General features: G+C 69.5%; 44 protein-coding genes, 2 tRNA genes, 1 pseudogene and 1 riboswitch. Of the genes and pseudogenes, 25 read left to right on the top strand and 22 right to left on the bottom strand.

Going from position 1 to position 42,000, the window contains the following annotated elements; translation table 11 throughout:
* Positions 1-271 precede the first annotated feature (271 nt).
* The 3 genes from G5C60_RS25100 to G5C60_RS25090 all read left to right on the top strand — a co-directional run bounded on the left by G5C60_RS25100 (position 272) and on the right by G5C60_RS25090 (position 2,248).
* Entirely contained in the window at positions 272-733 is a 462-nt protein-coding gene (locus G5C60_RS25100) for a molybdenum cofactor biosynthesis protein MoaE (RefSeq protein ID WP_165263085.1), read from the top strand.
* A 142-nt stretch (positions 734-875) separates the two neighbouring features.
* The gene (locus G5C60_RS25095) at positions 876-1,085 is read left to right on the top strand and encodes a hypothetical protein (RefSeq protein WP_165263083.1); all 210 of its coding nucleotides are present in this window, start codon (positions 876-878) and stop codon (positions 1,083-1,085) included.
* 68 nt (positions 1,086-1,153) lie between these two features.
* Entirely contained in the window at positions 1,154-2,248 is a 1,095-nt protein-coding gene (locus G5C60_RS25090; RefSeq protein WP_165263081.1) for a YlbL family protein, read from the top strand.
* 20 nt (positions 2,249-2,268) lie between these two features.
* On the opposite strand, the gene G5C60_RS25085 is transcribed toward G5C60_RS25090, so the two are convergent.
* Positions 2,269-2,826 (bottom strand): PPA1309 family protein, encoded by a 558-nt coding sequence (locus tag G5C60_RS25085; protein WP_241267046.1) that lies wholly within the window; start codon positions 2,824-2,826, stop codon positions 2,269-2,271.
* A 137-nt stretch (positions 2,827-2,963) separates the two neighbouring features.
* Between G5C60_RS25085 and G5C60_RS25080 the strand changes: the two genes are divergently transcribed.
* The 4 genes from G5C60_RS25080 (at position 2,964) to G5C60_RS25065 (ending at position 8,214) form a co-directional block, all read left to right on the top strand.
* A complete protein-coding gene (locus G5C60_RS25080; protein ID WP_165263098.1) occupies positions 2,964-5,888 on the top strand; it encodes a UPF0182 family membrane protein in 2,925 nt (974 codons plus the stop codon).
* A gap of 69 nt (positions 5,889-5,957) precedes the next feature.
* Positions 5,958-6,031, top strand: a tRNA-Met gene (locus G5C60_RS25075).
* 228 nt (positions 6,032-6,259) lie between these two features.
* On the top strand, positions 6,260-8,071 hold the full coding sequence (locus G5C60_RS25070; protein WP_165263077.1) for a tetratricopeptide repeat protein: 1,812 nt from the start codon (positions 6,260-6,262) through the stop codon (positions 8,069-8,071).
* A 69-nt stretch (positions 8,072-8,140) separates the two neighbouring features.
* A tRNA-Met gene (locus tag G5C60_RS25065) sits at positions 8,141-8,214 on the top strand.
* A 76-nt stretch (positions 8,215-8,290) separates the two neighbouring features.
* Here G5C60_RS25065 and G5C60_RS25060 read toward each other — a convergent pair.
* The 6 genes from G5C60_RS25060 to hisN all read right to left on the bottom strand — a co-directional run bounded on the left by G5C60_RS25060 (position 8,291) and on the right by hisN (position 13,101).
* A complete protein-coding gene (locus G5C60_RS25060; RefSeq protein ID WP_165263075.1) occupies positions 8,291-9,421 on the bottom strand; it encodes an ABC transporter substrate-binding protein in 1,131 nt (376 codons plus the stop codon).
* Positions 9,418-10,290 carry an ABC transporter permease gene (locus G5C60_RS25055; RefSeq protein WP_165263073.1) on the bottom strand — a complete coding sequence of 291 codons (873 nt, stop codon included), beginning with the start codon at positions 10,288-10,290 and terminating at the stop codon, positions 9,418-9,420. The genes G5C60_RS25060 and G5C60_RS25055 overlap by 4 nt, the downstream gene beginning before the upstream one ends.
* Positions 10,287-11,054, bottom strand: coding sequence for an ATP-binding cassette domain-containing protein (locus G5C60_RS25050; protein WP_165263071.1), 768 nt, complete (start codon positions 11,052-11,054; stop codon positions 10,287-10,289). The genes G5C60_RS25055 and G5C60_RS25050 overlap by 4 nt, the downstream gene beginning before the upstream one ends.
* A 140-nt stretch (positions 11,055-11,194) precedes the next feature.
* Positions 11,195-11,611, bottom strand: a complete 417-nt coding sequence (locus tag G5C60_RS25045; RefSeq protein WP_165263069.1) for a Fur family transcriptional regulator — start codon at positions 11,609-11,611, stop codon at positions 11,195-11,197.
* A 131-nt stretch (positions 11,612-11,742) separates the two neighbouring features.
* Positions 11,743-12,135: a CBS domain-containing protein gene (locus G5C60_RS25040; RefSeq protein WP_165263067.1), complete on the bottom strand. Its 393-nt coding sequence runs from the start codon at positions 12,133-12,135 to the stop codon at positions 11,743-11,745.
* 165 nt (positions 12,136-12,300) lie between these two features.
* Complete coding sequence (gene hisN, locus G5C60_RS25035) at positions 12,301-13,101, bottom strand: histidinol-phosphatase (protein ID WP_165263065.1); 801 nt, start codon at positions 13,099-13,101, stop codon at positions 12,301-12,303.
* Between the two features lie 224 nt (positions 13,102-13,325).
* On the opposite strand from hisN, the gene G5C60_RS25030 reads away from it, so the two are divergent.
* A complete protein-coding gene (locus tag G5C60_RS25030; protein WP_165263063.1) occupies positions 13,326-13,937 on the top strand; it encodes a TetR/AcrR family transcriptional regulator in 612 nt (203 codons plus the stop codon).
* Positions 13,938-14,041: 104 nt separating this feature from the next.
* Here G5C60_RS25030 and G5C60_RS25025 read toward each other — a convergent pair whose 3' ends face one another.
* The 4 genes from G5C60_RS25025 to G5C60_RS25010 all read right to left on the bottom strand — a co-directional run bounded on the left by G5C60_RS25025 (position 14,042) and on the right by G5C60_RS25010 (position 17,684).
* Positions 14,042-14,365 carry a DMT family transporter gene (locus tag G5C60_RS25025; RefSeq protein WP_165263061.1) on the bottom strand — a complete coding sequence of 108 codons (324 nt, stop codon included), beginning with the start codon at positions 14,363-14,365 and terminating at the stop codon, positions 14,042-14,044.
* 121 nt (positions 14,366-14,486) lie between these two features.
* The gene (gene rsgA / locus G5C60_RS25020; protein WP_165263059.1) at positions 14,487-15,497 is read right to left on the bottom strand and encodes a ribosome small subunit-dependent GTPase A; all 1,011 of its coding nucleotides are present in this window, start codon (positions 15,495-15,497) and stop codon (positions 14,487-14,489) included.
* A gap of 16 nt (positions 15,498-15,513) precedes the next feature.
* A complete protein-coding gene (aroA, locus tag G5C60_RS25015) occupies positions 15,514-16,830 on the bottom strand; it encodes a 3-phosphoshikimate 1-carboxyvinyltransferase (RefSeq protein ID WP_165263057.1) in 1,317 nt (438 codons plus the stop codon).
* Positions 16,831-16,961: 131 nt separating this feature from the next.
* Entirely contained in the window at positions 16,962-17,684 is a 723-nt protein-coding gene (locus G5C60_RS25010) for a M50 family metallopeptidase (RefSeq protein ID WP_165263055.1), read from the bottom strand.
* 50 nt (positions 17,685-17,734) lie between these two features.
* On the opposite strand from G5C60_RS25010, the gene G5C60_RS25005 reads away from it, so the two are divergent.
* The 4 genes from G5C60_RS25005 (at position 17,735) to rsrA (ending at position 20,549) form a co-directional block, all read left to right on the top strand.
* The gene (locus G5C60_RS25005; RefSeq protein ID WP_165263053.1) at positions 17,735-18,550 is read left to right on the top strand and encodes an SOS response-associated peptidase; all 816 of its coding nucleotides are present in this window, start codon (positions 17,735-17,737) and stop codon (positions 18,548-18,550) included.
* Positions 18,551-18,560: 10 nt separating this feature from the next.
* Positions 18,561-19,202 (top strand): alpha/beta hydrolase family protein, encoded by a 642-nt coding sequence (locus G5C60_RS25000; protein ID WP_165263051.1) that lies wholly within the window; start codon positions 18,561-18,563, stop codon positions 19,200-19,202.
* 352 nt (positions 19,203-19,554) lie between these two features.
* Positions 19,555-20,238, top strand: a complete 684-nt coding sequence (gene sigR / locus G5C60_RS24995; protein ID WP_338145918.1) for an RNA polymerase sigma factor SigR — start codon at positions 19,555-19,557, stop codon at positions 20,236-20,238.
* A complete protein-coding gene (gene rsrA, locus G5C60_RS24990; protein WP_165263047.1) occupies positions 20,235-20,549 on the top strand; it encodes a mycothiol system anti-sigma-R factor in 315 nt (104 codons plus the stop codon). Before sigR ends, rsrA begins: the two co-directional genes overlap by 4 nt.
* A 137-nt stretch (positions 20,550-20,686) precedes the next feature.
* Here the strand turns inward: rsrA and G5C60_RS24985 are convergent, their stop codons facing one another.
* Entirely contained in the window at positions 20,687-21,052 is a 366-nt protein-coding gene (locus tag G5C60_RS24985) for a hypothetical protein (protein WP_165263045.1), read from the bottom strand.
* A gap of 161 nt (positions 21,053-21,213) precedes the next feature.
* On the opposite strand from G5C60_RS24985, the gene G5C60_RS24980 reads away from it, so the two are divergent.
* From G5C60_RS24980 to G5C60_RS24950, 7 genes are all read left to right on the top strand, one after another.
* Positions 21,214-21,588, top strand: a complete 375-nt coding sequence (locus G5C60_RS24980; RefSeq protein ID WP_241267045.1) for a hypothetical protein — start codon at positions 21,214-21,216, stop codon at positions 21,586-21,588.
* A complete protein-coding gene (locus tag G5C60_RS24975; protein ID WP_165263043.1) occupies positions 21,585-22,421 on the top strand; it encodes a hypothetical protein in 837 nt (278 codons plus the stop codon). The genes G5C60_RS24980 and G5C60_RS24975 overlap by 4 nt, the downstream gene beginning before the upstream one ends.
* Positions 22,422-22,945: 524 nt before the next feature.
* Entirely contained in the window at positions 22,946-23,335 is a 390-nt protein-coding gene (locus tag G5C60_RS24970; protein ID WP_165263041.1) for a roadblock/LC7 domain-containing protein, read from the top strand.
* A gap of 344 nt (positions 23,336-23,679) precedes the next feature.
* Complete coding sequence (locus tag G5C60_RS24965) at positions 23,680-24,660, top strand: tetratricopeptide repeat protein (protein WP_165263039.1); 981 nt, start codon at positions 23,680-23,682, stop codon at positions 24,658-24,660.
* Positions 24,661-24,886: 226 nt separating this feature from the next.
* Positions 24,887-25,537, top strand: a complete 651-nt coding sequence (gene def / locus G5C60_RS24960) for a peptide deformylase (protein WP_165263037.1) — start codon at positions 24,887-24,889, stop codon at positions 25,535-25,537.
* A 347-nt stretch (positions 25,538-25,884) separates the two neighbouring features.
* On the top strand, positions 25,885-26,967 hold the full coding sequence (cyc1, locus tag G5C60_RS24955) for an epi-isozizaene synthase (RefSeq protein WP_338145917.1): 1,083 nt from the start codon (positions 25,885-25,887) through the stop codon (positions 26,965-26,967).
* Positions 26,964-28,331 (top strand): bifunctional albaflavenone monooxygenase/terpene synthase, encoded by a 1,368-nt coding sequence (locus tag G5C60_RS24950; RefSeq protein WP_165263035.1) that lies wholly within the window; start codon positions 26,964-26,966, stop codon positions 28,329-28,331. Before cyc1 ends, G5C60_RS24950 begins: the two co-directional genes overlap by 4 nt.
* A gap of 15 nt (positions 28,332-28,346) precedes the next feature.
* Here G5C60_RS24950 and G5C60_RS24945 read toward each other — a convergent pair whose 3' ends face one another.
* Entirely contained in the window at positions 28,347-29,327 is a 981-nt protein-coding gene (locus G5C60_RS24945) for a GlxA family transcriptional regulator (RefSeq protein ID WP_165263033.1), read from the bottom strand.
* Positions 29,328-29,503: 176 nt separating this feature from the next.
* Between G5C60_RS24945 and G5C60_RS52270 the strand changes: the two genes are divergently transcribed.
* On the top strand, positions 29,504-29,740 hold the full coding sequence (locus G5C60_RS52270; RefSeq protein WP_241267044.1) for a hypothetical protein: 237 nt from the start codon (positions 29,504-29,506) through the stop codon (positions 29,738-29,740).
* On the opposite strand, the gene G5C60_RS24935 is transcribed toward G5C60_RS52270, so the two are convergent.
* From G5C60_RS24935 to G5C60_RS24920, 4 genes are all read right to left on the bottom strand, one after another.
* The gene (locus G5C60_RS24935; protein ID WP_206439968.1) at positions 29,653-30,660 is read right to left on the bottom strand and encodes a ribonucleotide-diphosphate reductase subunit beta; all 1,008 of its coding nucleotides are present in this window, start codon (positions 30,658-30,660) and stop codon (positions 29,653-29,655) included. The two genes, G5C60_RS52270 and G5C60_RS24935, sit on opposite strands and share 88 nt — an antisense overlap.
* Before the next feature lie 2 nt (positions 30,661-30,662).
* A complete protein-coding gene (locus G5C60_RS24930) occupies positions 30,663-33,080 on the bottom strand; it encodes a ribonucleoside-diphosphate reductase subunit alpha (protein ID WP_165263029.1) in 2,418 nt (805 codons plus the stop codon).
* 141 nt (positions 33,081-33,221) lie between these two features.
* A riboswitch (cobalamin riboswitch) is annotated at positions 33,222-33,362 on the bottom strand.
* 65 nt (positions 33,363-33,427) lie between these two features.
* A complete protein-coding gene (locus G5C60_RS24925) occupies positions 33,428-33,934 on the bottom strand; it encodes a GNAT family N-acetyltransferase (protein ID WP_165263027.1) in 507 nt (168 codons plus the stop codon).
* A gap of 89 nt (positions 33,935-34,023) precedes the next feature.
* Positions 34,024-35,010: a nucleoside hydrolase gene (locus tag G5C60_RS24920; RefSeq protein ID WP_165263025.1), complete on the bottom strand. Its 987-nt coding sequence runs from the start codon at positions 35,008-35,010 to the stop codon at positions 34,024-34,026.
* On the opposite strand from G5C60_RS24920, the pseudogene G5C60_RS54240 reads away from it, so the two are divergent.
* Positions 34,982-35,184: pseudogene (locus tag G5C60_RS54240) on the top strand (cobyrinate a,c-diamide synthase); the annotation flags it as partial. The gene G5C60_RS24920 and the pseudogene G5C60_RS54240 overlap by 29 nt on opposite strands.
* A gap of 99 nt (positions 35,185-35,283) precedes the next feature.
* Here the strand turns inward: G5C60_RS54240 and G5C60_RS24915 are convergent.
* The gene (locus tag G5C60_RS24915; protein WP_165263023.1) at positions 35,284-35,979 is read right to left on the bottom strand and encodes a PepSY domain-containing protein; all 696 of its coding nucleotides are present in this window, start codon (positions 35,977-35,979) and stop codon (positions 35,284-35,286) included.
* A 126-nt stretch (positions 35,980-36,105) separates the two neighbouring features.
* Between G5C60_RS24915 and G5C60_RS24910 the strand changes: the two genes are divergently transcribed.
* Both G5C60_RS24910 and G5C60_RS24905 read left to right on the top strand, forming a co-directional pair.
* Entirely contained in the window at positions 36,106-36,768 is a 663-nt protein-coding gene (locus G5C60_RS24910) for a response regulator transcription factor (protein ID WP_165263021.1), read from the top strand.
* Positions 36,765-38,198 (top strand): sensor histidine kinase, encoded by a 1,434-nt coding sequence (locus G5C60_RS24905; protein WP_165263019.1) that lies wholly within the window; start codon positions 36,765-36,767, stop codon positions 38,196-38,198. Before G5C60_RS24910 ends, G5C60_RS24905 begins: the two co-directional genes overlap by 4 nt.
* Before the next feature lie 187 nt (positions 38,199-38,385).
* Here G5C60_RS24905 and G5C60_RS24900 read toward each other — a convergent pair whose 3' ends face one another.
* From G5C60_RS24900 to G5C60_RS24885, 4 genes are all read right to left on the bottom strand, one after another.
* On the bottom strand, positions 38,386-38,859 hold the full coding sequence (locus tag G5C60_RS24900) for a MarR family winged helix-turn-helix transcriptional regulator (RefSeq protein WP_165263017.1): 474 nt from the start codon (positions 38,857-38,859) through the stop codon (positions 38,386-38,388).
* 95 nt (positions 38,860-38,954) lie between these two features.
* A complete protein-coding gene (locus G5C60_RS24895) occupies positions 38,955-39,710 on the bottom strand; it encodes an AIM24 family protein (RefSeq protein ID WP_165263089.1) in 756 nt (251 codons plus the stop codon).
* A gap of 38 nt (positions 39,711-39,748) precedes the next feature.
* Positions 39,749-40,399, bottom strand: coding sequence for an AIM24 family protein (locus G5C60_RS24890; protein WP_165263015.1), 651 nt, complete (start codon positions 40,397-40,399; stop codon positions 39,749-39,751).
* Complete coding sequence (locus G5C60_RS24885) at positions 40,399-41,031, bottom strand: AIM24 family protein (protein WP_165263087.1); 633 nt, start codon at positions 41,029-41,031, stop codon at positions 40,399-40,401. The genes G5C60_RS24890 and G5C60_RS24885 overlap by 1 nt, the downstream gene beginning before the upstream one ends.
* 256 nt (positions 41,032-41,287) lie before the next feature.
* Between G5C60_RS24885 and G5C60_RS24880 the strand changes: the two genes are divergently transcribed.
* Together G5C60_RS24880 and G5C60_RS24875 are read left to right on the top strand one after the other, a co-directional pair.
* Positions 41,288-41,632 (top strand): DUF3817 domain-containing protein, encoded by a 345-nt coding sequence (locus G5C60_RS24880; RefSeq protein WP_165263013.1) that lies wholly within the window; start codon positions 41,288-41,290, stop codon positions 41,630-41,632.
* The gene (locus G5C60_RS24875; protein ID WP_165263011.1) at positions 41,629-41,925 is read left to right on the top strand and encodes an MTH1187 family thiamine-binding protein; all 297 of its coding nucleotides are present in this window, start codon (positions 41,629-41,631) and stop codon (positions 41,923-41,925) included. The genes G5C60_RS24880 and G5C60_RS24875 overlap by 4 nt, the downstream gene beginning before the upstream one ends.
* The last annotated feature ends 75 nt before the right edge of the window (positions 41,926-42,000 follow it).

Below are 42,000 nucleotides of genomic sequence, written 5' to 3'. Positions count from 1 at the left end.
GCGGCCTCGTCCTCAAACGCCGGACGGGCTGATGGTGCCTGGGGCTGGTGGGCAAGTGCGGGTGGGTGGGAACGCGCGGACTGGTGGGAAGCCGCGGATGGGTGGGAAAGCGCGGACCGGTGTGATTCTGCCTCGCTGCCTCGCTGCCTCGCCCTGAGGCGCCGGACGCGGCGACGGTGCTCTTCACGCTCTCCACGCGCGCGTGCCGCAGGAAAACGTCATTCCGTGCCGGCGGCTGTCGGCTGTCGGTGGGGTGGGGCACGATGGGGGCATGGCACCTACGAATGATCACCCCGGTGAGCAGGCGGCGCAGGATCCCATCAAGGTCCTGGCCATCCGGGAAACCGCCCTCTCCGTGGACGAGGTTTTCCGCGCCGTCGGGGACGATGCCGCTGGAGGGACCGCGCTGTTCGTGGGGACCGTCAGGAATCACGACGGGGGCACGGACGTCGATGCGCTCGGGTACTCGAGCCATCCCAGTGCCGAGGCGGAGATGCGCCGGGTCGCCGAGAAGGTTGTCGCCGAGTACCCCGTGCGGGCGCTCGCGGCCGTTCACCGGGTGGGAGATCTCAAGGTCGGGGACCTGGCGGTCGTCGTCGCCGTGTCCTGCCCGCACCGTGGTGAGGCCTTCGAGGCCTGCCGCAAGCTGATCGACGACCTGAAGCACGAAGTGCCCATCTGGAAGCACCAGAAGTTCTCGGATGGTACGGAGGAGTGGGTCGGGGCCTGCTGAGGAGTGGGCGGGCCTGTTGATGCCGCGCGTCCGCGCGTGCGTTCCGGTTGCGTAACCCGACCCCTGCCGTGAGCGTTGAACACACGCATGGTTAATCTGGTGATCAGTCAGTTGCGGTCGCTCACGGGGTTCGGAGGTCGGCATGGCGGCGCTCGCCTGGTTGCTGATTCCGCTTTTGGCTGCGATCGGTGCCGGACTCTGGGGCGGTTGGGCCAGCCGCAACCGCAAGTCCATCGGAGACGGTGCCGAGCTCGCGGGCTACACACGCTTCCGCGAGGCCATGGAAAGCCCGGCGCGGACGCCTGACCAGCCCCGAAGCCAGGCCCCGGAGCCAGACCCCACAGAGGCCTGACCGGCCCCGGAGCCCCGTACGGGCGGCCCCGACGGTGCACTGACAGGGTGGTCCCGTACTGTCGTTCCATGCCACGCCGCACCGCGACGATGCTCGCCTCCACCCTGATGCTGATCGCGCTCCTGTGCGCGGGAGTCTTCATCAATGTGCCGTACTCGGAGATGTCACCGGGCCCGACGGTGAACACGCTCGGCGAGCACGACGGCGAGCCGGTGCTCCAGATCTCCGGCCGCAAGACCTACCCGGCGAGCGGCCACCTCAACATGACGACGGTCCGCGTCACGAGCGCCGACTACAAGATGAACCTCGTCGAGGCCGTGTACGGCTGGCTGGCACACGACAACAAGGTGGTCCCGCACGACACGCTCTACCCCGACGGCAAGACGGAGGAGCAGTCCACGCAGGAGAACGCCGAGGAGTTCAGCCAGTCCCAGGAGAGCGCCAAGGTCGCGGCCCTCAGGGAGCGGAACATCCCGGTGAAGTCCTGGACCATCGTCTCCTCCGTGCTCAAGGACAGCCCGGCCGAGGGCAAGCTGCACGCGGGCGACGTGATCAAGGCTGTGGACGGTACGCCGGTCAAGGCGTACGAGGAGGTGGCGAAGCTGGTCACCAAGCACAAGCCGGGCGAGAAGGTCGTCTTCACCGTCGTGCCCGCCAAGGAGCAGGCGGCCGCCGAGAAGGAGAAGCGGACGGCGACCAAGACCGAGGACATCACCATCACCACGGTGAAGTCGGACGACGACGGCGAGGAGCGTGCGATCGTCGGCATCGCGGCCGGCACCGACCACACGTTCCCGTTCACCATCGACATCAAGCTCGCCGACGTCGGAGGCCCGAGCGCCGGCCTGATGTTCGCCCTCGGCATCGTCGACAAGCTCACCCCTGGCGACCTCACCGGCGGCAAGTTCGTGGCCGGCACCGGCACCATCGACGACGACGGCAAGGTCGGCCCCATCGGCGGCATCGAGATGAAGACCGTCGGCGCCCGCGACCAGGGGGCCCAGTACTTCCTGACGCCCAAGGACAACTGCGCGGCCGCCGCCCGCGACATCCCCGACGGGCTCACCCTCGTCAAGGTCGGCACCATCGACGACGCGATGAACGCCCTCGAGGACATCCGCGGCGGCAACACGGACAACCTGCCCCAGTGCACGAAGAGCTAGCCGGGCCGGCTCATGCAGGACTACTCCGCGAACGTCGCCGCCAGTGCCTCCGCCAGCCCCGGCACCAGATCGGACCCGGTGAGGACCTCGGTCGGCGAGTCCTTCTCGCGCAGCCGCAGCGCCGACTCGCGCTTCCCGCCGCGCAGCACCGCGACGGTCATCCGGACCTCCTGGCGCTCGGGGTGCTCGGCGACCCACTTCGCCAGACGTTCCTCGTCGAGGCCGTCAGGAACGGACGCCTCCGCGCTCGGCGGCAGCATCAGCCGCTCCAGGGACAGGGCGCAGCCGGCCACCGCGTCCGGCCAGGCGATCGTGCCGAGAAACTCGTCCAACGCGCTGCCCGCGGGGAGTTCCTCCTGTTCGATAGGGGTAAGGGCGCCCTCGGGCGCGTCGTCGCCGAGACCGAGGCGTGCCGCGAGACCCGGTTCCTCGGAGCGCAGTTGAGCGGTGTCGACGAGCGCGAAGAGTCGCGCGGGCTGGTCCCAGCCGAGCCCGGAGACGTACTCGTCGATTTCGAGCACGGCACGGGTCAGGGGACTGGCCGCCATGGGGGTGCCTTTGGAGGCGGTGTTGGACATGGTCACAATCCTGCCTCGTTCGGACCCGGAACCGGGAACCGAGTAAAGCATCAGTAAGTTGCATAGATGTGGCCCTGCGTTCGCCGGGCCCCAGAAGACCAACAGCGAACTTCGAGGTGCGCACCTTGGCTTTCCAGATGCCGGACCGCGGCGGAGGCCCGACGGGGCCACGGATCAGAGTGGGCCGACCGTCCCGGCGCGTCCGGACCCTGCTCATGACACTGGGCGTACTGGCCGTGCTGGCCATGGCCTTCGTCATGTTCGCGGGGTTCTGGACGGACTGGCTCTGGTACCGATCGGTCAAGTACTCGTCTGTCTTCACCACCACCCTGTGGACCAAGATCGGCCTGTTCTTCGTCTTCGGACTGCTGATGGCCCTGGCCGTCGGCGTGAACATCTGGCTGGCCCACCGGCTCAGGCCTCCCCTGAGCGCCATGTCGATGGAGCAGCAGAGCCTCGACCGCTACCGGATGGGCGTGGCCCCGTACAAGAAGTGGATCCTGCTCGGGATCACGGCCCTCGTAGGGCTGATCGCGGGCGCCTCCGCGGCGGGCCAGTGGCGTACGTGGCTGATGTGGGTGAACGGCGTGTCCTTCAACCAGAAGGACCCCCAGTTCCACCTGGACGTCTCCTTCTACGCCTTCGATCTGCCCTGGTACCGCTTCCTGCTGGGCTTCGGCTTCGCCGCCGCGATCCTTTCGGTGATCGCCGCCGCGCTGACCCACTACCTGTACGGCGGACTGCGGATCACCAGCCCCGGCGCGCGTGCCACGGCCGCGGCCACGGGTCACCTCTCCGTGCTGCTCGGCCTGTTCGTCACGCTGAAGGCGGTCGCGTACTGGCTCGACCGGTACGGACTCGCGGTGAAGTCCAGTGACTTCAAGGCGACGGGCAACTGGACGGGCCTGAGGTACGTCGACGCGAACGCGTATCTGCCCGCCAAGACCATCCTGTTCTGCATCGCCGTCATCTGCGCCCTGCTGTTCTTCGCGACCCTGTGGCGGCGCACCTGGCAGCTGCCCGTCATCGGCTTCGGCCTGATGGTGCTCTCCGCCATCCTCATCGGCGGTCTGTACCCGGCGATCGTCCAGAAGTTCCAGGTCCAGCCCAACGAGCAGGCCAAGGAAGCGCCGTACGTCGACAAGAACCTCAAGGCGACCCGCGAGGCGTACGGGATCGACGGCACCCAGGTCAGCGACTACGCGGGCACGAGTGAGACCGACGACAAGGCCAAGCTGCGCGAGGACGCCGACACGACGGCGAGCATCCGCCTGTTGGACCCCAACATCGTCTCGCCGACGTTCCAGCAGCTCCAGCAGGTGCGGAACTACTACTCGTTCCCGACCAACCTGGACGTCGACCGGTACAGCAAGAACGGCAAGGACCAGGACACGGTCATCGGTCTGCGTGAGCTGAACCTCAGCGGCATTCCGAAGAACAACTGGATCAACGACCACTTCCGGTACACCCACGGATACGGTGCCGTCACGGCCGAGGGCACCTCGGCCGACGGCGAGGGCCGCCCGGTCTTCACCGAGTACGACCTGCCGTCCAAGGGCGATCTCGGCAAGTACCAGCAGCGGATCTACTACGGCGAGAAGACCACCCAGTACTCGGTCGTCGGCGGTCCCCAGAAGGAGATCGACTACTCCGACGACACCGGCGAGAAGACGACCAGCTACAAGGGCGACAGCGGCGTCAACCTCTCCAACCCGGTCAACCGGGCCGCGTACGCGGTGGCGTTCAACGAGCCGCAGATCCTCTACTCCGGTGCGATCGGCGAGGGTTCGCGAATCCTCTACAACCGCACCCCCAAGGAGCGCGTGGAGGCGGTCGCCCCCTGGCTGACCATCGACGGTGACGCCTACCCGGCGGTCGTCGGCGGGAAGATCCAGTGGATCGTCGACGCGTACACGACCACCAACGGCTATCCGTACGCCTCGCGCACCACCCTCGGCGACACGACGGCCGACTCGCTGACCGCCGCCAACAACCAGCGTGCGGTGGTGGCCCAGCAGAACCAGGTCAACTACATCCGCAACTCGGTGAAGGCGACCGTCGACGCGTACACCGGCAAGGTCACGCTCTACGAGTGGGACACCAAGGACCCGGTCCTGAAGACCTGGAAGAAGGCCTTCCCCGGGACGGTGAAGCCGAAGGGCGACATCCCGCAGTCCCTCATGGACCATCTGCGGTACCCGCAGGACCTGTTCAAGGTCCAGCGCGAACTGCTGACCCGGTATCACGTGAAGGACGCGACGACGTTCCTCAGCGGCAGTGAGGTGTGGCAGGTCCCGGACGACCCGACCAACAAGTCGGGCGACGCCGTGCCGCCGTACTACCTGAGCATGCGGATGCCAGGTGAGCAGTCCCAGGCGTTCTCACTGACGACGACGCTCACCCCGAACGGCCGGGACAACCTGAGCGCCTTCATGTCCGTCAACGCCGAAGCGGGCACACCCGACTACGGCAAGATCACCGTCCTGAAACTCCCGACGGGCAGAACGGTCGACGGACCCAAACGGGTGCAGAGCCAGTTCAACTCCGAGCCATCCATCGCCGAGTCCATCAGGCTCCTCAGAGGTGGTGACTCGGAAGTCGAGTACGGCAACCTGCTGACGGTCCCGCTCGACGGAGGACTGCTCTACGTGGAGCCGGTCTACGTACGCGGTGGTGGACTCAAGTACCCGCTGCTGCGCAAGGTGCTGGTGACCTACGGAGGCCAGACCGCCTTCGAGGACACCCTCGGCGAAGCGCTCGACAAGGTCTTCGGGACGGACACGGCCCCGGAGCCGCCACCGGACGAGGGCGAGGACACGACCCCGCCACCGCCAACCGGTGACGCGACGGTCCAACAGGCGCTCGACGACGCCCAGAAGGCCTACGAAGCCGGCCAGGAAGCCCTCAAGAAGGGCGACTGGGAGGCGTACGGCCGGGCGCAGAAGGATCTCGAGGATGCGCTGCAGCGGGCCGAGGAAGCGCAGGCCAAGCCCGACAACACCGGGGGTGGGGGCGCCGGCGACGGCGGCAACAGCACCGAAGAGGGCGGTGGCAGCGGCTGAGCAGCGACTGAGCGGAATCGAGTGAGCGAAAAGCCCGTCCCGCGCCGTGATACGGTTGCCGAACAACGGCGCGGGGTGGAGCAGCTCGGTAGCTCGCTGGGCTCATAACCCAGAGGTCGCAGGTTCAAATCCTGTCCCCGCTACTGAAGACGAAGGGCCCGAATCCTCAAGGGATTCGGGCCCTTCGGCGTGGGTGCACCGTGCGTGTGTTCCCCAACTGACCAGTCCTGCCCAAGTGAAGGCTGCTGCATGCGGGGAGAGTTGAGAAAACTGTGTTTGACTTGTCTCTCTGTGGGCATGTCGACAAAACGCTGAAGTGACCTCACTGGCTGCGGTATACCAGGTGTACCCAGGTTGCAGGTGGTGCGACGATGGACGTTATGGGGGACAAGGCAACTCTGTTGGAGACAGGGCGATTTGTGCAGCCCTCCGACCGGGACGAGACCGGCGAGGCTGCGGAGGAGGCACGTCAACGGCTCGCCGCCGAAGCCGGCGACGTCGCTGCCATGAGCGTCCTCGGAAGCCTGCTGCTGCGCCGCGGCGATCTCGACGGAGCCGAGCCTCAGCTGCGTGCTGCCACCGCCGCCGGTGACCGTGCCGCCGCCAACAACCTGGGTGTCCTCCTGCACCAGCGCGGATACGCCGACGAGGCCGCCGGCTGGTGGCGGATCGCCGCCGTCGCCGGGTCCGCGGCCGCCGCGCACGCGCTCGGCCGCCACCACCGTGAGCGCGGGGACGAGCCCGCCGCCGAATACTGGCTGCGCCAGTCCGCCGAGCAGGGGCACTCCCTCGGCGCCTACGCCCTCGCCGACCTTCTCGAGCACCGCGGAGACACCGGCGCCGAGCAGTGGATGCGGTCCGCCGCCGAGCGGGGGCACCGGGAGGCGGCGTACCGGCTCGCGCGTGCGCTGGACCGGCGGGCCGCCGGAGAGAGCGCGGAGCAGAGCGGCACCGACGACGGTGCCGGGCTGTCCGTCATGGCCGAGGCCGAGCAGTGGTACCGGCAGGCCGCCGCACGCGGGCACCGCAGGGCCGCGCTGCACCTCGGGGTGATCCTGGAGAGGCGCGGGAAGCTGAAGGAGGCCGGGCGCTGGTATCTGACGTCCGCCAAGGACGGCGAGGCGCGGGCCGCCTGTGCGCTCGGGTTCCTGCTGCGTGACGCGGGCGACACCGAGAGCGCCGCCGTGTGGTGGCTGCGGGCCGCCCAGGACGGCGACGGGAACGCCGCCAACGCCCTGGGCGCGCTGCACGCCGAGCGCGGCGAGACGCAGACCGCCGAGCGCTGGTACCGGGCCGCGATGGACGCCGGTGATGTGAACGGCGCGTACAACCTGGGGCTGCTCTGCGCCGAGCAGGGGCGGACCGCGCAGGCCGAGCAGTGGTACCGGCGCGCGGCGTACGCGGGGCATCGTGAGGCGGCGAACGCGCTGGCGATCCTGCTGCTCCAGGTCGGCGACGCGGCCGGAGCCGAGCCGTGGTTCTCCAAGGCCGCGGAGGCCGGCAGCGTCGACGCCGCGTTCAACCTCGGGATCCTGCACGCGGGGCGTGACGAGGACGCAGCGGCGCTGCGGTGGTACGAGCGGGCCGCCGCCGCCGGGCACACCGAGGCCGCGCTTCAGGTCGGGATCGCGCGGCTTCGGGACGGGGACGAGCGGGATGCCGAGCGGCATCTGCGCTGCGCCGCCGGCGGAGGGAGCGCGGAGGCCGCGTACCGGCTGGCCGCCGTGCTCGACGCGCAGAGGCCGCCGGCGTCCACGCATGAGCTGGGGGAGCCGGCCACCGAGAAGAGCGAGTGTGAGGAGTGGTACGAGCGGGCTGCCTCTCAGGGGCATCGGCGGGCTCAGGTGCGGGTCGGAATGCTGGCGTCCGCCCGTGGGGACGTCGTCGAGGCGGCTCGGTGGTATCGGGAGGCGGCCGAGGCCGGGTCTCGCAACGGCGCGTTCAATCTCGGGCTGTTGCTCGCCCGGGAGGGGAGCGAGCCCGAGGCCGCCCTGTGGTGGACTCGGGCCGCTGACGCCGGGCATGGGCGGGCTGCTTTGCGGCTTGCGCTCGTCTACGCGCGTCGGGGTGAGCTTGCGGAGGGGCAGCGGTGGGCCGACCGGGCCGTGTCGCTGGGGCCTGACGAGGTTTCCGAGCGGGCGGCCAGGCTTCGTGACGCCTTGGGCGAGGAACTGTCCGCTTGACCTGCCCGGGGCCGCCCGCACAGCGATTTGCGCTGGTCGACCCTGCTGACGTAACGTTCAGTTCATCGCCGCGGGGTGGAGCAGCTCGGTAGCTCGCTGGGCTCATAACCCAGAGGTCGCAGGTTCAAATCCTGTCCCCGCTACTGAAGGCCGGAGGGCCGGAATCCGAAAGGGTTCCGGCCCTCCGGTGCGTTCACCACCGGGTGCGACCGGGTGCGTTCACGGCCGGTGGCCCACCGCCTCCGCGTACAGCGAGCGGTCCACCAGGCGGGACTCCGGCAGCGCCTCCCCCTCCGAGACGCCCGCCGCGCGGTACGCGGACTGGAGCCGGTCCGTCGTCCCCCCGCGGATCTCCCAGTCCATGCGGAGGGACGGCGTCGACTCCAGGACCGTACGGTCCGTCTTCAGGAGCTTGGCCAGCGTGGCCGCGAAGGCCGGGTCCTTCTTGTAGTCACCGGCGAAGTACGTGTTGATCGTGCGGATGTACGCCCGCAGCAGCGCGACGCCCGCGTCCACGTCGTCCCTGAGCAGGTTCGGGCCGAACAGCATGCCGCCCAGGGGCTCGCCCGCGGGCTGGCCGCCGAGGAAGGCGAAGCGGTCGTCGCCGTCGACCTTGCGCCAGACCGGGTCGAGGAGCCACGCGGAGTCGACGCCGCCGTTCTGCAGAGCGGTGAGGACGTCGGCCGAGCCCAGCGCCTGGAACTGCACCTCGTCGAGGCCGCCGCCGTGCTTCTTCAGGGCCTTGTTCATGGGATACGCGATGACCGACCCCTTGCCGATCATCGTGCCGAGCTTGCGGCCGGCCATCGGGACATGGGACGCGCTCTCGCCGTCCTTCAAACGCACCCACAGGCCGCTCTTCGACTTCGGGTCGGGCGAGAAGTTCCCGGCGACCCACTTGATGTCGAAGCCGCCGTTGACGCCGTTGATCACGGCGGCCTCGGGAGCGGCCCACTGGGCGTCGACGTCGCCCTTCGCGAGCAGGGGCAACGCATCCGGGGTCGGCAGCACCTTCAGCGTGACGTCGAGGCCCTCCTTCTTGAACTCGCCCTTCTCCACGGCCACTTGAAGCGGAGCCACATACTCCGCACTGAGCGTGCCCGTCGCGATCGTCAGCTTCCGGGTCTCGGTCAGGGGCTGTGGGGCCGGAGTGCCCTTGGTACAGCGCGCGGGCGCACGGTCCGCGGCCAGGTCGGCCGGACCCGTCCAGCTCCCGGCACCGCAGCCGGACACCGCCTTGATGGTGCGCGGCTCGGCCGGACCGGCGCCCGCCCCGGAGTCCTGGGCGGCGCACCCCGCCGAGACGACCAGCGCCCCCACGGCCAGCACGGCCCTTGCGGAACGCCTCATGACTGCCCCCGTCCCCGGTCGCGCGGCGCCCACGGAGTGAGCAACCGCCCCAGAACCCGTACCAGTTCGGAAAAGACGACGCCGAGCACGGCGACGCAGACGATGCCGACGAACATCACGTCGTTCTGGAAGAGCGCACGCGAGTCGAAGATCAGATGACCCAGGCCGTTCGCCGCGGCGATCTGCTCCGAGGCGACGATGACCAGCACCGCCACCCCCGCCGCGATGCGCGCGCCCACCAGGACCGCGGGCAGCGAGGCGGGCAGCAGCACATGCCGGAACATCTGCCAGGGCGAGGCCCCGAAGACCTGCCCCGCGTCGCGGTACCCGGAAGGGATCGCCATCACGGCCGACATCGTGGAGATCCACACGAAGAAGAAGACGGTCGCCGCGACGAGCGCCACCTGCGGGCCCTCACCGAGCCCGAACATGTTCAGGAAGATGGGGAGGAGAGCGAGCTTCGGTACGACGTACAGGGCGTCCAGAAGCGGCTCCAGTGCCGCGCGTACCAGGGACAGCGAGCCCATCAGGAGGCCCAGCGCATAGCCCGCGAGGGTGCCGATCGCGTACCCGGCGAGTACGCGCTTGAGAGTGGCCCACACGTCCGGCCACAGATCCCCGGCCGCCGCGCGGTCCCAGCCGTCGGCCAGGATCGTGGTCGGTGCCGGGTAGATCCGGTCGTCGATCCAGGCCTGGGCCGCGGCCAGTTGCCACAGCAGGACCAGCACCAGGGGGACGGCGACCGCGAGGGAGAGTTCCAGGGTGCGGCGCCTGCGGTGGGTGCGTACGGGGTGCAGCTCCCGCGGGCCCGGGCGGCGGACCAGTACGGCTGTCGAATCGGTACGTTCCTTGCGTACGGCCGTGTTCATGCGGGCACCGCCTCCGGGCGCAGCAGCTGCCACAACTCGCTCTTCAGGGCGGTGAATTCGGGGGCCGAGCGGACCTCGCCGGAACGCGGGCGCGGGAACGGCGGGCGGCGTTCGGCGATGATCCGGCCCGGGCGCGCGGACATCACCAGGACGCGGTCGCCGAGGACGATGGCCTCCTCCAGGCTGTGCGTGATGAAGAGGGTGGTCGTGCGGGTCGTCTGGGTGATCTCCAGGAGTTCGTCCTGGAGGATCATGCGCAGTTGGGCGTCGAGCGCGGCGAACGGCTCGTCCATCAGCAGGATTTCGGGCTCCACGGCCAGCGCGCGGGCGATCGCCACACGCTGGCGCATGCCGCCGGAGAGCGTGGCGGGATATGCGGAGGCGAAGTCCGCGAGGCCCATGCGTGCGAGCCAGTCGCGGGCCCGGGCGTTCGCCTCGCGGCGCGTCAGGCGCTGGATGTCCAGGCCGAAGCGGACGTTCGCGAGGACGGTCTTCCAGTCGTAGATGCCGTAGTCCTGGAAGATCATGGCGGCCGGGCGGGGACTGGTCGTGCGAATCGCCAACTCGCCCGTGCTGGGGCGCAGCAGGCCCCCGGCGATGCGGAGGAGGGTGGATTTCCCGCAGCCGGACGGGCCGACGATGCAGACGAACTCGCCGGGGGCGACGGTCAGGTCCAGCGGGCCCAGGGCGTCCACGGCGGCGGGGCCCCGGCCGAAGGTCCGGCTCAGATCAGTGGCTTGGAGTTTCGGGTGCGGCTCTCCCACGGTGTCTCCTCGCGGAGTGCGGTACGGACTGGTGGGCGCCGTCGACGATATGACGGTCCGTCAGATTCGGGAAGTCCGCGTGCAGCAGAAAGCCCCGGTTCCCATGGGGTGCCGGGGCTTTGAGGAGTTGTACCTGCGGATCAGGCGGCCGTGCAGTTCGGGCACACGCCCCGGTACGTCACCTCGACGGCCGAGACCGAGAAGCCGAAGCGCTCGGAGTCGGGGAGGTCGGCGAGGGGGTTGCCGCTCGGGTGGACGTCGCGGATCGCGCCGCACTGGGCGCAGACCAGGTGGTGGTGCGGACGGTGCGCGTTCGGGTCGTACCGCTTGGCGCGCTTGTCCGTGGCGACTTCCAGCACCTCGCCGAGCGAGACCAGCTCACCCAGCGTGTTGTAGACGGTCGCGCGAGAGATCTCGGGCAGCTTCGCGACGGCGCGCGCATGGACCTCGTCGGCCGTCAGGTGGACGTGGTCGCCGTCGAGGACCTCGGCCACGACGCGCCGCTGCGCGGTCATACGCCAGCCACGTCCGCGCAGTCGTTCCAACAGGTCGCTCATGAAGACAAGCCTAACAGCAGACGACGCCAATCCCGAATGGGTGTGATTTTGGAGCCCTGCTGGACTTGGACTTTATCCAGGGTAGAGGTGGGCCGACTCCCTTCACGGGCCGGCCCGCCCCGCCCCGCCGCTCAGGCCGGTGCGTGCTGCCGCAGTGGTGCCCAGCAGCGGATGATGTCGCGGACCGAGACGATGCCGATGGGCTCGCCGTGGTCGAGGACGATCAGATGCCGGAAGCCGCCGTGCGCCATGGCGTGCGCCGCCTCCTCCAGCGTCCAGGACGGCGCGGCGAACACGACGTCGGTGGTGGTGTGGGCGTGTGCCCGCTCGGCGTCCGGGCTCTCGCCCAGGCCGACGGAGTTGAGGATGTCGCGCTCGGTGAGGATGCCGAGCCCGCTGTCGTCGGGGTCCAGGACGACGGCCGCGCCGACGCGGCGTGCGGACATCAGCGCGGCGGCCTGTCGGAGTGTGTGGTCGGGTCCGATGGTGAGGACCACCGTGCTCATGGCGTCGCGGACGAGCATGGACGGAGCCACCTCCTACGAATCCGGCTTGCGCTCGGATTCACAAGTTCACAAGTGTGGGGACTCTCAGAGTCGCAGGTAAAAGGAGGGGCAACAAGAGGGCGCGTACGGAGGCTTTGGGGTGCGCTGCCTTCCGGTTAGCGCCCCCTGGATGTCCCGGACGCCTCAGTACCGCTGGTTCAGGTAGCCCAGCAACTCGTCGTGGAGGAGGCCGTTCGACGCGGCCGCGTTGCCGCTGTGCGGGCCCGGGCGGCCGTCGAGGCCGGTGAAGCTGCCGCCCGCCTCGGTCACGATGATCGCGTTCGCCGCCATGTCCCACAGTGACAGCTCGGGCTCCGCGCAGATGTCGACCGAGCCCTCGGCGACCATCATGTACGGCCAGAAGTCGCCGTACGCGCGCGTGCGCCACACCTCGCGGGTCAGGTCCAGGAAGCCCTCCAGCAGGCTCTGCGCCTCCCAGCCACCCAGCGAGGAGTACGCGAAGGAGGCGTCCGACATGCGCGAGACCCGCGAGACATGGAGCCGGGACGCCGACGTCAGGCTGCGCCCGCTGAACGCGCCGTGCCCCTTCGCGGCCCACCAGCGGCGGCCGAGCGCGGGCGCCGAGACGACGCCGACCACGGGCTGGTAGCCGCCCTCGCTCGCCTCCATCAAGGAGATCAGGGTCGCCCACACCGGCACCCCGCGTACGTAGTTCTTCGTGCCGTCGATCGGGTCGATCACCCAGCGGCGCGGGCCCGTGCCCTCGACGCCGTACTCCTCGCCGAGGACCGCGTCCCGTGGCCGGGCCCGCTGGAGGTGGCCGCGGATCAGCTCCTCGGCGGCCTTGTCGGCCTCGCTCACCGGCGTCAGGTCCGGCTTGGTCTCGACCTTGAGGTCGAGCGCCTTGAAGCGGTCCATGGTCGCGGCGTCGGCGGCGTCCGCCAGGACATGGGCGAGGCGCAGGTCATCGCGATAGTCGGGCATGCCCGAACCGTATCTGCCCGCCTGCGGCCCCGGCCATACCGCCCGGGTGGTCGCTACAGGACCTCCCTCGCCGACCTCGCCGAAGCGGTGATCACTTCTCGCCGCGCACGAGGCCGACGTACGCTCCCCTTGACGCAGGCTCCTTGATGCCGGCGCGAACCCTTGACAGTGCCCCCATGCGCGTCAACTCTGGCCGCAGAGCCGATCGCCCCAGGGAGGCGACGATGCCTGCAGCCCGGGAATCCCTGCTCGACGCCGCCTACACGGCGCTCGCGCGCCGACCTTGGTCCACGGTGCGGATGGTCGACGTGGCCGCTGTGGCCGGGGTCTCCCGGCAGACCCTCTACAACGAGTTCGGCAGCAAGGAGGGGCTGGCCCGTGCCCTCGTACGGCGGGAGGCCGACGCCTACCTAGCGGGCGTGGAGCGTGCGCTCATGAGCCACGGCGAGCCTCGTGAGCGGTTGGCGGCCATCGCGGAGTGGACCGCGTCGGCGGCTCGCGGGAACGCGCTGGTGCGGGCGATGCTCACCGGCTGCTGGAGCGAGCGGCTGCCGTCGCCGACGCTGTCCGCCGTGCCGTCGTCCTCGGCGGTGCCGGCGCAGCGGCGGGCCGATGGTCCGTTGCCGTCGCCGGGGGATTTCGTGCAGTTGATCCGGGACCGGGCGGTCGGTGCGCTGACGGCGCCCGGGTTCTCGAAGCCGGAGGCGGCGGAGTTGGCGCGGGCCTGTGAGCTGGTGGTGCGGCTGGGGTTGTCGTGCGTGTTGGCTCCCGCCGGGGAGGGGGGTGCGGCCGGGTTGGTCCGGGACGCGCTTGCGACTGTGCGGGTGGTCAGCTGACGCGGGGGCGCTCCGCTGGAGGGCCGGTTTCTAAGCTGCGGGTTCGTTGTGGCTGGTCGCGCAGTTCCCCGCGCCCCTTACGGGGCGCTGCCCTTCGGGTCGCTTCAGTGTGCCGAGCCCGACAGTTGCAAGCCGATCACGCCAACGATCACCAGCGTGATCGAGACGATCTTCAGTGTGGAGACCAGGTCGTCCAGGAAGATCATGCCGTAGATGGCGGTGCCGGCCGCGCCGATGCCCGTCCAGACCGCGTACGCGGGGCCGACGTCGAGCTTCTTCAGCGCGAGGGTGAGGAGGCCGAAGCTTCCCAGGGCGAAGATGCAGAAGGCGATCGTCGGCCAGAGTCTCGTGAAGCCGTGTGACAGTTTCAGGCAGACGGCGAAGCCGGTCTCCAAGAGTCCGGCCACGACCACCAGCAGCCACGCCATGTGATGCCCTCCCACGCTCCGTGACCGCTTCGTCTGGCTTGGGTCCCGCTTGGTGCGATTATGCCTTTACCGTCGTGGCGGCGATGCAAACAAAACTGAGGTCACCGGCGATCAGTTGCCGTCAGTCGCCCTCGCGCCGCTCACGCGTGGCGAGCAGCCTGCGCAGCGAGTAGAGCCGGGCCGGATCTGCATGACCCTCGGCCACCCACTCGTCCAGCGCACAGTCCGGCTCGTCGTGGCTGCACGCGCGCGGACAGCCCTCGGTCCCCGGCACCAGGTCCGGGAAGGCCTGGATGACACGCGACGGGTTCACGTGGTGCAGCCCGAAGGACCGCAGGCCCGGAGTGTCGATCAGCCACCCGTCGTCGTCCGGCAACGGCAGCGCGAGCGCCGACGTCGTCGTGTGCCGGCCGCGGCCCGTCACCGCGTTGACGACCCCCGTCGTACGCCGCCGCTCCTTGGCCACGAGCGCGTTGACCAGCGTCGTCTTGCCGACGCCCGAGTGCCCGACGAACGCCGTGATCTTGCCGTCCAACTGCTTGCGCACCCGGTCCACCGCCTCCCCGCTCTCCAGCTCCTCACGGCTGGTCACCACATACGGAACACCCAGGGCCCCGTACAGCTCAAGGAGTTCGTCGGGCGGGGCGAGGTCCGATTTGGTGAGGACGAGGAGCGGGTCGAGCCCGCCGTCGTACGCCGCGACCAGACACCGGTCGACCAGCCGCGGGCGGGGCTCAGGATCGGCGAGGGCCGTCACGATGGCCAGCTGGTCGGCGTTGGCGACGACCACGCGCTCGTACGGATCGTCGTCGTCGGCGGTGCGCCGCAGTACCGAGGTGCGCGGCTCGATGCGGACGATGCGGGCGAGCGTGTCCTTCTTGCCGGTCAGGTCGCCGACGATGGCCACCCGGTCGCCGACTACCGCGGCCTTGCGGCCCAGTTCGCGGGCCTTCATGGCGTACACCACACGGTCCTCGACGAGGCACGTCAGCCGGCCCCGGTCCACGGTGAGGACCATGCCCTCCGCCGCGTCCTCGTGCTTGGGCCGGATGTTCGTGCGCGGCCGGCTGCCCTTGCGGCCCGGGCGGCTGCGGATGTCGTCCTCGTCGGTGTGCTTGCCGTAGCGACGCATGGTCCGTGTCCGCCCGTCAGTTCCCGAGCATTCCGGTCCACAGGTCGGGGAAGTCCGGGAGGGTCTTCGCCGTCGTCGCCACGTTCTCGATCCGTACGTCCGGCACGGCGAGGCCGATGACCGCGCCCGCCGTGGCCATGCGGTGGTCGTCGTAGGTGTGGAAGACCCCGCCGTGCAGGGGGCGCGGGCGGATGTGCAGGCTGTCGGCGGACTCGGTGACGTCGCCGCCCAGTTCGTTGATCTCCTTGGTCAGCGCGGCAAGGCGGTCCGTCTCGTGCAGACGCAGGTGGGCCACGCCCCGCAGGGTGGAGGGCGAGTCGGCGAGGGCCGCGACCGCCGCGATGCCGGGGGTCAGCTCGCCCACCTCACCGAGCTCCACGTCGATGCCGTGGACGGAGCCGGAGCCGGTGAACTCCAGGCCGCGGTCGGTCAGTTCGCAGGAACCGCCCATCTCGGTGAAGATCTCGCGCAGCCTGTCGCCGGGCTGGGTGGTGTGCACGGGCCAGTCGGGGACGACGATCCGGCCGCCGGTGACCAGGGCGGCCGCCAGGAACGGCTGGGCGTTCGACAGATCCGGCTCGACCGTCAGATCGCGGCCCAGCAGCGCGCCGGGCGTGACCCGCCAGACGTTCGGCTCGCCGCCCGACTCCGGGGTGTCCACCTGGGCGCCGATGGACCTCAGCATGTCGACGGTCATCCGGATGTGCGGCATGGAGGGGAGCGTCGAGCCGATGTGCCGTACCTCGACGCCCTGGTTGAAGCGCGGTCCTGACAGCAGCAGCGCGCTCACGAACTGGCTGGACGAGGACGCGTCGATCTCCACGGGGCCGCCCTCCAGGGCCCCGCCGCCGTGCACGGTCAGCGGCAGCGCGCCGCGGCCGTCGTCGTCGATACGGGCACCGAGGGCGCGCAGGGCGTCGATCACGCCGTGCAGGGGACGCTCGTACGAACGCGGGTCGCCGTCGAAACGGATGGGGCCGTCGGCGAGTGTGGCGACCGGGGGCAGGAAGCGCATCACCGTACCGGCGTTGCCGACGTCGACGGTGGCGGGACCGTGCAGGCCCGAGGGGATGACACGCCAGGCCTCGCCGGAGCCGTCCGGGCCGACGCCCTCCTCGATGCCGACGCCCATGGCGCGCAGGGCGTCGGCCATGAGCACGGTGTCGCGGGAGCGCAGGGGGCGGCGCAGCCAGCCGGGCTCGGCCGCGAGGGCGGCCAGGACGAGCGCACGGTTGGTGACCGACTTGGACCCGGGCACGTGGACCGTCGCGTGGACGGCTCCGCCGGCGTGCGGGGCGGGCCAAAGGGCGGTGTGTGCGGGGTTCGAGGCCATGGCCCCCACTGTATAAGCAGGGGGATGGGGAGGTCGTCTGTCCACTGCGGGTGCGTTGTGGCTGGTCGCGCCCCGCGGCGGAGCCGCAAATTGATACAGCCCCGCGCCCCTGAGGGTGGGCTGCGCCCCCCTCAGACCTGCAGCAGCCAGCGGCCCCCGCCTATCAGCGAGCACAGGCTCACCGCGTGGAACAGGAACAGCCACATGCCCGCCGGTACGTGTGTGAGTCGCGACAGTTGGTCCGCGTCGGAGTCGCCCGCGCCGCCCCGGGTGCGCTTCGCCTGGAGTTCGAAGGCCGGGCGTACGCCGCCGAGCAGGAGGAACCAGACCACGGCGTACGCGAACGCCGCCTGCACCTGAGGGCCCGTGAGCCAGGACACCACCACGAACGTGCCGCCGGTGACGACAACCGTGAGCGCGCCGTACGCGTTGCGGATCATCACCAGCATCGCCACGAGCAGCAGCGTGGCCAGCCACAGCAGCGCGGTGATGTGACCGGCGGCGAGGAGCGCGGCGCCGCCGAGACCCAGCAGCGGGGGAGCGGTGTAGCCCGCGGCCGCGGTGAGGATCATGCCGAGACCGGTCGGCTTGCCGCGGCTGACCGTGAGGCCGCTGGTGTCCGAGTGCAGCCGTATGCCACTGAGGCTGCGGCCGGTGAGCAGCGCGACCAGACCGTGGCCGCCCTCGTGGGCGATGGTGATGGCGTTGCGCGAGAGCCGCCAGACGCCGTGCGGGACGATCACGGTGAGGGCGGCCACCATGGTGGCGACGACCACCCAGATGTCGGGGTCGGGCTGGCTGCCGAACACCTCGTCCCAGAGGGTGGCCAGCGAGGTGGTTGCGGTGGCTTCCATTGTGTGTGGGGGCTCCTCTGAGGCGCGCGGAATCTGAGAGTGTGGCACGTATGTGCGGACGGTATGCGTCGAGTCGTAGGCCTGAGGATCTCGCAGGAATCTTTGAAGTTGAGAAGTGGGAGCCGGAGGACGGTTTCGAGCCCGACTACAACGTGGCTCCGACGAAGGACGTGTACGCGGTGTTCGACCGTCCTCTTAAGGACGTCGAAGACCCGAAGCCGGTTCGGCAGCTGCGCAGGCTCAAGTGGGGCCTTGTGCCGTCCTGGTCGAAGACCCCCGAGGGCGGCGCCCGGATGATCAACGCCCGCGCGGAGACCGTGCACGAGAAGCCCTCGTACCGGCGGGCCTTCTCGACCCGGCGCTGCATCATCCCCGCGGACGGCTACTACGAGTGGGTGACCGGGACCTCCGAGCGCGACCTCGAGGTCGAAGGCAAGAGGAAACGGCCGCGCAAGCAGCCGTACTTCGTGCTGCCCGCCGACGGTTCCGTGTTCGCGATGGCCGGGATCTACGAGTTCTGGCGGGACAAGACGCTGCCCGACGACCATCCGGGGGCCTGGTGGGCGACCTGCTCCGTCATCACGACCGAGGCGGAGACGTCGCCCTTGGCAGTGGCCCCGGCCGAGGGCCCGTACGTCCTGGCCGACATCCACCCCCGTATGCCCCTGATGCTCACGCCCGACCGCTGGGACTCCTGGCTCGACCCGTCCCGCAGGGACGTGGAGGAGCTGCGCTCCCTGCTCGCGCCGCCCCCGCAGGGGCTGATGCGGGCCTACCCGGTCTCCACGGCGGTCAGCAACGTACGCAACAACGGCCCTGAGCTGCTGAAGGAGCTGGCGGGGCCCGAAGAGGGCACACTCTTCTGATGTGACGGACATGACGGATGTGACACAGAGCGAGCTCGTGGAGACGGACGCGGGTACGGCCCGTGTCACCTGGCACCGGGCGAAGCGGGCACGGCTGGTGCTCGCCGCGAGCCATGGGGCCGGCGGCGGGATCGAGGCGCGGGATCTGCGCGCCCTCGCCGCCGAGCTCCCCGCGCACGGCGTGACCGTGGCGCTCGTCGAGCAGCCCTGGCGGGTGGCGGGCAAGAAGCTGGCGCCCGCGCCGAAGACGCTGGACCTCGGCTGGCGCGGCATCTGGCCGACGCTCGCCGGGCCCGGCCTGCCGGTCGTCGCGGCCGGTCGCAGCGCGGGCGCCCGCGTGGCCTGTCGTACGGCGAAACAGCTGGGCGCCGCCGCCGTCCTCGCGCTCAGCTTCCCCCTCCACCCGCCGGGCAAGCCGGAGAAGTCGCGCGCGGCCGAGCTGCTCGGTGCCGGTGTGCCCACGCTCGTCGTCCAAGGCGGCAACGACCCGTTCGGGAGGCCGGCGGAGTTCCCGGAAGGCTCGTACGAACTTGTGGAGGTCCCGTACGGAGATCACGGTTTCGCCGTGCCCAAGCGGGCGGAGATCGGGCAGGAGCAGGCGGTGAGGATCCTCACCGACGGTGTCGTGAAGTGGCTCGCGTCACTCGCGTGAGCCGGTGTCACGTGGCGGGAATGATGCGCTCCCGGCCTCTGTTGAGAGCGGCAGACGTACTCACACCGAGTACTTACCGTTCGTAGGAGAGGAAGTCCGCCGCATGGGTTCGACCTTCTGCCCGAACCGTCGCAGTGCCACTGACCTGGACTGGTCGGTTCTGCATGCGGCGAAGACCGCCCCCATCCGGGCTGCGGGCGGACCGGATCGGCAGGCCGCCCCGACCGTGGGCCTCCACGCCCCGGCCGCAGAAGTCCACACCCCGACCGTAGGATCCCCCACCCCGACCGCAGGTCGTCTATCCTCCGATTCGAGTGGGACCGGCTTCGGTCCCACGACGTCGCTTGAGGAGGTGGGTCCGGTCACTGGGACCGACGCAGGGACCGAATACGGCCAGGCGGAGCAGCCCGAGGGCCAGGGCAGCAGGGCGGAGTCGACCGCCGAGCGCAACGCGCGCTTCGAGCGGGACGCGATGGAGTTCCTCGACCAGATGTACTCGGCCGCGCTGCGTATGACGCGCAATCCGGCCGATGCCGAGGACCTGGTGCAGGAGACGTACGCGAAGGCGTACGCGTCCTTCCACCAGTTCCGCGAGGGCACCAACCTGAAGGCGTGGCTGTACCGGATCCTCACGAACACCTTCATCAACTCGTACCGCAAGAAGCAGCGCGAACCCCAGCGCAGTGCGGCCGAGGAGATCGAGGACTGGCAGCTCGCGCGCGCCGAGTCGCACATGTCGACCGGTCTGCGCTCCGCCGAGTCGCAGGCGCTCGACCACCTGCCCGACTCGGACGTCAAGGAAGCGCTGCAGGCGATCCCCGAGGAGTTCCGCATCGCCGTCTATCTCGCGGACGTAGAGGGCTTTGCGTACAAGGAGATCGCGGACATCATGGGGACACCCATCGGTACGGTGATGTCCCGGCTGCACCGGGGCCGTCGCCAACTGCGCGGCATGCTCGAGGACTACGCCAAGGACCGTGGCCTCGTCCCCGCTGGCGTCGGAGAGTCGGACGGAACGAAAGGCTCGGGGTCATGAGCTGCGGAGAGCCGCACGAGACGGACTGCAGTGAAGTACTCGATCATCTCTACGAGTTCCTCGATCACGAGATGCCCGACAGCGACTGCACCAAGTTCGAGCAGCACTTCGAGGAGTGCTCGCCGTGTCTGGAGAAGTACGGTCTCGAGCAGGCCGTGAAGAAGCTGGTCAAGCGCTGCTGCGGCCATGACGACGTACCGACCGACCTGCGCTCGAAGGTCATGGGCCGGATCGAGATGATCCGCTCCGGCCACTCCGTGCCCGAGCATGACGTGACGGCCTCGCCCCAGGCGACGCCGCAGGAGTCCTGACCTTCTGACGTGACGGACGTGACGGACGTGACGTTCACCGTGATCCTCGTGGGATCACGGTGAACGTCGAGTAGGTCCGTTCGTACGTCGAGCGGGTCCGTTCGTACGTCGAACGGAATCCGGTCGGGGGCCGCCCTTCAGACGTCCAGGCCGCTCTCGATCCGCTTCAGGCCGTGCCGGGCCAGCGCCAGATTGCTGCGGGATCGGTCGAGTGCCAGGTAGAGGAAGAGCGTTCCCTTGGTGCTGGTGAGCGGCCGGATCAGGTGGTACTGCCTGCCCAGGGTGATCAGGATGTCCTCGATCACGTCGTCCATGGCCAGAGAGGCCAGGGTGCGCATCTTGGCGCGTACGACCTCGGTGTTGCCCGCCGCCGCGAGTTCCAGGTCGAGGGCCGGGCCGCCGCCGAGCGTGCCGAGCGACATGCCGCTTTCGTAGTCGACGAGGGCGACGCCGATCGCGCCTTCCACCGCCATGGCTTCCTTGAGCGCTGTCTCGATGTTCATGCTCTTGCCCCAATTCCTCGGTGCTGCTGACCGGTCGATGCCCGGCCATCTACGATCGAACGCAAGCGACTTGAGAGTCAGAAGCGATCAACTTTTGGCGCGTTTCAGAAGTTGAAGTTGACGATTCAAGGTACTGTGCGGCACAGGGAGAGGGAGGGGAAATGGGGGAAATGCCGACGGCGCTTCAGGCCACCCTGGACGGGCTCCTCGATTCCCCCGGGGTCACCGGCGTCGCTCTCGTCGACGCGGTCACCGGCCTGACCTACGGCGCCGCGGGAGACATCGCCGAGGCGGGGGACGGGCCGGAGGTGTCCGAACTCGCCGCCCTCATCGCCGAACGGCTGGGCGCGGCGGGGGCCGAGGGGCAGTTGGAGAGCGTGGTCACGACCAGCAGGAAGCGCCATCAGGTGCTGTTCTCGGTGGCGCGGCCGGCGGGCGATCCGCTGTTGCTGGCCGCCGGGCTCGACAGGGACCGCGTCAATGTGGCCCTCGCCCTGCGGAATCTGGGCGACCGGGCCCGAGAGGTGCTGGCGTGAAGACGCCCGCGGCACGCAATGTGCCCGCACTCCTGCTGGGGCTCCGCGAAGAGGGATTCAGCGGCACCGTGCGCGTCTCCGGCCCACCCGCAGGATCGATTCACCTGCGGAACGGGCTGGTCTGCGCGATCGAGACACCGGGAGCGCCGACCGTCACAACGGCGCTGCTCGCCTCGGGCCGTATCGAGGACGAGGCCTGGCTGGCCGCGTGCGCCGCGGAGCCCGACGCGGACCGGCTGGGCGGACACCTGGTGGCCGAGGGCCTGATCGGTGCCGCCGAACTCGAGGTCGTCTGCTCCGCGGCCGTGTTCGACGGGGCGTTCGCCATGTCGCTGAGCCCCATGGGCAGTTGGGAGTTGAGCGACCGGGAGCCCACGGTCGTCGCCGAGCCGGGAGTCGAACCGCGGCAGCTGACCGAGGAGACCTCCCGGCGCATGGCGTCGCTGTCCCGCCTCTGGGGGCCGCCGGGTGAACTGGCCCGCGTCCGGCCCGTACCGGTCGCCGGTTCGGGCCCTCGTGGATCCGACGGGCGGCTAGCGCATCGGCACCGCGACGTCCTCGACAACGTCAACGGGCGCCGTACGCCACGCGACATCGCCTTCGCGCTGGGGCGTGGACTGTACGCGGTCATGCTCGACCTGATCCGTCTGGAGGCGCTCCGTCTCGTCCAGTGGCAGGCCGGGGCCACCCCCGACGGCCGGCCGAGCACCGCACCTCGTGTGCCGGGGAGAGACCCGTCCACGGACGCACCGGCACAGAAGGCCGGGCCCTTGCCGAGGCGCAGACCCGGCGGCGCAGTTCCCGCGCAGGACGTCGGACAGAAGGGTGGGTAGTGAGGCCAGACCATGACCGGACGGCGCGAGCCCGTCACCGGACCACGAGCGCCCACTCCCAGCGAGCCCCTACCCCCGGACGAGAAGAAGCCACGCAGGAACAAGAAGAAGCCACGCAGGAACAAGAAGAACCAGCGGCACCACAGGAACGCGAAGAACCAAAGACAACGCGCGAACGCGGAGAGTTGCCCGTACGCCGGCCGCTGCCCCGACGCGGTGCCGCACCGGTTCCCGGGAGCGGTCCGCAGGACGCTCGGAGCACGAACCCGGACGTCGCCGGCGCGAACCGGCCCGTGGTCGCGCCCGCACTCCCGCCCGCTCTCTTGTCGATGCTGTCGGCCGAGGAACTGGTCGCCGACCAGCCCTCCGTCGAAACGCTGCGGCGCGTCCGCCGAGCGCTGCGAGATCTTCCGGATGCCGACTGACTCTGTCGACCCCGGCTGACTCCGCCGACCCGACTGACTCCGCCGACCCATTTGGACCACACCGCCACCCCACATGCCAGGACCCGAGGAGCACGACCCATGACCGAAACCCCACCGCCCGATTCCCTGACCGGCATCCTGACCTCGCTGCGTGAACGGGTGATGGGGGTCTCCGAGAGCGTCCTGTCCACCGCGGACGGCCTCCTCGTCGTCGCGGACGCCGACACCGTCCATCCCGAGTCCGTCGCCGCCCTCGCCGCCGCGACCCTCAGTGTGGGACGTCGCATGGCCGACACCGCCGGCGTCGGCGCCCTCCGCGAGGTGGTGGCCCGCTGCGGTTCGGGTCACGTCATCGTCGTCGCCGTCGGTGACCGTGCCCTGCTCACCGTCAAGGGCGACGACGGCCTCGATCTCGCCGCGTTCCAGCGCGAGTCACCGGCCGCGGTGGAGCAGTTGGCCAAGGTGCTTGCCTCGGATGTGGCGCGCTGACGCGTTCCGCTGGAGAACCGGTTTGAAGCTGCGGGTTCGTCGTGGCTGGTCGCGCAGTTCCCCGCGCCCCTAAAGGGGCGCGCCTGATCGCCTGGTCACTCGTACGCGGCAATCCGCGACGCGTGGACGCGCGGATTGCGGAAAGCACGACGGGGTCGGTTCCGGCCTGCCCGGCGTGACCAGGTCGTCGTCCGGCGGGCGGTCTGACCCCCTCCTCGGCTGGGTAACCCATGGGTAGTGAGCGCCCGTCCGGCCGTACGTGGTTGGATGCGAGGAAGAGGACAACAGGGGGCACAGTCCAGCCCGAGGCTGCACGCTCTTCGACGAACTGGCAGGCGGGAATCGTGAGGATCTTCGGCAAGGGACGGCACCGGCCCTCCGCCTCATGGCGGCAGGCCACCGACCGCGCGTTCACGCTGATCGGCGACGGCCGGTACGAGGACGCGGGGGCGCTGCTGACGCGCGCGGCGGACCTGGAGCCCTGGCTGTCCGAGTCCTGGTTCAACCTCGCCCTGCTGCACAAGTTCCGGCACGACTGGGAGCAGGCGCGAGCCGCGGGCCTCAGGGCCGTGGCGCTGCTCGACCGGGAGACCGGGGCGCCTGATTGGTGGAACGTGGGCATCGCGGCCACCGCCCTGCAGGACTGGCCCCTCGCCCGCCGGGCCTGGCAGGCGTACGGGCTGAAGGTGCCCGGCGGCGCCACCGCCTCCGGAGAGCCGGTGGGGATGGAGCTGGGCAGCGCGGCCGTACGGCTGTCGCCCGAGGGCGAGGCCGAGGTCGTATGGGGCCGCAGGCTCGATCCGGCCCGGATCGAGGTGCTGTCCATTCCGCTGCCGTCCTCCGGGCGGCGCTGGGGCGAGGTCGTGCTGCACGACGGCGTACCGCACGGCGAGCGGACCACGGCCGCCGGGCACGCGTATCCCGTCTTCGACGAGATCGAGCTGTGGGCGCCCTCACCGGTCCCCACCTGGGTCGTACTCCTGGAAGCGGAGACCGAGGACGACCGGGACGCCCTGGAGCGGCTGGCGGCCGACGCGGGGTTCGCCGCCGAGGACTGGTCGTCCTCCGTGCGCCTGCTGTGCCGTATGTGCTCGGAGTCCCGGATGCCCTCCGACGAGGGCGACGGCGAGCACCTCGACCCGCACGACCACAGCGAGCCCGGGCATCCAGGACCGCTCGGCCACCGCACCGACGGGCAGCTGTGGGTGCCCGAGCGGGAGTGTGGCCTCGCGGCCCCCGCATCGCTGGTGCGCGGCCTGCTCGACGGGTGGGTTGCGGACAGCCCGGACACCCGTGACTGGCGGGATCTGGAAGAAGTCTGTTAGGGGTTGCGAGGACGGTTGTCGGCTGCGGGCTCGTCGTGGCTGGTCGCTCCCCCACTCTCGGCTGCGCTCGAGCGGGGGGACCCCCATCGCGGCGGAGCCGCATATCGACGCAGCCCCGCGCCCCTAAGGGCTGCGCCCCATATGGGGCGCGGACGGCCGCTCAGCGACCGCCGTAGGCTGTACCCGCAACTTTTTCTTGAGGATCCCAGGAAGGCATACGTCGGTCATGGCGCAGCAGGACACCGATCAGCAGCACGCGGGCGTGCTCCCCGTGGACGACGACGGCTTTGTCATCGACACGGAGGACTGCGAGGAGCGCGAGGCGGCGTACCGCGAGCGCGGCACCTCGCGGCCCATCACCGTCGTCGGGAACCCCGTGCTGCACAAGGAGTGCAAGGACGTCACGGAGTTCGGCGACGAGCTGGCCGGGCTGGTCGACGACATGTTCGCCAGCCAGCACACCGCCGAGGGCGTGGGCCTGGCCGCCAACCAGATCGGCGTCGACCTCAAGGTCTTCGTGTACGACTGCGGTGACGACGAGGGCAAGCGGCACGTCGGCGTGATCTGCAACCCCAAGCTGGTCGACCTGCCCGCCGACAAGCGCCGCCTGGACGACAGCAGCGAGGGCTGCCTCTCCGTGCCGACCGCGTACGCACCGCTCGCCCGCCCCGACTACGCCGAGGTCACCGGGCAGGACGAGAAGGGCAACCCGATCAAGGTCCGCGGCACGGGCTACTTCGCGCGCTGCCTCCAGCACGAGACGGACCACCTCTACGGCTACCTCTACATCGACCGGCTCTCCAAGCGCGAGCGCAAAGAGGCCCTGCGGCAGATGGCCGAGAACGAACCGCGTTATCCGGTCGTGGCCAACGACTGACCTCTGCTGGTACCCCGCTGATCCCTGCTGACTGCCTGCTGAACGGCTGGGACAGAAAACGACAGTTGGGGCGCGCGGGCCTCACACGAACGGCGCCTGGTCGGGAATGCCTCCCGACCAGGCGCCGTTCGTGTGTCCGTCGTACATTCGATCCCTTCTGTTCGAAACAGGCCCAAAATGAGTCACGCAAGGGGGTGTTCTCGGCATCATGGGGTAGTGCGGGGAGCAAATGTGTTCCCTAAACAGTCAGTTGTGGTGCTTCATGGAAGTGCGGGGATACGCAACGGCGCACGCCCGGCACTACGGAAGGGGCGTGTTGTCAACAGGCGGCTGAGAGGGGTTTGTTCGTGCCTGCTTTCCCAAGCACCACAACAACGCACACCCAGGTCGCGGTTCCACCGGCGCTCTCTCTCCCGGTGATCGAGGCCGAGTTTCCCCGTCAACTCCATCCGTATTGGCCCAGGCTTCAGGAGAACACCCGGGCCTGGCTGCTGGAAAAGCACCTCATGTCGGCCGACAAGGTCGCGGCATATGCCGATGGGCTGTGCTACACGGACTTGATGGCCGGCTACTACATCGGTGCGCCGGACGACGTCCTCCAGGCGATTGCGGACTACAGCGCGTGGTTCTTCGTCTGGGACGACCGCCACGACCGTGACGTGATCCACCGAAGGCCGACGGCCTGGCGGCGCCTCAAACACCAACTGCACCGAGCCCTCGACTCCCCCCGTGACCATGTGCACCACCCGGATCCCGTGGTCGAGGGGTTCGCGGACAGCATGGTGCGGCTGTACTCGTATCTGAGCAGGAGGTGGAACGCCCGCTTCGCACGGCACTTCCACGCGGTCATCGAGGCGTACGACCGGGAATTCCACAACCGTACGTCGGGCATCGTCCCCACGGTCGAGGACTATCTCGAACTGCGGCGGCTGACTTTCGCGCACTGGATCTGGCTCGACCTCCTCGAGCCGAGCGCGGAGTACGAACTCCCCACCGCCGTTCTGAAGAATCCCGCATACCGGCGGGCGGCAATTCTGTGCCAGGATTTCGCCGCCTGGTACAACGATCTCTGCTCGCTCCCGAAGGAAATCGCGGGCGACGAGGTCCACAATCTCGGAATCAGCCTCATTCATCACGAGGGAATGACGCTGAAAGACGCCGTCATAGAAGTAAGGCGCCGGGTCGAGGGAACCATCACCGAATTCCTCGTCGTGGAACAGGAGGTATTGCGGTACGCCGACCGGCTCGACAACGGAACCGCGCGGGGCGCCGCATTAGCGGCCGCCGTACGGGCGTGTCTCTTCAATATGCGGAACTGGTTCAGTTCCGTGTACTGGTTCCACCACGAGTCCGGCCGGTACATGGTCGACAGCTGGGACGACCGCGCCACACCCCCGTACGTCAACAACGAAGCGGCAGGTGAGAAATGACCGTCGAGTCTGTGAAACCCGCGCCCACTGAGGCGCGAGAGCCGCTGGAGCCGCCACTCGCCGGGGGCGGACTCCCCGTTCTCGGCCACAGCTGGAAGATGGTGCGCGACCCGCTGGGTTTCCTCACCCGGCTGCGCGACCACGGCGACGTCGTCCGGCTCAGGCTGGGCCCGAAGGCGCTGTACGCCGTCACCACCCCGGAGCTCACCGGAGCCCTGGCGCTCAACTCCGACTTCGTGATCGGAGGGCCGCTGTGGGACACCCTGGATGTCCTCCTCGGCAAGGGGGTCGCGACCACCGACGGCGCCGTGCACCGGCGCCAGCGGCAGACGATCCAGCCGTCGTTCCGCAAGGACGTGATCCCCCGGTACGAGCAGGTGATGGCCGAGGAGGCCCGTGCTCTCGCCGAACGCCTGCGGCCGGGTGACAAGGTCAACATGACGGCGGAGGCGTTTCACGTCACCGCCCGCGTGATGGCCCGCTGCATGCTGCGGATCGCGGAGACCGACCAACTCGCCGAGCGGGTGCACGCCGCGCTTGCCACGATCTTCGAGGGCATGTTCCGGCGGATGTTCCTCTCCTTCGGCCCGTTCTACCGGCTGCCGATTCCGTCCCACCGCGAATTCGACCGTGCGCTGGCCGAAATGCACCGGCTCGCCGACGAAGTAGTCGCCGAGCGCCGGGCCGCCGTGGACAGGCCCGACTGTTTGCTGACGGCTCTGCTCGACGCGAAGGACGAGAATGGCGAACCGATAAGTGATCAGGAGGTGCACGACCAAGCCGTCCAGGTTCTCGTGGCGGGCACGGAAACGACCGGGGCCACGCTGGCATGGATCATGGACTTGCTCGCCGAGCACCCGGAACACGCGGAGCGAGTGAGCGAAGAAGTCAAATCCGTGGTGGGTGACCGGATGGTGACGTTCGGCGATATCCGGAAGCTGACCCACACGAACAACGTCATCACCGAGGCGATTCGTCTGCGGCCCGCGGTCTGGATTCTGATGCGCAGGACACAGACCGAAACCGAACTCGGCGGGTATCGCATTCCGGCCGGTGCGGACGTCGTCTACAGTCCGCTGGCCATCCAGCGCGACCCGAGGTCGTACGGGCGCCATCTCGAGTTCGACCCCGACCGCTGGCATCCGGAGCGCGCCAAGGACGTCCCGAAGTACGCGATGGCTCCGTTCAGCGCCGGCAACCACAAGTGCCCGGGCGACCACTTCGCGATGGCCCAACTGGCCATCGTCGTCGCGACGTTGATCTCGAAGTGGCGCTTCGAGCACGTGTCCGAGGCCGATCGCTCGACCCGGATCGGTATCACGCTGCGGCCGAGGCGGCTGCTGATGCGGGCCGTACCGCGCTGACCCGCGGGCGCACGTTCAGGCGACCTCGGGCTCCTTGTCCTGCGGGCCCCTGAACGTGCGCCGGTACGCCTGCGGAGTCGTCCCCAGCGACCGTACGAACTGATGGCGCAGCGCGGCCGCGTTCCCGAACCCCGTGCGGCCCGCGATCGCGTCCATCGTCTCGTCCGTCGCCTCCAGCAACTCCTGGGCCAGCAGCACCCGTTGGCGCAGGATCCAGCGGTACGGCGTGGTACCGGTCTCCTGCTGGAAGCGGCGCGCGAAGGTACGCGGAGACATGTGCGCACGGGCGGCGAGCTGCTCGACGGTCATCTCCTCGTCGAGGTGGAGCTCCATCCATGCCAGGACCTCGCCGACCGTGTCGCACCGGGACAGGGGCAGCGGGCGCTCGACGTACTGGGCCTGGCCGCCGTCGCGGTGCGGCGGCACGACCATCCGGCGGGCGATCTTGTTGGCCACCTCCGGGCCCTGCTCCTTGCGGACGATGTGCAGACAGGCGTCGATGCCGGAGGCGGTGCCGGCCGAGGTGATGACCGGGTCCTCGTCCACGTACAGCACGTCGGGTTCGACGATCGCCCGCGGGTAGCGCCGGGCCAGCTCGTCCGCCTGCCGCCAGTGCACCGCGCAGCGCCGTCCGTCGAGCAGGCCCGCCGCGCCGAGCACGAAGACGCCGGAGCAGACGCTGAGCACGCGCGCGCCGCGGTCGGCGGCCCGGCGCAGGGCGTCGAGCAGCTCGGGCGGGTAGTCGCGCTGGACGTAGTCGCTCCCGGCCGGTACGGCGATCAGGTCGGCCTCTTCGAGCCGGTCGAGGCCGTACGGCGTGGAGACCGTGAACCCGGCGACATGGGTGCTGAGCGTCGGGCCCTCGGCCGAGACGACCGCGAAGTCGTACCCGGGCAGACCCTCGTCGCTGCGGTCGAGGCCGAACACCTCGCAGACGACGCCGAGTTCGAAGGGATGCACGCCGTCGAGCAGGACGATGGCGACGTTGCTCAGCATGACCCACCTCGCATGGATGCGCAGGTCAAAGGGGACTTCGGCCGGGGGTCCTGCGGTTGTCCCCCGGGATGCCACAGCAGCATGTTGCCAGTATGCCTCGGACGTGGCAGGAATTCGAGGGTGTGCGGCAGTCCTGCCACTGACGGTAAGGAGCAATCGGCGCGACAGTGGTGTCTATGACTACGACACAGACAGAAGGCCTGATCGGAATGCTCGCCGTGCTCGGGATCCTCGTCCTGCTCGTCCTCCCCGCAGTGATCGGCATCGTGCGCGACAGGCGCGTCGACCGTCAGCTCAGGGAGGCCGAGCAGGGAGACCGGAAGGATCAGAAGTCCTCGTCGAAGCCGACCGAACCCTCCACCGCCACCTGGTACGCCGAAGGCCGGCGCTCGAAGAAGTTGGTCAGCTCCTGAACGCCCTGCAGCTCCATGAAGGAGAAGGGGTTCTCGGAGCCGTAGACCGGTGCCAGGCCGAGGCGTACGAGTCGCTGGTCGGCGACGCACTCCAGGTACTGGCGCATCGAGTCGGTGTTCATACCGGGGAGGCCATCACCGCACAGGTCGCGAGCGAACTGCAACTCGGACGCGACGGCTTCGCGGATCATGTCGGTAATCTGCCGGTCCAGCTCGTCGTCGAAGAGATCCGGCTCTTCCTTGCGGACGGTGTCGACTACGGCGAACGCCGCGTTCATGTGGCAAGTTTCGTCCCGGAACACCCAGTTGGTGCCGGTCGCCAGGCCGTGCAGCAGGCCGCGGCTGCGGAACCAGTAGACGTACGCGAAGGCGCCGTAGAAGAACAGACCCTCGATGCACGCGGCGAAGCAGATGAGATTGAGGAGGAATCGGCGGCGGTCGGCTTTGCTCTCCAGCCGGTCGATCTTCTCCACCGAGTCCATCCACTTGAAGCAGAACTCCGCCTTCGCGCGGATGGACGGGATGTTCTCCACCGCGTCGAATGCGGCGGCGCGGTCCTCCGGGTCGGGGAGGTAGGTGTCGAGCAGCGTCAAGTAGAACTGGACGTGCACGGCCTCCTCGAAGAGCTGACGGCTCAGGTAGAGCCTCGCCTCGGGGGAGTTGATGTGCCTGTACAACGTCAGCACCAGATTGTTGGCGACGATCGAGTCGCCCGTCGCGAAGAACGCGACCAGCCGGCCGATCAGATGCTGCTCGCCGGGTGACAGTTTCGCGAGATCTGTCACATCCGAGTGGAGGTCCACCTCCTCCACGGTCCAGGTGTTCTTGATCGCGTCCCGGTAGCGCTCGTAGAAGTCGGGGTAGCGCATGGGGCGGAGAGTCAGCTCGAAGCCCGGGTCGAGCAGGTTCTTGTCACTCATGATTACTGGCAGGCCTCGCAGGACTCGGGGTTTTCCAGGGAGCAGGCGACGGCGTCGGGGCCGGCCGTCTGCTGTGCGGGGGCAGTGGCCTGTGCCGCGCGGGCGATGCGGGTCGCCGGGCGTGAGCGCAGGTAGTACGTCGTCTTCAGGCCCGACTTCCAGGCGTACGCGTACATCGAGGAGAGCTTGCCGATGGTCGGCGTCTCCATGAAGAGGTTCACGGACTGGGACTGGTCCAGGAACGGGGTGCGGGCGGCGGCCATGTCGATGAGGCCGCGCTGCGGGATCTCCCACGCCGTGCGGTACAGGTCGCGGACGTCCTGGGGTACCCAGGTGAAGCCCTGCACGGAGCCGCCCGACTCACGCAGCGCCTCACGGGTCTTCGAGTCCCACACGCCGAGCCTCTTCAGTTCGGCCACCAGGTACGAGTTGACCTGGAGGAACTCGCCGGACAGGGTCTCGCGCTTGAAGAGGTTCGAGACCTGCGGCTCGATGCACTCGTAGACACCGGCGATGGAGGCGATCGTGGCGGTGGGCGCGATGGCGAGCAGCAGGGAGTTGCGCATGCCTGTCGTGGCGATCCGCTCCCGCAGCGCCGCCCAGCGCTCCGGCCAGGTGAGCTCCACGTCGAAGTGGTCGGGGTGCAGGACGCCCTGTGCCGTACGGGTCTTCTCCCAGGCCGGAAGGGGGCCGTTGCGCTCGGCGAGGTCGGCGGACGCCTCGTACGCGGCGAGCATGATGCGCTCGGCGATCTTCGTGGAGAGCTGCTTGGCCTCCGGCGAGTCGAAGGGCAGGCGCAGCTTGAAGAAGACGTCCTGCAGGCCCATCGCGCCCAGCCCGACGGGGCGCCACCGCGCGTTCGATCGGCCCGCCTGCTCGGTCGGGTAGAAGTTGATGTCGACGACGCGGTCGAGGAAGGTGACGGCGGTACGGACGGTGGCGTCGAGCCGCTCCCAGTCGAGATCACCGGTCGCCATGTCGACAAAGGAACTCAGATTCACGGACCCCAGGTTGCAGACCGCTGTCTCCCCGTCGTCCGTCACCTCCAGGATCTCCGTGCAGAGGTTGGAGGAGTGGACCGTGTGGCCGGGCAGGGCCGTCTGGTTGGCGGTGCGGTTGGCGGTGTCCTTGAAGGTCATCCAGCCGTTGCCGGTCTGTGCGAGGGTGCGCATCATGCGGCCGTACAGATCGCGGGCCGGGATGGTCTTCTTCGCGAGCCCCTGCGCCTCCGCCTCGCGGTATGCCGCGTCGAACTCCTCGCCCCACAGGTCGACGAGCTCGGGCACGTCCGACGGCGAGAACAGCGACCACACGCGGTCCTCGTCGACGCGGCGCATGAACTCGTCCGGGATCCAGTGCGCGAGGTTCAGGTTGTGCGTGCGCCGGGCGTCCTCGCCGGTGTTGTCGCGCAGCTCCAGGAACTCCTCGATGTCGGAGTGCCAGGTCTCCAGGTAGACGGCGGCCGCGCCCTTGCGCCGGCCGCCCTGGTTCACGGCGGCGACCGAGGCGTCGAGGGTCTTCAGGAACGGGACGATGCCGTTGGAGTGCCCGTTGGTCCCACGGATCAGCGCACCGCGGGAACGGATCCGGGAGTACGCGATGCCGATGCCGCCCGCGTGCTTCGAGAGCCGGGCCACCTGGTGGTAGCGGTCGTAGATGGAGTCCAGCTCGTCCTTCGGAGAGTCGAGGAGGTAGCAGGACGACATCTGCGGGTGCCGCGTACCGGAGTTGAAGAGGGTGGGGGAGGAGGGCAGGTAGTCGAGGCGGCTCATCAGACGGTAAAGCGCGGCGACTTCGTCCACGGAACGGGCGCCCGTCTTTGAATTGAACACAGTGTCCTCGGCCAGCCCCGAGGCCACGCGCAGCATGAAGTGCTGGGGTGTCTCGATGACCTTGCGGGTGATCGGATGCCGGAGGAGGTAGCGGCTGTGGAGGGTGCGCAGCCCGAAGTAGCCGAAGCGGTCGTCGGCCTGGGTGTCGATGAGGGAGTCGAGCCGTTCGGCGTGGCTGCGTACGAACTCGGCGGTCCGGTCGGCGATGAGCCCTTCCCGGTGCCCCACGGCGACGGACCCGGTGAAGGACGTGACGCCCTGCGAGGCGGCCTCGGCGCGGATGCCGATGGTCAGCAGGCGGGCGGCCAGCCGCGAGTAGGCGGGGTCCTCGGAGATGAGGCCGGCCGACGCCTCCGTGGCCAGCTCCCGCAACTCCGTCTCGTCGGCGTGCGCGGACCGGCCGCGCAATGCGGCGGCGGCGACCCGGCCGGGGTCGGCGTGGGGCAGGTCGGCAGTCAGCTCGGTCAGGGTCCGCAGCAACGCGGCTCCGGGCCCGTCGCCTCCGGCCTGGGGCACTGTCCCTGTCCCTGGCGCTTTCCCTGTCCCTGGCGCTGTCGCTGAGACCGGATCGGCTGGCGCGATGGTCACGTGGGGCTCTCCCTCGCTCGGCAAGGGGCCTGCGGGGAGAGGGGGTTCGGGGCACACGGGTGTACGCGCTCTGCGCAGCGGTACGCCGCGTCCACCGGCCCACTCCGCGAGGCCCGGACGGCATGGTCGCCCGGGCCGGACGGCCTGGGCGCGCTGTCGGCAGGTCCTCGGACTGACGCTCGCGCACGGTCCGCCCTGGGGACGGACATGTACAAGTACACCGTTGCGGGACAGTTCCGGATTCGCACCGGATTCCCCTGCGGCGACAGCGAGCATGAGCATACATCTTGTGCCGGGCTGCGAAAGTACCCCCCACATGTTGTGTCGTATGTCGGCTTCGGAGGGTGTCAGAGCGTCAACTCGTAGGTGAGCAGGTAGATGTCGTCGAGGTCGGGGATGGGGTTCCAGTCGCGGTCGGGGGTGCGGGTGAAGCCGAGACGCTCATAGATGCGGTGGGCGCTGTGCATGGTCGTCTGGGTGGACAGGACGATGCGTACGCAGCCGGGGGTGGCCCGTGCACGGTCAATGCAGGCGCGTGCGAGGGTCTCGCCCACGCCCCGGCCGCGGGCCTCCCGCGCGACGGCGAGCATCCGTATCTCGGCCTCACCGGGCCCAGCGATTTCGCTCATCGGTCCGCCGGACGGTACGAAGGCCACGCCGCCCAGCACGCGGTCGTGCTCGACCGCGACCAGTACCTCCGCCGCGGCGGCCCGCTTGGCGACGTCCCGCAGCTCGTCCAGGTACGAGTCGCTCTCCCCGAAGTCGAGCAGCCCGTCTCCGAGATAGGCCTGCGCGGTGATCTCGCCGAGGCTCTCGTACTCTTCGGGGGCTGCGCGCCTGATCACGAAGTCCATGTGAAGAAGTGTGCATCAGGGGTACGACAACGGCTTCCGGCCTTTCCCAGAGGGGAGCTGCCGGCCTTCCCCGGAGGGGGACCGGTGGTTCAGCCCACGGCCGGCCACAGCGGCAGGGTCGCGACGAAGTCCTTGGTGAAGTTGCGGGGGCCCGGCCCGAGGGCGACGCGTCCGGTGCTGCGGGCGCGGGCGGTCAGGGAGGGCGACTCGGTGTAGTAGGCCCGCTCGGCGGCCGAGGGGACGAACACGGTCTTGCCGCGGGTGAGTTCACTCGCGCACTCGACGATGACGGCTCCCTCCGCGGCGGTGATGAACGACTCGTCCGCGCACACGCCCACGGCGAGCGGGTCGTGCAACGGGCAGGCGTCGCCCCCGCCGTGGCGGCGGTAGGCGTCCATGTAGACCCGCAGCAGCCGGACGGCGAGCGCCGTGCCCGCGCCCGCCGCTTCCAGGGCGGCGAGGTCGGCGGAGCCGAAGAGCCAGCGGTGCGAGGCGTCCAGGTCCACCATCGTGAACGGGATGCCGGAGGACACGACCACCTCGGCGGCGTCCGGGTCGGTCCAGATGTTGAACTCGGCGACCGGGGTCACGTTCCCGGGCACCTGTGCGGCGCCGCCCATGAAGACGAGCCTCTTGACGCGGTGGGCGAAGGCCGGGTCCTCCAGGAGCGCGATCGCCACGTTCGTGAGCGGGCCCGTGGCGCAAACGGTCAGCTCACCCTCGTAGTCACGGGAGAGCCGCAGCAGCGCCTGCGCGGAGGACTCGGCGGGGTGCGCGGCGGCCGAGTCGGGCAGGGCCTCGTGGCCGAGGCCCGCGGGGCCGTGGAAGTCGGACGCGGCCTTGTAGGGGAGGCGGCTCAGGGGGCGGCCCGCGCCGTGGTGGACCGGGACGTCCGTGTCGATGCGCACTGCCCTGGCCAGGGCACGGGCGTTGCGGTATGTCACGTCGGCGGGGAGGTTGCCGCCCACGGAGGTGTAGGCCTTCAGATCCCACAGGCCGGTGCCGAGGAGGTACTGCAGGGCCAGGGCGTCGTCGATGCCGGGGTCGCTGTCGAGGACGATCGGGTGGGCGGTCACAGCAGCCAGGGTAGCTGCGGGCGGTGGTGCCGCCAGGGGGAGTTCGCCCCCGCCGCCCTTACCCGTCCCGTCCCTGGGGGCTGCGCCCCCGGACCCCCGCTATCGGCCTGGCGGCCTCGTCCTCAAACGCCGGACGGGCTGAATTCAGCCCGTCCGGCGTTTGAGGAGGGGGCGCAGCCCCCTGGTGGGGTCTGGGGCGGAGCCCCAGGAGAGTGGATGGGAACGGGTAGGGGCGGCGGGGGCGAAAACCCCTCCCCGCGCCACCCCGGAGGGTCAGTCGTCCGAGTCGCTGTCGTCGGAGCCCTGGTCGGCCTTGTCCGCGGTGACCGTGGCCGTCTTCAGGCCGACGTTCCACTCGCGCTCCGTGCTGCCCTTCGCGGCACGCGTCTCCGCGTCCCAAGCCTTGGAAGGGCCGTCCTCGTCGAGGTCGACGGACGTGACCGTGCCCTTCGCGGCGGCGGCCTTCGCGGCCTCCTCGGCGGAGACGGACGTGCCCTTCAGGGCCGCGCGCACCTGGGCGGTGTCGTCCTCGTGCTCGACGTGCGAGCCGAGGACCTTGCCGGTGGCCGGGTCGATCTGGATGCTGTGCCAGGCGCTGTCCTTGGCGAGGACGTCGACGTCCCAGAACACCGCGCCGCCGTCGTCCTCGTCGTCCAGGTCGGCGGAGACCGCGGTACCGGGAGTGTGGCGGAGGGCGGAGCCGATGGCCTCGGCCGCCGTGATCTTGGAGGACGTGACCTGGGTGCCGTCGTCGTCGGCTCCGTCGGCTCCCTCGACCCCGGTCCGGCTGTCGTCGCGGGCGGCGTCATCGTCGCGGCCGTCATCGTCACGGCTGTCGTCGGCCGGCCGCACGCTCGACGGCTTCGTCGACGCCGCCCCGTCGTCGCTCGTGACCGCGAGTGCCGTCGCCGTACCGCCTCCGACGAGGGCCGCGGCGGCGACGGTGGCGATGACGATGTTGCGCTTCATGAGTGTTCCTCCCGAGTTGTTCTGCTACGCCGTGTTTCGACGTGAACCAATCTGCCGGAGGCACGCTGAAGCGGACCTGAAGGACCCTGAAGAGCGCTTCAGGTTCGCTTTGGGAAGCTGGGGGACATGCGCCTGTTGATCGTGGAGGACGAGAAGCGGCTGGCCCTGTCGCTCGCCAGGGGACTGATGGCCGAGGGCTACGCCGTGGACGTCGTCCACGACGGCCGGGAGGGCCTGCACCAGGCCGGCGAGGGCTCGTACGACCTGGTCATTCTCGACATCATGCTGCCCGGCATGAACGGCTACCGCGTGTGCGCCGCCCTGCGCGCCGCCGGGCACGACGTGCCGATCCTGATGCTCACCGCCAAGGACGGCGAGTACGACGAGGCCGAGGGCCTCGACACGGGCGCCGACGACTACCTCACCAAGCCGTTCTCGTACGTCGTCCTGGTGGCCCGGGTGAAGGCGCTGCTGCGGCGGCGCGGGCCCGCCGGCGCGTCCCCCGTGCACGTGCTCGGCGAGTTCAAGGTCGACACCGCCGCCCGGCGGGTCTTCCGCGACGAGGACGAGATCAGCCTCACCGCCAAGGAGTTCGCGGTCCTGGAACAGCTCGTGGTGCGGGCCGGCGAGGTGGTCTCCAAGTCCGAGATCCTGGACCACGTCTGGGACTTCGCGTACGAGGGCGACCCCAACATCGTCGAGGTGTACATCAGCACCCTGCGCCGCAAGCTCGGCGCCTCACTGATCAGGACCGTACGAGGCGCCGGTTACCGCCTGGAGGCGAGATGAGGCGCGTCCTGGGATCCGTACGCGCCAGGGCCACGCTCGCGGCGACCCTCGTGGTCGCCATCGCGCTGGTCGCGGCGGGGACGGCCGTACTGCTGTCCCTGCGGTCCAACCTCACCGACCAGACGGACGCGCAGGCGGACAGCGCGGCCCGGCGGGTCGCCTCGCAGCTCGCCGCCGACATCCCGTACGCGAAGGTGGAGATGCCGGACGCGGACGACGAGCGCCCGGTACAGATCGTCGAGGAGGGCGGCCGGCTGGTCGCGGTCAGCGAGGACCTGGAGAAGGTCACCGGTACGGGAGTCGAGGCCGTACGGCCCCAAGGTGGTTCCGGCGCGGGCGGGAAGGAGGAAGACGGGGACGACGACCGGGACGAGAACGACCACGATCCCGAGGTCGGCGAGATCTCCGACGGCGTCGTGCAGGGGTCGGGCACCGCCACCGTGGACGGAGAGAGCCAGGAGTACCGGTTCGTCGCCGTCGAGGCGACCACACCCAAGGACGTCACGTACACCGTGTACGCGGGAGCACCGAGCTCCGCCGAAGAGAGCGCTGTCAGCACGGCGTTGACGACCATGCTGATCGGGCTGCCGGTACTGCTGCTGACCGTGAGCGGAGTGACCTGGCTCGTCACCCGGCGGGCCCTGCGCCCCGTCGAGGGCATCCGCGGTGAGATGGCCGCCATCACAGCCTCCGAGGACCTCGCACGGCGCGTCCCCGTGCCGGACACGCACGACGAGATCGCACGCCTGGCCCGTACGACCAATGAGACGCTCGCCGCGCTCGAGGCCTCCGTGGAGCGGCAGCGGCGGTTCGTCGCCGACGCCTCGCACGAGCTGCGCAGCCCCATCGCCTCGCTGCGCACCCAGCTCGAAGTGGGCGTCGCGCACCCGGAGTTGCTCGATGTCGAGGGAGCCGTGGAGGACACCGTACGGCTTCAGCGGCTTGCCGCCGACCTGTTGCTGCTCGCCCGGCTGGATGCGGGGGAGCGGCCCACGGACGCGCGGTTCGACCTGGCGGCGTTCGTGCGCGAGGAGGTGTCCCAGCGGAACGGTGACCGGCCGGCCGTGAGCGTCGACGCCGAGCCTGTCGAAGTGGCCGGGTCACGGAGTCAGTTGGCCCGGGTTCTGGGCAATCTGCTGGACAACGCGCAGCGGCACACGCGGTCCTCGGTCACGGTCACCGTGCGGCGCGAAGGACAGCAGGCCGTTCTCGCGGTCGACGACGACGGCGACGGCGTGCCCGCCGCCGAACGTGAGCGGGTCTTCGAGCGCTTCGTACGGCTCGACGAGGCCCGCGCCCGTGACGACGGCGGAGCCGGTCTGGGGCTGGCCATCGCCCGCGATGTCGCCGTACGGCACGGTGGATCACTCACCGTCCACGAGGCGCCGGCGGGCGGAGCCCGGTTCGAACTCCGCCTGCCCCTCGGCTAAGCCGACTTGCCGAGGTCCGATGCGGCCCCGCGCCCCTGAAGGAGGCCGCAGGCCTCCTAGGGGCGCGGGGCTGTGTCAATTTGCGGCTCCGCCGCGATGGGGGTCCCCCCGCTCGAGCGAAGCCGAGAGTGGGGGAGCGACCAGCCACAACGGACCCGCAGCTTCGAACCGCACCCCCAGCGAGCGCTCAGCGCCCCCGCTGTCCCCTCAGATGCCCCGCGATCGGCATCAGGGACTTGTGGAGCGCTTCCAGTGCCTCCGGCGGGATGAGGTCGATGAAGTGCCGCCGCACAGACGCCACATGATGAGGCGCGACCTTTTTCATCGTGTCCATGCCGTGATCCGTGAGCACGGCATACAGCCCACGGCGGTCCGACTCGCAGTTCTCCCGCCGCACCAGATCCGCGTTCTCCATGCGGGTGATCTGATGCGAGAGGCGGCTCTTGGACTGGAGGGTGGCGGACGCGAGATCGCTCATCCGCATCCGTAGACCCTCCGATTCCGAGAGGTTCACGAGGATCTCGTAGTCGTTCATTGTCAGGCCGAACGGCTGGAGGTCCCTTTCGAGCTGGTACGTCAACAACCTGTTGACCTCCAGGTGGGTGCGCCATGCGCACTGCTCCGCATCGGTCAGCCAGGGCGTGGCCGTCTCGGTCTCCATGAATGGATTCTACCTAAGATGTTGAAAGGCGAACTAGTGAGGGTTTTGTTGTGACGGTGCGCACGCGTTCGATGTCACACTCCGCAGACTACCGCTCACAGCCCGAAGCGACGCTGGAGGTCCCCCAGCTGTCCGGGAAGACGCGGTGATCCGGGCTGCTGTCCCTGGCCGCCGGGTGACCCGCCGCCACCGGGTACGCCGGGCTGGTGCGGAGTCACTCCCGTGGCCTGCTCGGCCATCAGCATCTCGGTGGACTGGAGCAGCACCGTGCCGGCGCCCACGAACTCGAACTGGTGCTCCTCCCCGGAGGCCCCGCCGACGCCCGTAAGTGCACGTAGACCGCCCATCAGGCCCGTCATGTAGCCGTGGTCGTAGTGGTGGCACGGCGAGGGGCAGTCGGCCCAGCCGACCAGGGCCTGCGGGTCGACCCGGATCGGGGGCTCCATGAACACCACCGGACCGTTCGACGCGGCCACGAACTTGCCCGTTCCGATGAGCGTCAGGAAACCCGGCACGATCGATTGCTTCAACGCGAGACTTGGCTGAAAAGCGAGGAGGTTGCCCGAGCGAATGGTCAGGTTGCCCTCGTCCAGATCGTACGAATTCACGTCGAAGGCCCGGTCGGCGAGGAGCATCTTGCCCGAACCGGAGGCCACCACCCAGTCGCTCGCGTGCAACGGCGAATGAAATGACGTCCGGACAAGACGGTCCAGTCGCCCGTGCCCGATGCCGTTGAACTCCATCGAGCCGTAGTAGGCGATCATCTTGCCCTTCTGCAGGAACCACTCGCTCCCCTTGAGCTCCACGCAGAAGGTGTAGTTGTTGACGTTGTCGTCCGACGGGAGCGTCATCGGGTCGTGGGTCACGGGGCCCGTACCCGGGTAGGCGGTCACAGCTTCTCCTCCGAGGCCTGGACGAACACCGCGCCGTTGCCGCTCAGCTCCAGCTGGAACGCCTCGCCCGAGCCGCGGCCCACCATGTCGCGCCAGCCGAGCGCGGTGGACAGCTTGTTGCGTACGTCGCCGTGGTGCGCCACGTACGCCTGGGGGTCGACGTGGACGGGGCGCTGCGGAGTGATCGGCACCTCGATGATCCCGCCGTGCGCCATGACGGCCACCGCGCCCTGCCCCTTCAGGGTCGTCGTGAACAGTCCCTGCCCGGTGACCTGGCCGCGCACCATGCCCATGACCCCGCCCTGCGAGCCCATGAACATCGTGCCCTGCTCCAGCGTCCCGTCGAAGGCCAGCAGCCGGTCCGCCTCCACGAACAAGGTGTCGCCTGTGAGGTTGATCACCTCGATGTGGTGGCCGCCGTGCCCGAACAGGACCGTGCCGGAGCCCTCCACGGTCATCAGGGGTGTCGCCTCGTTCGCGACCCGGCGGCCGATCATCGACATGACCCCGCCCTGGCCGCCCTGCATGTTCGGGGTGAAGGAGACCTCGCCCTTGTAGGCGAGCATCGCGCCGCGCTGACTGAACAGCCGCTGCCCCGGCGTGACCGTGGCCTCGATCATCTTCGAGTTGACCTCGCGAAAGGGCATCAGACCTCCCCTCCGATCGTGTTGCGCTCACTGGGCTGCACGTAGACGAGCCCGTCGCCCTCGAAGCGGATCTGGAAGGCCTCGCCGCCGCCCTCGCCCATGAACGTGCGGAACGTCACACCGGACTGGAAGGACTGCCGCAGGTTGCCCTGGTGCGCGACGTACGCCCCCGGATCGACCGTCAGCGGATACTGCGCACTGACCCGCAGCACCACCGCCGGCCCGTCGGACATGATCGCGGCCTGGCCGTGGCCCTCGATCGTCGTCGTGAACAGGCCGTTGCCCTGCGAGGCGCCGCGCATCCCCGTGAAGCTCGTGCCCGTGCGCAGCCCTGAGTCCGTCGCGAGCAGATTGCTCGACTCGACGAAGAGCTTGTCGCCCTGGAGGCCGACGAGGTTGATCTCGCTGGCCCGGTCCGCGAACCAGCAGGTCCCGTGCCCCTTCACCTCCATCAGCGTCATCTGCTCGCCGGTGAGGCGCCGGGTCACCATCCCCCGTATCCCCTCCCCGCCGCCGCTCAGCTTCTTGAAGTCCATCTGTCCGTCGTACGCCACCATCGAGCCGTTCTTCGCCTTCACGGCGTCGCCGGTCATGTCGACGGCCAGCACCTTGCTGCCTTGGAGTCGGAACATCGCCACGGTGCGAAGGTATCCGTCGGGCGCGGCCCGGGACAGATCCTCCGGGATGATCCGACCCTGATCGCACCCCTAATCGCACCCCTGGGGGATCCGGTAATCGCACCCCTGGGGGGATCCGGGACCGAAAACCTGAGCGCGGTCCGAGACCCCGCGCCGGGCCCGGCTGACGTCGGATGCCACAATGGGAGCGCTTGTGCGTACGTTCACAAAGCGTCGACTCCTGAACCGCCTCTGCCCCCGAAGGTGACTCGTGGACATCAAGACCGCCTCCGCCCTCCGCCGCCTCCGCCTGGTCTCCGCGCCCGAGGCCATCTCGTTTCTGCTGCTGCTCGTCTGCTCGGTGCTGAAGCGGACCACGGACTTCAATGCGGTGCCCGTGATGGGTGCGGTCCACGGTGTCCTCTTCATCCTGTACGTGCTCTTCTGGGCCGATGCCTGGAACCGTACGAAGTGGTCCCTGAAGACCGCGGCTCTGTACTTCATCCTGTCTGTGCTCCCGACCGGCGGCTTCTTCGCCGAGCGCAAGCTCAAGCGCGAGGCCGAGAGCGCGGTCATCGCGTCGCGCGCCCGCAAGGAAGGGATCGTCAACGCATGATCGTCGCCTTCTCCGTGACGCCGCTGGGTGTTGGTGAGGACGTGGGCGAGTACGTGGCCGACGCCGTTCGGGTCGTACGCGAGTCGGGGCTGCCGAACCGTACCGATGCCATGTTCACGTCCGTCGAGGGTGAGTGGGACGAGGTGATGGACGTGGTGCGCCGTGCGGTGGCCGTGGTCGAGGCGCGGGCGCCGCGGGTTTCTCTGGTTCTCAAGGCGGACATTCGGCCGGGGGTTACGGATGGCTTGACGTCGAAGGTGGAGACGGTGGAGCGGCGGCTCTCCGAGGGTTGAGCGGTTGGGGTCGTTTGTTGGGTGCGGGTGGGTTGGTGGCTGGTCGCGCAGTTCCCCGCGCCCCTTGGGTGGGTG

This window comes from Streptomyces scabichelini (assembly GCF_011045015.1).
Classification (GTDB): Bacteria; Actinomycetota; Actinomycetes; order Streptomycetales; family Streptomycetaceae; genus Streptomyces; species Streptomyces scabichelini.
This window is presented reverse-complemented; position numbering and strand designations above follow the sequence as displayed.

What these genes read in the sequence shown, in the direction of transcription:
- G5C60_RS25100 (WP_165263085.1), top strand. Translation starts at nt 272, where the DNA reads ATGGCACCTACGAATGATCACCCCGGTGAGCAGGCGGCGCAGGATCCC.
- G5C60_RS25095 (WP_165263083.1), top strand. Translation starts at nt 876, where the DNA reads ATGGCGGCGCTCGCCTGGTTGCTGATTCCGCTTTTGGCTGCGATCGGT.
- G5C60_RS25090 (WP_165263081.1), top strand. Translation starts at nt 1,154, where the DNA reads ATGCCACGCCGCACCGCGACGATGCTCGCCTCCACCCTGATGCTGATC.
- G5C60_RS25085 (WP_241267046.1), bottom strand. Translation starts at nt 2,826, where the DNA reads ATGTCCAACACCGCCTCCAAAGGCACCCCCATGGCGGCCAGTCCCCTG.
- G5C60_RS25080 (WP_165263098.1), top strand. Translation starts at nt 2,964, where the DNA reads ATGCCGGACCGCGGCGGAGGCCCGACGGGGCCACGGATCAGAGTGGGC.
- G5C60_RS25070 (WP_165263077.1), top strand. Translation starts at nt 6,260, where the DNA reads ATGGACGTTATGGGGGACAAGGCAACTCTGTTGGAGACAGGGCGATTT.
- G5C60_RS25060 (WP_165263075.1), bottom strand. Translation starts at nt 9,421, where the DNA reads ATGAGGCGTTCCGCAAGGGCCGTGCTGGCCGTGGGGGCGCTGGTCGTC.
- G5C60_RS25055 (WP_165263073.1), bottom strand. Translation starts at nt 10,290, where the DNA reads ATGAACACGGCCGTACGCAAGGAACGTACCGATTCGACAGCCGTACTG.
- G5C60_RS25045 (WP_165263069.1), bottom strand. Translation starts at nt 11,611, where the DNA reads ATGAGCGACCTGTTGGAACGACTGCGCGGACGTGGCTGGCGTATGACC.
- G5C60_RS25040 (WP_165263067.1), bottom strand. Translation starts at nt 12,135, where the DNA reads ATGCTCGTCCGCGACGCCATGAGCACGGTGGTCCTCACCATCGGACCC.
- hisN (WP_165263065.1), bottom strand. Translation starts at nt 13,101, where the DNA reads ATGCCCGACTATCGCGATGACCTGCGCCTCGCCCATGTCCTGGCGGAC.
- G5C60_RS25030 (WP_165263063.1), top strand. Translation starts at nt 13,326, where the DNA reads ATGCCTGCAGCCCGGGAATCCCTGCTCGACGCCGCCTACACGGCGCTC.
- G5C60_RS25025 (WP_165263061.1), bottom strand. Translation starts at nt 14,365, where the DNA reads ATGGCGTGGCTGCTGGTGGTCGTGGCCGGACTCTTGGAGACCGGCTTC.
- rsgA (WP_165263059.1), bottom strand. Translation starts at nt 15,497, where the DNA reads ATGCGTCGCTACGGCAAGCACACCGACGAGGACGACATCCGCAGCCGC.
- aroA (WP_165263057.1), bottom strand. Translation starts at nt 16,830, where the DNA reads ATGGCCTCGAACCCCGCACACACCGCCCTTTGGCCCGCCCCGCACGCC.
- G5C60_RS25010 (WP_165263055.1), bottom strand. Translation starts at nt 17,684, where the DNA reads ATGGAAGCCACCGCAACCACCTCGCTGGCCACCCTCTGGGACGAGGTG.
- G5C60_RS25005 (WP_165263053.1), top strand. Translation starts at nt 17,735, where the DNA reads ATGTGCGGACGGTATGCGTCGAGTCGTAGGCCTGAGGATCTCGCAGGA.
- G5C60_RS25000 (WP_165263051.1), top strand. Translation starts at nt 18,561, where the DNA reads ATGACGGATGTGACACAGAGCGAGCTCGTGGAGACGGACGCGGGTACG.
- rsrA (WP_165263047.1), top strand. Translation starts at nt 20,235, where the DNA reads ATGAGCTGCGGAGAGCCGCACGAGACGGACTGCAGTGAAGTACTCGAT.
- G5C60_RS24985 (WP_165263045.1), bottom strand. Translation starts at nt 21,052, where the DNA reads ATGAACATCGAGACAGCGCTCAAGGAAGCCATGGCGGTGGAAGGCGCG.
- G5C60_RS24980 (WP_241267045.1), top strand. Translation starts at nt 21,214, where the DNA reads ATGGGGGAAATGCCGACGGCGCTTCAGGCCACCCTGGACGGGCTCCTC.
- G5C60_RS24970 (WP_165263041.1), top strand. Translation starts at nt 22,946, where the DNA reads ATGACCGAAACCCCACCGCCCGATTCCCTGACCGGCATCCTGACCTCG.
- def (WP_165263037.1), top strand. Translation starts at nt 24,887, where the DNA reads ATGGCGCAGCAGGACACCGATCAGCAGCACGCGGGCGTGCTCCCCGTG.
- G5C60_RS24950 (WP_165263035.1), top strand. Translation starts at nt 26,964, where the DNA reads ATGACCGTCGAGTCTGTGAAACCCGCGCCCACTGAGGCGCGAGAGCCG.
- G5C60_RS24945 (WP_165263033.1), bottom strand. Translation starts at nt 29,327, where the DNA reads ATGCTGAGCAACGTCGCCATCGTCCTGCTCGACGGCGTGCATCCCTTC.
- G5C60_RS52270 (WP_241267044.1), top strand. Translation starts at nt 29,504, where the DNA reads ATGACTACGACACAGACAGAAGGCCTGATCGGAATGCTCGCCGTGCTC.
- G5C60_RS24935 (WP_206439968.1), bottom strand. Translation starts at nt 30,660, where the DNA reads ATGAGTGACAAGAACCTGCTCGACCCGGGCTTCGAGCTGACTCTCCGC.
- G5C60_RS24925 (WP_165263027.1), bottom strand. Translation starts at nt 33,934, where the DNA reads ATGGACTTCGTGATCAGGCGCGCAGCCCCCGAAGAGTACGAGAGCCTC.
- G5C60_RS24915 (WP_165263023.1), bottom strand. Translation starts at nt 35,979, where the DNA reads ATGAAGCGCAACATCGTCATCGCCACCGTCGCCGCCGCGGCCCTCGTC.
- G5C60_RS24910 (WP_165263021.1), top strand. Translation starts at nt 36,106, where the DNA reads ATGCGCCTGTTGATCGTGGAGGACGAGAAGCGGCTGGCCCTGTCGCTC.
- G5C60_RS24905 (WP_165263019.1), top strand. Translation starts at nt 36,765, where the DNA reads ATGAGGCGCGTCCTGGGATCCGTACGCGCCAGGGCCACGCTCGCGGCG.
- G5C60_RS24900 (WP_165263017.1), bottom strand. Translation starts at nt 38,859, where the DNA reads ATGGAGACCGAGACGGCCACGCCCTGGCTGACCGATGCGGAGCAGTGC.
- G5C60_RS24895 (WP_165263089.1), bottom strand. Translation starts at nt 39,710, where the DNA reads ATGACGCTCCCGTCGGACGACAACGTCAACAACTACACCTTCTGCGTG.
- G5C60_RS24890 (WP_165263015.1), bottom strand. Translation starts at nt 40,399, where the DNA reads ATGCCCTTTCGCGAGGTCAACTCGAAGATGATCGAGGCCACGGTCACG.
- G5C60_RS24885 (WP_165263087.1), bottom strand. Translation starts at nt 41,031, where the DNA reads ATGTTCCGACTCCAAGGCAGCAAGGTGCTGGCCGTCGACATGACCGGC.
- G5C60_RS24875 (WP_165263011.1), top strand. Translation starts at nt 41,629, where the DNA reads ATGATCGTCGCCTTCTCCGTGACGCCGCTGGGTGTTGGTGAGGACGTG.